This is a genomic window from Faecalibacterium sp. An122, from assembly GCF_002160895.1.
GTDB lineage: Bacteria > Bacillota > Clostridia > Oscillospirales > Ruminococcaceae > Faecalibacterium.
Window position 1 is genome coordinate 1 of record NZ_NFLL01000014.1, and the last position, 56,411, is coordinate 56,411.

At 62.9% G+C, this 56,411-nt stretch carries 50 protein-coding genes and 2 tRNA genes (1 of these 52 running past the window's edge); 33 read left to right on the top strand and 19 right to left on the bottom strand.

The genetic code is table 11. The annotated features are described in order from the left end of the window. Positions 1 to 529: 529 nt before the first annotated feature. On the bottom strand, positions 530 to 1,102 hold the full coding sequence (locus B5E67_RS09530) for a DUF4364 family protein (RefSeq protein ID WP_087384961.1): 573 nt from the start codon (positions 1,100 to 1,102) through the stop codon (positions 530 to 532). A gap of 88 nt (positions 1,103 to 1,190) precedes the next feature. Continuing rightward, positions 1,191 to 2,126, bottom strand: coding sequence for a S1 RNA-binding domain-containing protein (locus B5E67_RS09535; protein WP_087384963.1), 936 nt, complete (start codon positions 2,124 to 2,126; stop codon positions 1,191 to 1,193). Positions 2,127 to 2,304: 178 nt separating this feature from the next. Here B5E67_RS09535 and B5E67_RS09540 point away from each other — a divergent pair, with 178 nt between their 5' ends. From B5E67_RS09540 to B5E67_RS09570, 7 genes are all read left to right on the top strand, one after another. Continuing rightward, positions 2,305 to 2,502 carry a DUF951 domain-containing protein gene (locus tag B5E67_RS09540; RefSeq protein ID WP_087384964.1) on the top strand — a complete coding sequence of 66 codons (198 nt, stop codon included), beginning with the start codon at positions 2,305 to 2,307 and terminating at the stop codon, positions 2,500 to 2,502. Between the two features lie 69 nt (positions 2,503 to 2,571). After that, complete coding sequence (gene prfA, locus B5E67_RS09545; protein WP_204246545.1) at positions 2,572 to 3,630, top strand: peptide chain release factor 1; 1,059 nt, start codon at positions 2,572 to 2,574, stop codon at positions 3,628 to 3,630. Positions 3,631 to 3,674: 44 nt separating this feature from the next. Next, on the top strand, positions 3,675 to 4,700 hold the full coding sequence (locus B5E67_RS09550) for an L-threonylcarbamoyladenylate synthase (protein ID WP_087249220.1): 1,026 nt from the start codon (positions 3,675 to 3,677) through the stop codon (positions 4,698 to 4,700). Further along, positions 4,697 to 5,317 carry a dephospho-CoA kinase gene (gene coaE, locus B5E67_RS09555; RefSeq protein ID WP_087249218.1) on the top strand — a complete coding sequence of 207 codons (621 nt, stop codon included), beginning with the start codon at positions 4,697 to 4,699 and terminating at the stop codon, positions 5,315 to 5,317. Before B5E67_RS09550 ends, coaE begins: the two co-directional genes overlap by 4 nt. A gap of 2 nt (positions 5,318 to 5,319) precedes the next feature. Further along, complete coding sequence (locus B5E67_RS09560; RefSeq protein ID WP_242956910.1) at positions 5,320 to 5,880, top strand: lytic transglycosylase domain-containing protein; 561 nt, start codon at positions 5,320 to 5,322, stop codon at positions 5,878 to 5,880. 67 nt (positions 5,881 to 5,947) lie between these two features. Then, positions 5,948 to 7,351: an aminopeptidase gene (locus tag B5E67_RS09565; protein ID WP_204246544.1), complete on the top strand. Its 1,404-nt coding sequence runs from the start codon at positions 5,948 to 5,950 to the stop codon at positions 7,349 to 7,351. 75 nt (positions 7,352 to 7,426) lie between these two features. Further along, positions 7,427 to 8,560, top strand: a complete 1,134-nt coding sequence (locus B5E67_RS09570) for an SLC13 family permease (RefSeq protein WP_087384968.1) — start codon at positions 7,427 to 7,429, stop codon at positions 8,558 to 8,560. Between the two features lie 267 nt (positions 8,561 to 8,827). On the opposite strand, the gene B5E67_RS09575 is transcribed toward B5E67_RS09570, so the two are convergent. Then, entirely contained in the window at positions 8,828 to 9,670 is an 843-nt protein-coding gene (locus B5E67_RS09575; protein WP_087384970.1) for a polysaccharide deacetylase family protein, read from the bottom strand. A gap of 167 nt (positions 9,671 to 9,837) precedes the next feature. On the opposite strand from B5E67_RS09575, the gene B5E67_RS09580 reads away from it, so the two are divergent. Both B5E67_RS09580 and B5E67_RS09585 read left to right on the top strand, forming a co-directional pair. After that, a tRNA-Leu gene (locus B5E67_RS09580) sits at positions 9,838 to 9,920 on the top strand. Between the two features lie 123 nt (positions 9,921 to 10,043). Then, positions 10,044 to 10,117 (top strand) — tRNA-Arg (locus B5E67_RS09585). A 164-nt stretch (positions 10,118 to 10,281) separates the two neighbouring features. On the opposite strand, the gene yfcC is transcribed toward B5E67_RS09585, so the two are convergent. Then, on the bottom strand, positions 10,282 to 11,799 hold the full coding sequence (gene yfcC, locus B5E67_RS09590) for a putative basic amino acid antiporter YfcC (protein WP_087384971.1): 1,518 nt from the start codon (positions 11,797 to 11,799) through the stop codon (positions 10,282 to 10,284). Positions 11,800 to 12,001: 202 nt separating this feature from the next. Between yfcC and B5E67_RS09595 the strand changes: the two genes are divergently transcribed. The 9 genes from B5E67_RS09595 (at position 12,002) to B5E67_RS09635 (ending at position 21,422) form a co-directional block, all read left to right on the top strand. Beyond that, complete coding sequence (locus tag B5E67_RS09595; protein WP_158098871.1) at positions 12,002 to 13,324, top strand: Sapep family Mn(2+)-dependent dipeptidase; 1,323 nt, start codon at positions 12,002 to 12,004, stop codon at positions 13,322 to 13,324. A 116-nt stretch (positions 13,325 to 13,440) separates the two neighbouring features. After that, positions 13,441 to 14,586, top strand: coding sequence for a glycerate kinase (locus B5E67_RS09600; protein WP_087384972.1), 1,146 nt, complete (start codon positions 13,441 to 13,443; stop codon positions 14,584 to 14,586). Positions 14,587 to 14,933: 347 nt separating this feature from the next. Further along, on the top strand, positions 14,934 to 15,731 hold the full coding sequence (locus tag B5E67_RS09605; RefSeq protein ID WP_087384973.1) for a DUF4097 family beta strand repeat-containing protein: 798 nt from the start codon (positions 14,934 to 14,936) through the stop codon (positions 15,729 to 15,731). A gap of 489 nt (positions 15,732 to 16,220) precedes the next feature. Continuing rightward, positions 16,221 to 16,913 (top strand): hypothetical protein, encoded by a 693-nt coding sequence (locus tag B5E67_RS09610; protein ID WP_087246556.1) that lies wholly within the window; start codon positions 16,221 to 16,223, stop codon positions 16,911 to 16,913. 14 nt (positions 16,914 to 16,927) lie between these two features. Beyond that, the gene (locus B5E67_RS09615) at positions 16,928 to 17,932 is read left to right on the top strand and encodes a GGGtGRT protein (protein ID WP_087246597.1); all 1,005 of its coding nucleotides are present in this window, start codon (positions 16,928 to 16,930) and stop codon (positions 17,930 to 17,932) included. A gap of 253 nt (positions 17,933 to 18,185) precedes the next feature. Then, complete coding sequence (locus B5E67_RS09620; RefSeq protein WP_087384974.1) at positions 18,186 to 18,497, top strand: hypothetical protein; 312 nt, start codon at positions 18,186 to 18,188, stop codon at positions 18,495 to 18,497. Positions 18,498 to 18,515: 18 nt separating this feature from the next. After that, positions 18,516 to 19,994, top strand: a complete 1,479-nt coding sequence (locus B5E67_RS09625) for a DNA methylase (RefSeq protein WP_087384976.1) — start codon at positions 18,516 to 18,518, stop codon at positions 19,992 to 19,994. A 12-nt stretch (positions 19,995 to 20,006) separates the two neighbouring features. Beyond that, positions 20,007 to 20,489: a hypothetical protein gene (locus tag B5E67_RS09630; RefSeq protein ID WP_087384977.1), complete on the top strand. Its 483-nt coding sequence runs from the start codon at positions 20,007 to 20,009 to the stop codon at positions 20,487 to 20,489. Positions 20,490 to 20,510: 21 nt separating this feature from the next. Beyond that, a complete protein-coding gene (locus tag B5E67_RS09635; protein WP_087384979.1) occupies positions 20,511 to 21,422 on the top strand; it encodes a CorA family divalent cation transporter in 912 nt (303 codons plus the stop codon). Between the two features lie 83 nt (positions 21,423 to 21,505). Here the strand turns inward: B5E67_RS09635 and B5E67_RS09640 are convergent, their stop codons facing one another. The 3 genes from B5E67_RS09640 to B5E67_RS09650 form a co-directional block, all read right to left on the bottom strand. Next, positions 21,506 to 23,695: an alpha-galactosidase gene (locus B5E67_RS09640; protein ID WP_087384981.1), complete on the bottom strand. Its 2,190-nt coding sequence runs from the start codon at positions 23,693 to 23,695 to the stop codon at positions 21,506 to 21,508. A 123-nt stretch (positions 23,696 to 23,818) separates the two neighbouring features. Then, positions 23,819 to 25,222: a sucrose-specific PTS transporter subunit IIBC gene (locus B5E67_RS09645; RefSeq protein ID WP_087384983.1), complete on the bottom strand. Its 1,404-nt coding sequence runs from the start codon at positions 25,220 to 25,222 to the stop codon at positions 23,819 to 23,821. A 16-nt stretch (positions 25,223 to 25,238) separates the two neighbouring features. Next, positions 25,239 to 26,036 (bottom strand): GH32 C-terminal domain-containing protein, encoded by a 798-nt coding sequence (locus B5E67_RS09650; RefSeq protein WP_158098872.1) that lies wholly within the window; start codon positions 26,034 to 26,036, stop codon positions 25,239 to 25,241. On the opposite strand from B5E67_RS09650, the gene B5E67_RS15620 reads away from it, so the two are divergent. After that, a complete protein-coding gene (locus B5E67_RS15620; RefSeq protein WP_158098873.1) occupies positions 26,013 to 26,279 on the top strand; it encodes a helix-turn-helix transcriptional regulator in 267 nt (88 codons plus the stop codon). The genes B5E67_RS09650 and B5E67_RS15620 overlap by 24 nt on opposite strands. 113 nt (positions 26,280 to 26,392) lie before the next feature. Here B5E67_RS15620 and B5E67_RS09655 read toward each other — a convergent pair whose 3' ends face one another. The 6 genes from B5E67_RS09655 to fucO form a co-directional block, all read right to left on the bottom strand. Then, positions 26,393 to 28,078, bottom strand: a complete 1,686-nt coding sequence (locus B5E67_RS09655; RefSeq protein WP_087384987.1) for an FAD-dependent oxidoreductase — start codon at positions 28,076 to 28,078, stop codon at positions 26,393 to 26,395. Positions 28,079 to 28,318: 240 nt separating this feature from the next. Next, entirely contained in the window at positions 28,319 to 28,747 is a 429-nt protein-coding gene (locus tag B5E67_RS09660; protein ID WP_087384989.1) for a cupin domain-containing protein, read from the bottom strand. Positions 28,748 to 28,923: 176 nt separating this feature from the next. Beyond that, a complete protein-coding gene (rhaD, locus tag B5E67_RS09665) occupies positions 28,924 to 29,751 on the bottom strand; it encodes a rhamnulose-1-phosphate aldolase (RefSeq protein ID WP_087364844.1) in 828 nt (275 codons plus the stop codon). 37 nt (positions 29,752 to 29,788) lie between these two features. Then, positions 29,789 to 31,207 (bottom strand): arabinose isomerase, encoded by a 1,419-nt coding sequence (locus tag B5E67_RS09670; RefSeq protein WP_087384991.1) that lies wholly within the window; start codon positions 31,205 to 31,207, stop codon positions 29,789 to 29,791. A 13-nt stretch (positions 31,208 to 31,220) separates the two neighbouring features. Next, on the bottom strand, positions 31,221 to 32,528 hold the full coding sequence (locus B5E67_RS09675) for a rhamnulokinase family protein (RefSeq protein WP_087384993.1): 1,308 nt from the start codon (positions 32,526 to 32,528) through the stop codon (positions 31,221 to 31,223). 227 nt (positions 32,529 to 32,755) lie between these two features. After that, a complete protein-coding gene (gene fucO, locus B5E67_RS09680; RefSeq protein ID WP_087384995.1) occupies positions 32,756 to 33,904 on the bottom strand; it encodes a lactaldehyde reductase in 1,149 nt (382 codons plus the stop codon). Positions 33,905 to 34,099: 195 nt separating this feature from the next. On the opposite strand from fucO, the gene B5E67_RS09685 reads away from it, so the two are divergent. Further along, positions 34,100 to 34,978, top strand: coding sequence for an AraC family transcriptional regulator (locus B5E67_RS09685; protein ID WP_242956912.1), 879 nt, complete (start codon positions 34,100 to 34,102; stop codon positions 34,976 to 34,978). 37 nt (positions 34,979 to 35,015) lie between these two features. On the opposite strand, the gene B5E67_RS09690 is transcribed toward B5E67_RS09685, so the two are convergent. Genes B5E67_RS09690 through B5E67_RS09705 form a run of 4 tightly spaced genes read right to left on the bottom strand, consistent with a single transcriptional unit; the run spans position 35,016 to position 38,175 of the window. Continuing rightward, the gene (locus tag B5E67_RS09690) at positions 35,016 to 35,789 is read right to left on the bottom strand and encodes a hypothetical protein (protein ID WP_087384996.1); all 774 of its coding nucleotides are present in this window, start codon (positions 35,787 to 35,789) and stop codon (positions 35,016 to 35,018) included. A 13-nt stretch (positions 35,790 to 35,802) separates the two neighbouring features. Continuing rightward, entirely contained in the window at positions 35,803 to 36,429 is a 627-nt protein-coding gene (locus tag B5E67_RS09695) for a hypothetical protein (RefSeq protein WP_087384998.1), read from the bottom strand. Continuing rightward, a complete protein-coding gene (locus tag B5E67_RS09700; protein WP_087384999.1) occupies positions 36,426 to 37,151 on the bottom strand; it encodes a hypothetical protein in 726 nt (241 codons plus the stop codon). The genes B5E67_RS09695 and B5E67_RS09700 overlap by 4 nt, the downstream gene beginning before the upstream one ends. 25 nt (positions 37,152 to 37,176) lie before the next feature. Further along, a complete protein-coding gene (locus tag B5E67_RS09705) occupies positions 37,177 to 38,175 on the bottom strand; it encodes a LacI family DNA-binding transcriptional regulator (protein WP_242956914.1) in 999 nt (332 codons plus the stop codon). Positions 38,176 to 38,651: 476 nt separating this feature from the next. Between B5E67_RS09705 and B5E67_RS09710 the strand changes: the two genes are divergently transcribed. The 5 genes from B5E67_RS09710 to B5E67_RS09730 all read left to right on the top strand — a co-directional run bounded on the left by B5E67_RS09710 (position 38,652) and on the right by B5E67_RS09730 (position 44,806). Continuing rightward, positions 38,652 to 39,602 carry an ABC transporter permease subunit gene (locus tag B5E67_RS09710; RefSeq protein WP_087385001.1) on the top strand — a complete coding sequence of 317 codons (951 nt, stop codon included), beginning with the start codon at positions 38,652 to 38,654 and terminating at the stop codon, positions 39,600 to 39,602. A gap of 12 nt (positions 39,603 to 39,614) precedes the next feature. Continuing rightward, positions 39,615 to 40,511 carry a carbohydrate ABC transporter permease gene (locus B5E67_RS09715; RefSeq protein WP_087385002.1) on the top strand — a complete coding sequence of 299 codons (897 nt, stop codon included), beginning with the start codon at positions 39,615 to 39,617 and terminating at the stop codon, positions 40,509 to 40,511. 45 nt (positions 40,512 to 40,556) lie between these two features. Then, on the top strand, positions 40,557 to 42,221 hold the full coding sequence (locus tag B5E67_RS09720) for an extracellular solute-binding protein (RefSeq protein ID WP_087385003.1): 1,665 nt from the start codon (positions 40,557 to 40,559) through the stop codon (positions 42,219 to 42,221). A 108-nt stretch (positions 42,222 to 42,329) separates the two neighbouring features. Further along, positions 42,330 to 43,838, top strand: coding sequence for a glycoside hydrolase family 32 protein (locus tag B5E67_RS09725; protein ID WP_087385005.1), 1,509 nt, complete (start codon positions 42,330 to 42,332; stop codon positions 43,836 to 43,838). Then, positions 43,835 to 44,806 carry a carbohydrate kinase gene (locus tag B5E67_RS09730; protein ID WP_087385006.1) on the top strand — a complete coding sequence of 324 codons (972 nt, stop codon included), beginning with the start codon at positions 43,835 to 43,837 and terminating at the stop codon, positions 44,804 to 44,806. Before B5E67_RS09725 ends, B5E67_RS09730 begins: the two co-directional genes overlap by 4 nt. Before the next feature lie 126 nt (positions 44,807 to 44,932). Here B5E67_RS09730 and B5E67_RS09735 read toward each other — a convergent pair whose 3' ends face one another. After that, the gene (locus tag B5E67_RS09735; RefSeq protein ID WP_242956919.1) at positions 44,933 to 46,522 is read right to left on the bottom strand and encodes an ABC transporter ATP-binding protein; all 1,590 of its coding nucleotides are present in this window, start codon (positions 46,520 to 46,522) and stop codon (positions 44,933 to 44,935) included. Between B5E67_RS09735 and B5E67_RS09740 the strand changes: the two genes are divergently transcribed. Beyond that, positions 46,521 to 47,276, top strand: coding sequence for a LysR family transcriptional regulator substrate-binding protein (locus tag B5E67_RS09740; RefSeq protein WP_242956915.1), 756 nt, complete (start codon positions 46,521 to 46,523; stop codon positions 47,274 to 47,276). The genes B5E67_RS09735 and B5E67_RS09740 overlap by 2 nt on opposite strands. Before the next feature lie 60 nt (positions 47,277 to 47,336). On the opposite strand, the gene B5E67_RS09745 is transcribed toward B5E67_RS09740, so the two are convergent. Beyond that, complete coding sequence (locus B5E67_RS09745) at positions 47,337 to 48,107, bottom strand: SDR family NAD(P)-dependent oxidoreductase (RefSeq protein WP_087364820.1); 771 nt, start codon at positions 48,105 to 48,107, stop codon at positions 47,337 to 47,339. Positions 48,108 to 48,325: 218 nt separating this feature from the next. Here B5E67_RS09745 and catA point away from each other — a divergent pair, with 218 nt between their 5' ends. The 7 genes from catA to B5E67_RS09780 form a co-directional block, all read left to right on the top strand. Continuing rightward, positions 48,326 to 48,958, top strand: coding sequence for a type A chloramphenicol O-acetyltransferase (gene catA, locus B5E67_RS09750; protein WP_087385009.1), 633 nt, complete (start codon positions 48,326 to 48,328; stop codon positions 48,956 to 48,958). 178 nt (positions 48,959 to 49,136) lie between these two features. Next, positions 49,137 to 50,723 (top strand): helix-turn-helix domain-containing protein, encoded by a 1,587-nt coding sequence (locus B5E67_RS09755; RefSeq protein WP_087385011.1) that lies wholly within the window; start codon positions 49,137 to 49,139, stop codon positions 50,721 to 50,723. Continuing rightward, complete coding sequence (locus B5E67_RS09760) at positions 50,720 to 52,525, top strand: sensor histidine kinase (RefSeq protein WP_087385013.1); 1,806 nt, start codon at positions 50,720 to 50,722, stop codon at positions 52,523 to 52,525. Before B5E67_RS09755 ends, B5E67_RS09760 begins: the two co-directional genes overlap by 4 nt. A 256-nt stretch (positions 52,526 to 52,781) precedes the next feature. Beyond that, on the top strand, positions 52,782 to 54,215 hold the full coding sequence (locus tag B5E67_RS09765) for a substrate-binding domain-containing protein (RefSeq protein WP_087385015.1): 1,434 nt from the start codon (positions 52,782 to 52,784) through the stop codon (positions 54,213 to 54,215). Positions 54,216 to 54,290: 75 nt separating this feature from the next. Then, positions 54,291 to 55,205 (top strand): sugar ABC transporter permease, encoded by a 915-nt coding sequence (locus tag B5E67_RS09770; RefSeq protein ID WP_087385018.1) that lies wholly within the window; start codon positions 54,291 to 54,293, stop codon positions 55,203 to 55,205. 14 nt (positions 55,206 to 55,219) lie between these two features. Further along, on the top strand, positions 55,220 to 56,056 hold the full coding sequence (locus tag B5E67_RS09775) for a carbohydrate ABC transporter permease (RefSeq protein ID WP_087385020.1): 837 nt from the start codon (positions 55,220 to 55,222) through the stop codon (positions 56,054 to 56,056). A gap of 18 nt (positions 56,057 to 56,074) precedes the next feature. Further along, positions 56,075 to 56,411, top strand: the 5' portion of a protein-coding gene (locus tag B5E67_RS09780) for a phosphoesterase (protein WP_087385023.1). Its footprint extends 623 nt past the window's final position; 337 of the gene's 960 nt are visible here — the first part of the coding sequence; it begins with the start codon at positions 56,075 to 56,077; its stop codon lies off the right edge, out of view.

Below are 56,411 nucleotides of genomic sequence, written 5' to 3' on the forward strand. Positions count from 1 at the left end.
TTTCCGCTCCGCTGGGGCCAGAGGGCCAGGGAGGGGGTTTCGACTCCCCCTCCCTAGGCCCTCTGGACTCCCTACCCACCCTAACGACCAGGGGAGACCCCTGGACCCAGATAGGGAAGTCGCGGCGTTCAAAAGCCTAAAAAACACTGTCATGCCTGGCCCGTGGAAACTTACAGGGCCTCAAACGGCGGCACGGGTGTTTTTCTTAACGGCTTTTGCCCGCCGCTCCGATTGCTGAGTGCGACCGCTCTGGCGGTCGCGGGGCCCGTGGGTAAGCCTATAACAACAGAAAACCCCCGCCTCTTTTTGAGAAGCGGGGGACTTTGTTGTTGCTTTTTCAGACGTGCCGGACAAGAAAATCAGGTCATCCGAAACCTCGGACTCACCGGGCCGCAGGCCGGGAGCCTCATAAAGCGGCTGAAAGTTTGCCGCCGGCAGGGCTTGGTGAAGTCCACAGCAGTCAGCGGTACCAGGTGAAAAGCTTTTTGGTTCCTTTTTCTCGAAAAAGGAACTCGAAAAAGGAACTTGCCTACTTTTTCTCCGAAAAAGTAGGTTCCTCTTCGGTCAGCTTGTTGATGAGGAGCTGGTAGATCTCGTTGCCCTTGAGGATGAACTGTTTTTTCACCTGTTCGGCGGTGAGGCGGTCGGGCATCCCCAGGTCCAGGGAGAAAAGTTTTTCGTCCAGGCGGTTGATGGTGCAGTGGACGGTGCAGCGGCCCATTTCGCCCTCGGTGATGGTGGCGCTGTACTCCGCCCGCTTGCGGGACCACAGCTGTGCCTTGAGTACGGCGGCCACCGCCTTTTCCCGGACGCTGCGGGGCAGGTCGTAAGCCAGCTCCCCGGCCACCTTGCGCCCCTTGTCGGTGATGGTGAACAGCCCTTCGGCATCCACCTGCACCAGACCCTGACGCCGGATGTCGTCCAGCCCCGAACCGATCTCGAAATAATTCACCAGCTGGGTGTCCATCAGGGCAGTTTCCAGCTGATGCTGGGACACCGCGCCGGTGTTCTGCACCAGATAACACAGCAGCAGCCGGATCTCGGTGCCGGTGGTCAGTCCGCCGGGCCGGACCCCGGCGGTAAAGGCGTCGCGTTCAGCCATGTTTCTTCACATCCTTTTATGATGAGGCGGGCATGGCCCGCCATAGAGCTTGCGTATGCTACCAGTATAAAAGGTTTCGGCCCGGATTTCAAGCCGGATTCAGGGCCGGGCAGGCGAATTCGGTGACGATCTGCTTTTTGCTCTCGGGGGTGGAGTAGACCCAGTGGTCGATGTGGCCCTCAGTGACGAAATATTGCAGGTCAAAGCGGTGGTTCTGGCCCAGGGTGCGGTTGACGATCACCAGCTTGATCTTCATTTTTTCGGGCAGGATGCTCTTGATGTAGACGCTGACGGCCTGGCCCGGGCGCAGGTCGGGACAGCTCTCGGCCAGCCCGGCCAGATTGGGCGCGATCTCCACAAAGGTGCCGTACTCCTCGATGCTGCGGACAATCCCCACCACCGTCTCCCCGGGGGAGAAGGCGGCGGCGTTTTCGGCCCAGGTCCCCAGCAGCTCCCGGATGGTCAGAACAAACCGGCCCTGGGCGTCCCGGCTGCGCAGGGCGCAGAGGATCTGCTGCCCCACGCTGACCCGGTCGGCGGGGGAGGAGATGCGGCTCACCGACATGCAGTCGATGGGCAGCAGGGCGCTGATGCCGCAGCCCACGTCGCAGAAGGCCCCAAAGGATTCGATGTGGGTCACCGCACAGGGCAGAATGTCCCCCGGGGCCAGGGTATCCAGATATTCCTCCCGGCACATCTGCTGGGCCCTCGCCCGGGACAGCCGGTAATAGGGCCGGCCCTGGGCGTCCTCCTCAAGCCCTTCGATCACAAAGCAGGTGGCCCGCCCCACCCGGGTGAGCACCGCAATGTCCCGCACCGCGCCGGTGCCGGCCCCCTCGGCGCATTCGGCGAAGGGCATGATCCCACGCACCCCGCCCAGCTCAAAGCGGAGCTGGCGCTGGGTGTCGAACGCCAGGGCGGTGCTCTGGAGGATTTCTCCCCCCGCCATGGCGGCCCGCAGCTCGGCGCTGCTCAGGCGGGACGCGTCACGATAGTTGCCTTCGGTTCTGAAGCTTTGCATCATCTTTCATTCCTCTTTCTTCGGTTCAGTTGCATTGCGGCCAGACGGCCAGGCGGCCTGGTAACAGCATATGCGAATTTTTTGTAGGGTATTTGCTTTTTACATGCGTTTGGTTTATACTATGGAATGCGGCCCCGCCGGCGTCGGCGGCCGCACAGCCAGCCAGGAAAGGAGCCTGCCCATGGATATCGCCGTCGGAGACATCATTCAGACCCGCAAAAAGCATCCCTGCGGCGCCTCCAGCTTTGAGGTGCTGCGTGTGGGGATGGATTTTCGCATCCGCTGCACAGGCTGCGGACGCGAGGTCATGCTGCCCCGGGTCAAGATCGAAAAGAACATCAAAAAGGTCATCAAGCCCACCCCGGAAGGGGAGCGCTAGCCGCTTTTGCATGGGAGCAAACGTTTCGATGCAGAAAGGAGCGAACCTTTTTTGAACCTGGAACAACAGATGGAGGCGGTGAGCCGGCGTTTTGCCGAGCTGTCCCACCGGCTGAACCAGCCTGAGACGACGGCGGACCCGGCCAAGTTCCGGCAGCTGATGCAGGAATACCACGAGGCCGAGCCGGTGGTGAACACCTGGCGGGCCTGGCAGACCGAGCTGGATCACCTGGCACAGGCAAAAGCCCTGCTCGCGGGCGAGGATGCCCAGGAGCCGGACTTCAAGCAAATGATACAGCAGGAAATCTGCGAAAAAACACAATCCGCGGCGAAACTGGAAAATTCTCTCAAACTTCTTCTTTTGCCCCGGGATGAATACGACGGCCGCAGCGTCATCGTGGAGGTGCGCAGCGGCGTCGGCGGGGAAGAGGCGGCCCTGTTTGCCCACAGCCTGGTGCGGATGTACAGCATGTACGCCCAGTCCCGGCATTGGCAGATGGAGCTGCTCAACCTCAGCGAGACCGAGCTGGGAGGCGTCCGGGAGGCAGTGTTCGCCGTCAACGGCCAGGGCGCCTACAGCCGCCTGAAATTTGAGAGCGGGGTCCATCGGGTGCAGCGGGTGCCCGACACCGAGACCCAGGGCCGGATTCACACCTCGACGGCCACGGTGGCGGTGCTGCCCCAGGCCGAGGAGGTGGAGGTGGAGCTGGACATGAAGGATCTGCGGATCGACACCTTCCGTTCATCGGGGGCGGGCGGCCAGCATATCAATAAGACATCCAGCGCCATCCGCATCACCCACCTGCCCACCGGCATGGTGGTGGAGTGCCAGAACGAGCGCAGCCAGTTCCAGAACAAGGACAAAGCCCTGGAAATCCTGCGCAGCCGGCTGCTGGCCCAGAAAAAGAGCGAACAGCAGAGCGCCATCAACGCCGGCCGCCAGGCCCAGGTGGGCACCGGCGACCGCAGCGAAAAGATCCGCACCTACAATTTCCCCCAGGACCGCTGCACCGACCATCGGATCGGCCTCACCGTCCACAACCTGGACAAGGTGATGGACGGCAACCTGGACGAGGTGCTGGACGCCCTGATTATGAAGGAACAGGCCGAAAAGCTGTCCCGGCTTTGAGCGGCCCGGACGAGAATTGAAAACTGGAAAGCAGATGAATCACTATGGAGATTGAAACCCTTCTCTGCCCGGCGGACGACGCGGGAATTGCCCGGGCGGCCGCCCTGCTGCGGCAGGGGGAGATTTTGGCCCTGCCCACCGAGACGGTGTACGGCATCGCCGCCGACGCCCGCAATGGCAAGGCGGTGGCCAAGATATTTGAGGCCAAGGGCCGACCCCAGGATAACCCCCTCATCGTCCACATTGACGATGTGAAGATGCTGCCGGGCCTGGTCAGCGAGTTCCCCGAGCGGGCCCAGCTGCTGGCGGCGGCCTTCTGGCCGGGTCCGCTGACCATCATCATGCCCCGGGGCCCCGAGGTGGCAGACGAGTGCTGCGCCGGGCTGGATACGGTGGGCATCCGGATGCCCAGCCACCCGGTGGTCCGCCGTGTCATCGAGGCCAGCGGCTGCGCCTTTGCGGCGCCGTCGGCCAATTTGTCGGGCAAACCCAGCCCCACCACCGCCCAGGACGTCTGGACCGATATGCAGGGCCGCCTGCCCCTGATTCTGGACGGCGGGGCCTGTGCCGTGGGGGTGGAGTCCACCGTGGTGTCGGTGGTGGGGGAGAAACCCACCCTCCTGCGCCCCGGCTACATCACCCTGGAGGACCTGGAACGGGCCCTGGGGGAGGAAGTGGTCCTGTCGGGGGCCATTCTGGAAAAGCTGGCCGAGGGCGAGGTGGCCCGCAGCCCCGGCATGAAGTACAAACATTACGCCCCCAAGGCGGATATCACCATCCTGAACGGCAGCTTTGACCAGTTCAAGGCCTATGTCCAGGCCCATGCCGACCAGGACCCCGCCTGCCTGTGCTTCACCGGCGAGGCGGCCCGGCTGCCTTTCCCCTGCGTGGAATACGGCCGGGAAGGGGACGGGGCGGACCAGTCCAAACACATTTTCCGGTGCCTGCGGGCCCTGGATGAACAGGGGGACCGGGTGGTCTACGCCCGCTGCCCCCAGAAGGACGGCGTGTCCATGGCGGTGTACAACCGCCTGATCCGCGCCGCGGCGTTCCGGGTGATCGACCTATGATGACGGTAGCCATCACAGGCCGCAGCGGCTGCGGCAAATCCACCGTGACCGAATGTTTTGTGGCCCGGGGCATCCCCACTGTGGACGCCGACCAGCTGTCCCGCCAGATCCTGCAGCCCGGCTCGCCGGTGCTGGAGAAGCTGGCGGCACGGTTCGGGCCGGATATCCTGGAGGATGGGGTGCTCAACCGCCGCCTGCTGGCGGACCGGGCTTTCGCCACCCCCGAGGGCAAACAGGCCCTGGACGCCATCACCCATCCCGCCATTGTAGAGGGGATTCAGGCGGCGGGCCGGGCGGCCCGTCAGGCCGGCAGCCCCCTCTTTGTCATCGACGGGGCGGTGCTGGTGGGCAGCGCCCTGGATGGGGCGTGGGACCGCCTGGTGGTGGTGGCCGCCCCCTATGAGACCAGCGTCCAGCGGATTGTCCTGCGGGACGGCATCCGGCCCGAAATGGCCCGGCGCCGCCTGGACGCCCAGCTGCCCGAGGCCCGGCTGCGGGCCCGGGCGGACGTGGTGCTGGAAAACGACGGCACCCGGGACCAGCTGCGCCAAAAGGCCGAGGCCCTGGTGGACCAGCTGCTGGCCCAGGCAAAGGGAGGTGCGGTTGAGAGGATTTGAACGTGCGAAAGAGACTCATCGCCCTGATTCTGGCGGTGGTGGTGCTGGCCTGTATGCCGGCCCTGGTGCGCCAGGTGGAGCGGCAGCTCTACCCCTGCAAATTCCCCGATATCGTCCATACTTACGCGGCGGAATATGACCTGGACTCCCTGCTGATCTATACCTTTATCCGCACCGAGAGCGGCTTTGACCCCGAGGCGGTGTCCAATATGGGGGCCCGCGGCCTGATGCAGATGACCGAGGAAACCTTCGACTGGCTCAAGACCAAGCTGGCCCCCCAGGAGGACCTGACCTTTGACGACCTCTATGACCCCGACTGCGCGGTGCGGTTCGGGGCGTATTACCTGCGGCTGTGCCTGGACCGGTACGGCGGGGACGTGGCCACCGCGGCCGCGGCCTATCACAGCGGGTGGGGGACGGTGGACAGCCTGCTCAACCGCGAGGACTATGCGGGGGACGGCCGGACCCTGCCCAGCTTCCCCTACAGCAACATGAACCACTACGTGGAGAAGATTCTCCGCAGCTATGAACGCTATACGGAGCTGTACGGCTCCAGTATATAAAAATGAAAAAGGGCGTCTGCGGGCCGCTCCCCGCTCCGCCCTTCGGATGGAAAACGAGGTATACACTATGAAAGAACTGACCGAAATGCAGAAGAAGGCCAAAGAGCTTCTGTATGAGCCCGAGTACAAGTCGGACAAGGACGCCGCTGTGCGCCAGGCTGCCGCAGACTTTGCCGAGGGCTACAAGGATTTCATCACCCGCTGCAAGACCGAGCGGGAGGTAGCCGTCTACGCTGAGAAGGCCCTGCAGGACGCCGGCTATCAGCTGTTTGACGACCGCAAGAAGTACAACCCCGGCGACAAGGTCTATTGGATCCACCACAAGAAGGTGGTTCTGTGCGCCACCATCGGCACCCGCTCCCTGGAGGACGGCTTCCGCCTGATGATCGCCCACATCGACAGCCCCCGCCTGGACATCCGTCCCAACCCCCTGTATGAGGCTGCCCACTTCAGCTACTTCAAGACCCACTACTACGGCGGCATCCGCAAGTATCAGTGGGCCACCATGCCCCTGGCCATCCATGGCGTGCTGACCCGCGCCGACGGCAGCTCGGTCACCGTCCAGGTGGGCGAGGACGTGGGGGATCCCGCTTTCTGCATCACCGACCTGCTGCCCCACCTGAGCGCCGAGCAGAACAAGCGTGAGCTGTCCGACGGCATCCGCGGCGAGGAGCTGAACATCCTGATTGGTTCCGACGCCGTGGCCGACGAGGACATCAAGGAGAAGGTCAAGCTCAGCACCATGATGCTGCTGAACGAGAAGTACGGCATCACCGAGAAGGACTTCACCCGCGCCGAGCTGGAGATCGTCCCCGCCACCCCCGCCCGCGACATCGGCTTTGACCGGTCCATGATCGGCGGCTACGGCCAGGATGACCGCGTGGACGCATACCCCGCCCTGATGGCCGAGATCGAGGTCAAGAACCCCGCCTACACCACCGTCTGCGTCCTGGCAGACAAGGAGGAGATCGGCAGCTACGGCATCACCGGCATGGGCAGCGCCTTCACCTATGACTGGCTGCGCCAGCTGTGCGCCTGCCAGGGCGCCGACTCCATCCGCGCCTTCCGCAGCAGCCTGTGCCTGTCGGCGGACGTCACCGCCGCCTATGACCCCACCTGGGCCAGCGCATTCGAGCCCCAGAACGGCACCTATGCAGGCCGCGGCGTGGCCTTCTTCAAGTACACCGGCAGCCGCGGCAAGAGCGCTGCCAACGACGCCACCGCCGAGCAGATGGGCTACCTGACCCGTATGCTGGATGAGGCCGGCGTGGCATGGCAGGTGGGCGAGCTGGGCCGCATCGACCTGGGCGGCGGCGGCACCGTGGCCACCGAGGTGGCCCGCTACGGCATCCCCGTGGTGGACATCGGCGTGCCGGTGCTGTCCATGCACTCTCCCTTCGAGGTGGTCAGCAAGACCGACCTGTACATGGCTTACCGTGCGTTCAGCACCTTTGCAGCCGCGAAGGAGTAAACCCAAAAGCGTAACCCCGTGGAGCGGCGCGGCGTCAGCCTGCGCCGCTCCTTTTGCGGGTTGGGGGAGGATCGTATGACAAAACTCAAGCAGTTTCTCAAACAGGAGACGGTGCTGGCGGTGGCGGCGGCCCTGGCGGTGGTTTCGGCCTTTTTTGTCCGGCCGGACGCGGCCTATCTGGGGTATATTGACTGGCGCACCCTGGCGATTTTGTTTTCCCTGATGACGGTGATGGCGGGCCTGCGGCGGCAGGGCGTCTTTGACCGGATGGGCCGGGCCCTGCTGGCCTTGAGCGGCGGCACCATGCAGCTGGTGCTGGTGCTGGTGGGTCTGTGCTTTTTCGGCAGCATGTTCATCACCAACGACGTGGCCCTGCTGACCTTTGTGCCCTTCACCTTTGCGGTGCTGGACAGCATGGGCGGCGAAATGCGCCGGAAGCTGGCCCTGCCGGTGGTGTGCATGCAGACGGTGGCGGCCAACCTGGGCAGTATGCTCACCCCCATCGGCAACCCCCAGAACCTCTACCTCTACGGCAAGAGCGGCATGGGGATGGGGGCCTTTGTGGCCCTGATGCTGCCCTACAGCCTGGCATCCCTGGTGATGCTGGTGGCCTGGGCGGTGCTGGTGTGCCGGGGCCAGCGGTCGGGGTCGGGGCCCTTCCTGGAGTCCCGCCAGAACGCCCCCTCCAGCCGCAGAATCATCGGCATGTATGGCGTGCTGTTTGTGGTCTGCCTGCTGGCGGTGATGCGGGTGCTGCCCTATGGGGCAGCCCTGGCGGCGGTGTTTTTGGCGGCCCTGGCGGCCGACCGGGATACCCTGGGCGGGGTGGACTATTCGCTGCTGCTGACCTTTGTGGCCTTCTTCATCTTCATCGGCAACCTGGGCCGGATTCCCGCCTTTTCCAGCTGGCTGCAGGGGATCATCGCCGGGCGGGAGGTGCTGGTGTCGGTGCTGGCCTCCCAGGTCACCAGCAACGTCCCGGCGGCGCTGCTGCTGTCCGGCTTCACCCAGAACACCCAGGCCCTCATCATCGGCACCAACCTGGGCGGCCTGGGCACCCTGATTGCCTCCATGGCCAGCCTGATTTCCTACCGCCAGATTGCCCGGGAGGAGCCGGAGGGGAAGGGAAAGTACTTCGCCCTGTTCACCCTGTCCAATGTGGTGTTTTTGGCGGCCCTGCTGGGCCTGTGGGCAGTGCTGTCCCTGTGACGGCCGGCCCGGCCGGGGGACAGCGGTCTGACCGGGTTTTCCTGGGATGGCTACCCCGCCCGGACCCAAAATCCGCCCGGGCAGGGGAGTGAAAACCGCCCCCCGCCGGAAGTACGGGGCAGGTTTTCCCGGAAGGGAACCCTCCTAAACACCGCAAACGATAAAAAGTCCGCCGTTTCGGCCCTGCGGGGCGCGGAAGCGGCGGATTTTTGTTTGGACGCCCGGACACAGGGACGCCCCCGGCGAGCCTGCCAACTGGGGGCCGGGTCAGGCCAGCTCGTCATACAGCTGGGAGATGGTGCAGAAGGTGTAGCCGTTGTCCTTGTACCAGCGGATGATGTCGGGCAGGGCCTCGGCGGTGGTGCCGGTGGTGGCGGAATCGTGCATCAGGACGATGCAGCGGTCCAGGCCCTCGCTGCCGTGGGTGACGTTGTAATACACCTCAGAGGCAGAGAGCTTTTCGCCGGCGGCGTCCTCGGCGCAGACGTTCCAGTCCACCCAGCGCCAGCCCCGCTGTTCGGCCTGGGTCTTGAGCTCGGCCATAATGCCGCTGCCGCCGTATTTCCGGCTGACGGTGTTGGTGCTGCCCCCGGGGAACCGCAGACACCGGATGGCCGACGCGTCGGCATAGGGGGCCAGCCGCTCCCGCAGCAGGTCGATGTCGTTCCAGAAGGCGTCGGTGCTGCGGTAGATGTCGCTGTACTTGTGGGAGGCGGAGTGGAGGGCGATCTCATGGCCGGCCTGCTGGGCCTGCTGGATCAGGGGCAGGTGCTTTTCGTTGGATTCGTTGGCCACCACAAAGAAGGTGGCGGAGACGTTTTCAGCCGCCAGCGCCTGCAGGACGGCGGGGGTGGTCTTGCTGGGGCCGTCGTCGAAGGTGAGACAGACCCGGCGGGCGGCGGTGTCCTCGCCCGAGACGTTGGTGTCCTGCTGGGCGGCCACCGCCTCCAGAAAGCGGGTGTCCGGAGCGGCGGTCAGGTCCTCGGCCCGGCACAGGGCCAGGGGACCCGCCGACAGGCCCCACCCCAGCCCGAACCCTGCCACGGCGCTGACGGCCGCCAGCAGGAGGGTGCGCACCGCGCCGTGCGCCCGGAAAAATGAAAACTGCATAGAATGCCTCCTTGCGTGGGAAAGAATTCAGTAACAGCATATGAGGCGGAAAAATTTCTATGAAACCCCTGAAAAACAAATTGACGGCTTGACTTTGGAGTCCAACTGTGCTATTATAATCAAGCAGTTCGCACACGGCCCCGGCAAAGGGCGCCGCGGATAGATATGCGAGGGTGGCGGAACTGGCAGACGCGCACGTTTGAGGTGCGTGTGGGTAACCTTGAGGGTTCAAATCCCTTCCCTCGCACCATGACGGGTGCTCTTATAGCAAAACGCTGTAAGGACACTCGTTTTATTGTAACAGGGCCTTTTCCCAAAAAAGGCTTTTCCATATTTCCGGCGGCGCCCCATCCGCGCCGCCCCAACCGGATAGGTCTCTATAGCTCAGCTGGATAGAGCGTTCGCCTCCTAAGCGAAAGGCCGCGCGTTCGAATCGCGCTAGGGACATAGCAGGAACGCGGAAACCTTGACCGACCACGTTGCGTCAGGGTTCCCGCGCTTTTTTGTTTTCCGGGGCAGGGAGAGAGCCCGCGCCCGCCCGGTCACAAAGCTATACAAAAAAGCGCGGCTTTTCCTCAGCGGAAAAGCCGCGCCCGGGGTTCAGGGTTCGATCAGGCGAAACCGATCATGACGGCCACAATCACAAAGATGGTGGACAGCACGAAGAGCATGCCCTGCATTTTAATCTGGAACTTGGCCCACTTGCCCCATTCCAGACGGGCCACACCCAGGACGCCCAGCAGGCAGCCGGAGGTGGGGACGATGAGGTTGGTCAGGCCGTCGCCCAGCTGGTAGGCCAGAACGGCCACCTGGCGGGTGATGCCGGCCAGGTCGGCCAGAGGCGCCATGATGGGCATGGTGAGGGCGGCCTGGCCGGAGCCGGAGACCACCACGAAGTTGAACAGGCTCTGGAACACATACATGAGCCAGGCAGCCAGCACACCGGGCACGCCGCTGAGCAGGTTGCCCAGGGTGTACAGGATGGTGTTCATGACGCTGGGGGTGGTGGGATCGGTGCCGCCCAGCACAATCACAATGCCCTGGGCCATGCCCACCACCAGCGCTGCGCCCACCAGGTCGGCGGCGCCGCTCTGGAAGGAGGAGGCGATGTCCGAGGCCCGCATGTCGTTCAGCTTGAAGATGCATCCGATGATGCCGGACACCAGGCCCATCACAAAGAACTGGGAGGCGATTTCAGGGATATAGTAGCCTTTCACCACCACGCCCCAGACGGTCCAGACGATGGTCACCAGGATGGTCAGCAGCACCAGGCCCTGGCCCAGGGTGAAGGGGGCCGAAGCGGCGTCGCTCTGGGTCATCTGGTTGCGGTAGTAGGCGTCGCTCTCATAGGCAATGGAGGACTGGGGATTTTTCTTGATCTTGTGGGCGTATACCATGGTGAAGAGGACGCCGGCCAGGGTGAACACCACCCACATCACAATCCGGAACCCGGCGCCGGACAGCACCGGCACCCCGGCGATGCCCTGGGCAATGGCCAGGCCGAAGGGGTTCATCCAGCTGGTGGCAAAACCAATCTGGGTGGCCACATAGGTGACGCAGACGGCCACCACCGCGTCGTAGCCCATGGCGATGGTCAGGGGCACAATGACCATGGCAAAGGGAATGGCCTCTTCGCCCATGCCGAAGACCGCTCCGCCCAGAGAGAACAGGGTGAACAGCACCGGAATCAGGACGACTTCCCGGCCTTTGGTTTTGCGGATCATGGCGTGGATGCCGGCATCCACCGCGCCGGTCCGCATGACAATGCCGAAGGCGCCGCCGATGACCAGGATAAAGGCCACAATGCCCACGGCGCTGCCAGTCTTGTCGCCGGAGGTCAGGCCCTCAAACACATAGTTGAGCATGCCCTGGCCGCCGAAATCCTCGGTGCCGAACAGGGCCACGCCGTTGCGCACCCGGTTGCCGGCCTCGTCCAGCTGGTAGGCGAAGCTGTCCGCCGCAATGACGGTGCGGGTCTTTTCGGTGTCCCCCACCATGTAGCTGACCTCCTGCGTCTGGAAGCTGCCCACCGGGATCAGGTAGGTCAGCACGGCGCAGAGCACCACCACCGCAAAGATGATCACATAGGTATGCGGCATCTGGATGGCTTTTTTCTTTTGATTTTCCAAAAAACATTCACTCCCTGAATGAAAATTCAGCGCCGCATGCCCTGTTTTTTTCGGTACACCGCGACACACACTTCCCTATAGTAACGTAAAATGCAAAAGAATGCAATGTGAAATCGGAAAATAATTGAAAATGCGGCCCGAACCCGCTATAATGACTCTGTATGTGCCGTATAAAACAAGTTTTTGCCACAGGAGTCACAGTATGATGATGCGTAAATACCAGGACGAAATCGTCGCCGCCGTCAGCCGGCTGGTGGAGATTCCGTCGGTCTTTTCCGAGAGCAGCGAATATCCCTTCGGCCCCGCCGTGGATCACTGTCTGGACGCGGCCTTGTCCATGATGGCGGAGCTGGGGTTCCGCACCTTCAAGGCCCCCGACGGGATGTATGGCTACGCCGAAATCGGGGAAGGGGAACTCTTTGGGGTGCTGTGCCACCTGGATGTGGTGCAGGCCCGGCAGGAGGACGGCTGGGATCACGACCCCTTCTGCCCCGTGGTCCAGGGGGACTGGCTGTGCGGCCGGGGCACCCAGGACGACAAGGGGCCCAGCGTGGCCGCCGTCTATGCCCTGAAATCCCTGCTGGATGAGGGCCGTACCCTGAACAAGCGGGTGCGGTTCATCTTCGGCATCGACGAGGAAACCATGTGGGATTCCATCCACGCCTACTGCGGCCGGGAGGAAAAGCCGGTCAGCGGCTTTGTGCCTGACTCCACCTTCCCCCTGACCTATGCGGAAAAGGGCCTGCTGCAGCTGCAGCTGAAGTCGGATGCGCCGTTCGCCCTGCCCTGCCAGGGCGGCGACAGCATGAACGCCGTCTCCTCCCACGCCGAGTGCCCCCGGAATGCTGCTGTGGAGCAGGCGCTCGGGGAACTGGGCCTTCCGTTCCACTGCACCGAAACCCAGGTTTCGGCCGAGGGCATCACCGCCCACGCCAAAAACCCCTGGAAAGGGGTCAGCGCCAACCTGAATTTGCTGCGGGCCCTCCGCAGGGCCGGCTTCACCCATGACGCCATCGCCTTTGCCTGCGATGTGCTGGATGGAAAGTTCCGGTTTGAGGGCTTCACCGATGGGGATTTGTCCGACTTCTCCGGGCCGGTCACCGTCAATCTGGGCAAGTTTGCGCTGAATGAAAAGGGCGCGGTCCTGTCCCTGGACCTGCGGCTGCCGGTAACCCGGGAGAAAGAGGAAATTCTGGCGATTGTCCGGGAAAAGGCCGCATCCTATCACCTGACGGTGGAGGAATTTGACTGGCTGCGCCCCATTCATGTCCCCCTGGACAGCCCGCTGGTGTCCAAATTGCTCCAGGCTTACCGGGAAGTCACCGGGGACGCCGAGACCGAGCCCTATATCTCGGCCGGAGCCACCTTTGCCCGGGCCTTTGACAACTGCGTGGCCTTCGGCGCCAATATGCCCCACAGCCCCACCACCGAGCACCAGCCCAACGAGCGGGTGTCCATCGAAAAGCTGCTGGAGGCAGCCGAAGTGTACCGCCGCGCCTTCTCCTCTCTGGTGCTGGAGGGCTGACCGGCTCGGAATCACCGCAAAAAGAAACCGATACGCCCGGTTGGAGGGCCTGCTCTGCGGAGCAGACCGCCTGACCGGCGCGGCCAGACTGATTGGACAGAGGAGGCAAAACCGCAATGAAAATCTTGCTTGCATCGGATTCATTCAAAGGGTCCCTGACCTCACAGCGCATTGTCCAGCTGCTGGAGAAGGCGGTGGGGCAGGTCTTTCCCCAGGCGGTCACCGAGGGGATGCTGGTGGCCGACGGCGGAGAGGGGACCATGGAGGCCATGGTGGCCGAGCTGCAGGGAAGCGTCCGGACGGTGGAAGTCCGGGGCCCCATGGGAACGCCGGTGCAGGCATCCTATGGCCTGCTGCCCGGCGGGCGGGCCATCATCGAGATGGCCCAGGCCTCGGGCCTGCCTCTGGTGCCCACGGAACAGCGCAACCCCATGCGGGCCACCAGCTATGGCACCGGCCAGCTGATCCGGGACGCCCTGGAACGGGGCATCCGGGATATCACCATCGCGGTGGGGGGCAGCGCCACCAACGATGGCGGCATGGGCGCCCTGGCGGCCCTGGGTGTGCGGTTTCTGGATGAAAAGGGGGAGCCGCTGGAAGGCTGCGGGGCCGACCTGGCCCGGGTGCAGACCATCGACCTGAGCGGCCTGCATCCCGCCGCCGCCCAGACCGCCTTTACGGTGATGTGCGATGTGACCAATCCGCTGCTGGGCCCCAGCGGCGCCAGCCATACCTTTGGCCCTCAGAAGGGGGCCGACCCCGCCATGGTGGAGCAGCTGGAACGGGGAATGAGCCGCTACGCCGCCCTGGCGGAACAGGTGACCGGCGTCAGCGCCGCCTTTCAGCCCGGCGCCGGCGCCGCCGGCGGGCTGGGCTTTGCCCTGATGGCCTTTCTGGGCGCCCAGCGCAGGCCGGGCATTGAGACGGTGCTGGACCTGATCCACTTCGACCAAAAGCTGGAAGGCGCAGACCTGGTCATCACCGGCGAGGGCCGGATGGATTGGCAGTCCTCCTTCGGCAAGGTGCCCGCCGGCGTGGGCGAGCGCTGCAAGCGCGCCGGGGTGCCGGCGGTGGCGATTGTGGGCGGCCTGCTGGCCGGCTACGAGGAAATCTACCGCCACGGCATCTGCAGCGTGGAAACCACCGTCAGCGGGGTGATGAGTCTGGAGGACGCCATGGCCCACAGCGAGGACCTCTACCTGGACGCCGCCTGCCGGTTGCTTCGCTCGATCCGCTGCGGCATGAAGATGCGGGGACGGTAAAAAGATTCAGACCATGAAAAAAGACCTCCTGCGGCAGAATGAAACCTGCTGCGGGAGGTCTTGCTGTATTCAGAAGGTCCGGCAGATGCCGCCCGGGCCTTTGGAACGCTATGGAATATCCTGCGTATTCCGCCCCGGCGGCCTTCTGGCCCGATGACCGCCGGGATCGGGACGGCGTCTACAGTGGTTCGGCCCTGTGCACCGGGAGCCGCCGTTGGCCGCCGGTTTCCTGCCTTTTGCTGCAAAAAGGTTGCAAGGGTACTGCCGGGGTGCTTAAATAATAACAAAGGCCCCCGGGGAGGCGTGGCCGGAAAAGGTTTCAAAATCAGAAAGGAAGTATCGTGTCGATGAAAACAAAATGGGTATCGAAAGTGCTTTGCGGCCTGCTTTGCGCCGGCCTGCTGTGCGGTTTTGCTGCGCCCTCGGCAGAAGAAAACGCCGACCTTGTGCCCCGTCAGTTCCAGACGGCCCAGCAGATCGACCGGATCAGCGTGGAGGACGCGATCTCCAACGTCACCATCCGCACCGCCGACACCGACCACATCACGGTGGACTACGCCGACACCACCGAAAAGCCCCTCTACACCATTTCGGTGGAGGACGGCCTGCTGAGCATCCAGACAACGACGGAGGAATTCGCAGGGAAGAACATGTCCCTGTTTAAGATTAGGATGGACGGCAAAACCGTTTCCGGACGGCCCGACCATGATCTGGTCATCACCCTGCCTCAAAAGCAGTACCAGGAACTTTCGGTGGCGTTGGCGGTGGGGACCCTTTCGGTGGAGGGGGTGAAGGCTTCCCAGCTGACGGCGGAATCCGCGGTCAACACGGTGGAGCTCAGCGGCATCCAGGCGGATCAGCTGAACACCGCCAGCGCTGTCGGTCAGGTAACTGTGCGCGACTCCCAGATTGGGAACGCTGAGATCGACGGCGCCGTCGGCGGCGTGGTGGTCAAGAACGTCACCGCCTCCGGACAGGTGACGGTGAGCAATGCTGTGGGCAGCGTCTCCCTGGAAGATGTGACGGCCCATGAACTCATCGTCCAGTCTGCCCTGGGTTCTACTTCTTACAAGAATGTGAAGGCCTCCTATTTCAGCGAGGCGGGCATCTTCAACTGGAGCAGCGGAACCGTTTCCCGGCCGTGACCCGGGTTCTGTTTGACAAAAACAAAAGCGCTGGTTTTCCTTTCCGGAAGCCGGCGCTTTTCTTTTAAGGTAAGGATCGCGCAAAAGCCCCGCCCGCCGCGGCGTTTTGCACCCGGAAAACCGCCCCGAAGGCCGGTTCCCACCCGCTGTCCGGGCCCTCCCGGACCGGCCGGGACAGGGGAATTCAAAAAAATTGTCAAAAATTTATCGTGTGAAACCCCTGTGAATCCGCGAACGCTCGATGAAAGATGACGGCCCGGGGCCGGATCCAAAAAGAAATCGAAAAAAGGAGGGTTGCATCACCCGGGAACATGTGCTATAATCAGGTCGGGAATGAAGTTCTCACGTGGCGAATGCCTAAAGTGCTTTGCTTATTGTAAGCTGACGACTTCTGCAAGCTTAGGATGCCTGCGGAACCGTCAGCTTTTTTGCTCTGGGCCAAGGCGTTTTGCCGTCGGGAGGGCATCATTGAAAAAAGGAGGTAATATTATGATCTATTCCACCGAAGTAGAGCATATGTGCCCGGTTACGAAGGGTGCATATCACGGCCCCGCTCCCATCCCCGAAGAGGGTAAGTGGGTGCAGGCCAAGGAAATCAAGGACATTTCCGGTCTGACTCATGGTGTGGGCTGGTGTGCCCCCCAGCAGGGCGCCTGCAAGCTGACCCTGAACGTCAAGGACGGCGTCATCGAGGAGGCTCTGGTGGAGACCCTGGGCTGCTCCGGCATGACCCACTCTGCAGCAATGGCTTCCGAGATTCTGCCCGGCAAGACCATTCTGGAGGCCCTGAACACCGACCTGGTCTGCGACGCCATCAACGTGGCTATGCGCGAGCTGTTCCTGCAGATCGTCTACGGCCGCACCCAGACCGCTTTCTCTGAGGGCGGCCTGCCCGTCGGCGCCAGCCTGGAGGACCTGGGCAAGGGCCTGCGCAGCCAGGTGGGCACCATGTTCGGCACCAAGCTGAAGGGTTCCCGTTACCTGGAGATGGCCGAGGGCTATGTGACCCGGCTGGCCCTGAACGAGAACAATGAGATCATCGGATACGAGTTCTTGAACCTGGGCAAGCTGACCGACGCACTGAAGAAGGGCGTGGACGCTGCTGAGGCAGTTGAGAAGGCCAAGGGCGTGTATGGACAGTTTGCAGACGCAGTCAAGTACATTGATCCCAGAGTGGAATAAAGGGGCGGATGAAAATGGCACTGTTTGAAAGTTATGAACGCCGCATCGACCACATCAACGCCGTTCTGCACGAGTACGGCATTGAGTCGGTGGAGCAGGCGAAGGAAATTTGCACCTCCAAGGGCTTCGATCCCTACAAGATCGTGAAGGAGATCCAGCCCATCGCATTCGAGAACGCCGGCTGGGCTTACACCGTCGGCGCCGCTATCGCCATCAAGAAGGGCTGCAAGACTGCTCCCGAGGCTGCCGAGGCCATCGGCATCGGCCTGCAGGCTTTCTGCATCCCCGGCTCTGTGGCCGATGACCGCAAGGTCGGCCTGGGCCACGGCAACCTGGCAGCCATGCTGCTGCGCGACGAGACCGAGTGCTTCGCCTTCCTGGCCGGCCACGAGTCTTTCGCTGCTGCTGAGGGCGCCATCGGCATCGTGAAGAATGCCAACAAGTCCCGTACCAAGCCCCTGCGGGTTATCCTGAACGGTCTGGGCAAGGATGCTGCACAGATCATCTCCCGCATCAACGGCTTCACCTACGTGCAGACCCAGTTTGACTACGCCACCGGCAAGGTCAACATCGTCCGCGAGATTCCCTACTCCAAGGGCGAGCGCGCAGCTGTGCGCTGCTACGGCGCCGACGATGTCCGTGAGGGCGTCGCCATCATGCACCTGGAGAAGGTGGACGTGTCCATCACCGGCAACTCCACCAACCCCACCCGCTTCCAGCATCCTGTCGCCGGCACTTACAAGAAGGAGTGCATCGAGCAGGGCAAGAAGTACTTCTCGGTGGCTTCGGGCGGCGGCACGGGCCGTACCCTGCACCCCGACAACATGGCAGCTGGCCCCGCTTCCTACGGCATGACCGATACCATGGGCCGTATGCACTCGGACGCTCAGTTCGCCGGCTCCAGCTCGGTTCCCGCCCACGTCGAGATGATGGGCTTCCTGGGCATGGGCAACAACCCGATGGTTGGCGCTACCGTCGCTGTGGCTGTCGCTGTTTCTGAGGCAACCAAGAACGACTGATCCCAGGCCTGAACCCTGCGGGGTACAAGTCCCCCCGGGCTAAGCTTAAAATAGAACGTGCCGATGATTTCCCTTTGGGGGTCATCGGCACGTTTTTTGTTTGCGGGGCCAGCCTCATCCGGGAACAGATGTTGAAAATGTACCAAAACAAATGGTTGTTCTCGATATAACATTGACAACCAATCATAGACGTGATACCATAGAGACAGAATCCATTTTTGTGGGCTGATACAGAGTTTGGAAGGTGATCTCGATGGAATCCAGGCGCCCCTGCACCCCGGATGCGTCCGTCCGGCCCCGCACCCGGCGGGTCTATGTGAAGGTGACTTCGGAGTTCGACTCCACCGGCTATATGCAGCCGGTTTCCATCACCTGGGCGGACGGCCGCACCTTTCCCATTGAACAGGTGCGGGATTTCCGCCCGGCAGGGATGGCGGGCAGCAGCCTGCCGGGGGACTGCTTCACCGTCCTGATCCAGGGCAAAGAGAAACTGCTGTTTTTCGAGCACATTGACCCGCGGTTCACCGGCCGGCTGGGCCGGTGGTTTGTGGAGAAAACGGTCTAATCAAAGAGGGGAGTTTGGATGCCGAAACAGCGCACATACCTTGCCATCGACCTGAAAAGCTATTACGCCTCGGCGGAGTGCGCCGCCCGGGGGCTGGACCCTCTCACCACCAACCTGGTGGTGGCGGACGCCAGCCGCACCGAAAAGACCATCTGCCTGGCGGTGTCGCCCTCCCTGAAAGCCCTGGGCATCCCCGGCCGGGCGCGGCTGTTCGAGGTGGTGCAGAAGGTCCGGGAGGCCAATGCCGCCCGGCTGCGGGCCGCCATCCGCAGCGGCGCCGCCCCGCGGAAAGAGGGGAGATACTGCCTGTCCGAGCCCTCCTACGACGCCGGCGCCCTGGCCAAAGACCCGACCCTGGAAATTTCCTATCTGGTGGCCCCGCCCCGGATGGCCTATTATGAGAAGGTGTCCCGGCAGGTCTATGGCATCTACCTGAAATATGTGGCCCCCGAGGACATGGTGGTCTACTCCATTGATGAGGTGTTCATCGACGCCACCCCCTATCTGGACCACTACAAGATGACCGCCCACGAGCTGGCCAAAACCATGATCCGGGAGGTGCTGTACACCACCGGCATCACCGCCACGGCGGGAATTGGAACCAACCTCTATTTGGCCAAGCTCGCCATGGATATCACCGCCAAACACGCCGCCCCCGACAAGGACGGGGTGCGGATTGCCCGGCTGGATGAAGAATCCTTCCGGTATCTGCTGTGGGACCATAAGCCCCTGACCGATTTCTGGCAGGTGGGCCCCGGCACGGTGCGCCGCCTGGAAAAACACGGCATCCACACCATGGGAGAGCTGGCCCGGGCCAGCATCCAGTGCGAGGAGGTGCTGTTTCAGGAGTTCGGGGTCAATGCGGAAATCCTCATCGACCACGCCTGGGGCCTGGAACCCTGCGGCATGAAGGAGATCAACGCCTACCGCCCTGAGTCCAACAGCCTGTGCGAAGGGCAGGTGCTGTCCTGCCCGTACCCCTGCGAAAAGGCCCGCATTGTGGTGCAGGAGATGGTGGACAGCATGGTCTACCAGTTGACCGACAAGGGTCTGGTCACCGACGGGCTCACCCTGGATATCGGCTACGACCGGGAAAATTGCGATACCGGCCGCTATCGGGGGCCGGTGCAGGTGGACCGGTATGGACGCAGCCTGCCCAAGCCGGCCCACGGCAGCACCCGGCTGGACGCCCCCAGCAACCTGGGCAGCCAGCTCAGCGAGGCGGTCCTGAACCTGTTTGACCAGATCGTCAACCCCCGTTTGACGGTCCGGCGGCTGACCCTGACGGCCAATCGGGTGGTGAAGGATCAGGGGATTTTCCAGACCGACTTTTTCACCGATACCTCCAAGCTGGAAAAGGAAAAGAGCCTTCAGGAGACCATGCTGGGCCTGAAAAAGAAGTTCGGCAAAAACGCCATTTTGAAGGGCACCAACTACCTGGAAGGGGCCACCATGCGGGATCGGAACGGCCGGATTGGGGGCCACAAGGCAGAATGAGAGGGGAAGAAGATGACCGACTGGAAGGACACCCCGGAGGGCCGGGCCGCGGCGCAGAAGTATGGGGATATTCTGCCCCTGTCCCGCCCCGAACCCTCCCGCAAACATCCCCGGATGCCGCTGGGCAGCCGGGCCAAGATCTTCAGCCCCTTTGCCGCCCTGCGGGGCTTTGACGAGGAGCTGTCGGAGGAGAGTGCCCGGACCCGCCGCGTGCCCAGGGCGGGCCTGTCGGAAGAGGAACAGGCTGCCCTGTCCGAAAAGCTGGCCCGGCTGACCCGGGGCGATGGGGTGACGGTGCGGTATTTCTGCCCCGACCGCATTCACCCGGAAAACCCGCCGGTGGGCAGCTATGAGACGGTCACCGGGTACGTCCAGGAGGTGGACCCGGCGGCGCAGCTGCTGCGCCTGGAACGGGACGCGCCCCATCAGGGGCCGGGCATCGGGAAAGGGCAGCGGCTGGACATTCCCCTGGAAGATGTGGAAGCAATCTGGTAAACGGAAAGGATGGGGGACTGGATGTATCGATACAATTTGTCCGATGGCCTGGCGCCCGCAGAGGAGCCGGCGGAAGGAACCGGCGGCACGGTGCTGCTTCTCACCTCAGAGGAGCTGTCCCGCAGGATGGACCAGGAGGACCGGGATCACCTGGTCTGCCATACGCCCCTGGCCCGGGATGCCCGCATCTGCAAGGCAGAGGTGCGGCGGGGGTACCGGAACGGCACCATTGTGACGCCCCGCCAGGCCAAAAACGGGGACCCCATTGCCTTTGGGTATCTGCTGTCCCGGGACCTGGTGGTGCTGTGCGACGACAGCGGCACGGCCCACTCCATGGTGCAGCGCCTGCGGAAGGAGAACCCCCAGAAGGAAACCAGCGCCAACGGCTTTTTCTGCGGCTTTCTGGCCCTGCTGGTGGAGAAGGACCTGCGCCACCTGCAGTCTTTGGAAGACCGCCTCTCCCAGATGGAGGACGAAGTGTCGGCGGGCCGGCTGGAAAACTTCAACGCCGGCATGATGGTCCTGCGGAAGGAAATTTCCCGCTGGATCAAATATTACACCCAGATGGACGAGCTGGTCTGTGAATTGCAGGAAAACGGCGACTTGTCCGACACCGAGGCGCAGATGTTCCACCGGGTGGAAAAGCGTCTGGGCCGCCTGCTGGAGGAGACCAAAGCCCTGCGGGAATATGGCCTGCAGCTGCGGGAGATGTTCCAGGCGGAGATGGACCTGCAGCAGAACCGGATCATGAAGATTCTCACCATCGTCACCACCATCTTCCTGCCCCTGTCCCTGGTGGCCGGGTGGTACGGCATGAACTTTACCGGCATGGTGGAGCTGACCTGGAAGTATGGCTATCCCGCCGTCATCGTGGCCAGCGCCCTGATTGTTCTGCTGTGCCTCTATCTCATGAAAAAGAAAAAGTTCTGGTGAGGGCATCCCCTCCCACTGCATAAAAAATCCGTACCCCGGCGCCTTCTGCCATAGGTACGGATTTTTGCGTTATGAGGGCGGTTTTAACCCGGTTCCCGGATGAGTTCCCAGACCGTGGCCGCGTCGTCCTGCTTGATCAGAGGGGCCGTCAGGCCCAGAGTGGCCAGCTCGTCCCCGCCGTACAGCTGGCCCGAGGCGGCGTCCCGGTAGAGGCCGTCTCTGTCCAGGAAGGACAGCCGCACCGGCGTGTGGGCAAAGAGGGGGTCGTACCGGGTCTGGAACACCTGCACCAGACACCGGCTGCCGTCCCGGGCCACAGCGGCCCAGCCGGTGTAGGGCCCCGGCAGGTCCAGGGTGAAAAACCGGCTGGACTGGACCCAGCGGCGCTCGGCTTTCCGCTGGGCGATCTGCCCGGCCAGATCTGCAAGCTCCTCCGGGGTGAGAAGGGTCAGATCCAGCTCATAGCCCAGATTGAACAGCCGGGCCGCCTGCCACCGGGTGTCCAGCGGAGTGACGCGGCCGGTCTGGTGGTTGGGGGTGATGCTGACATGGGCCCCCATGGCCACCGGCGGATACAGCAGGCTGTACCCCGCCTGAATGGCCAGACGGTCGTGGCCGTCGGTGTTGTCGCTGGTCCAGTTCTGGGCCACATAATAGAGCATCCCCGGGTCAAAGCGTGCGCCGCCGCTGGAACATCCCTCGATCAGCAGCCGGGGATAGGCGGTGGTGATCCGCTCCAGAAGCCGGTAAAGCCCCAGCACATAGCGATGGGCGGTTTCCCCCTGGCGGGCGCCGGGGGCCAGGGAACAAAAGTCGGTGAGGGGGCGGTTCATGTCCCACTTGATGTAGTCGATGCCGCTCTTTTGCAGATAGCCGTCCAGCACGTCAAAGAGATAGTCCACCACTTCAGGCCGGGACAGGTCCAGCAGGTATTCGTGGCGGCCCTGGGTCATGGAATAGCCGGGGGTCTGCAAAACCCAGTCGGGATGCTGGCGGAACAGATCGCTGTCGGCGGTGACCGCCTCCGGCTCAAACCACAGGCCGAACTTCATCCCTTTGCCGTGGACGATCCGGGCCGCCGCCGGAATGCCTCCGGGCAGCTTGCGCAGGTTGCACCGCCAGTCCCCCATGGAGTCCCGGCTGGAATTGCCCTTCCGGAACCACCCGTCGTCCAGCACAAAGAGTTCCACCCCCAGCTGCCGGGCCAGCTCAGCCTGGCGCTCGATTTTGGACAGGGTCACGTCGTAATACATGGACTCCCAGGAGTTGAGGAGGATGGGTCGCTCCGCCTCTGCGAACCGGGGCGGCATCAGGTGATGGAGGTACAGCTGGTGGAAGTTCTGCCGCAGGCCGTTGAGGCCGCCGGTGGTGCAGTTGAGGATGGCCTCGGGAGAGGTGAACCGCTCCCCGGGCATCAGCTGCCATGCGAACCCCTCGGGGTGCAGGCCGATCTGGGCCCGCACCATCCCGAACTGGTCCAGCTCCGCCTGGGCCAGAAAGTTCCCGCTGTACACCAGATGAAACCCCACCGCCAGCCCCCGGTCGGCGGTGACGTCGGGGGAGAGCAGGGCGAAAAAGGGCTGATGCTGGGGGCTGCTGGACCCCCGGACGCTCTCGATGCGCTGGATCCCGTGGTGCAGCGGGAACCGCTGCCCGTTGGCCTCTTTGGCGTGGGTGCCGTAGAGGATCAGCATCTCCCAGGGCAGGGCCGGCAGTTCCAGCGACGCGCTCTGCAGGTTGTGCAGGGTCAGGGGCCGGGAGCCGGTGTTTTCCGCCACCTGATGGCGGGCCACAATCCCCAGCCCGGCGAACAGGGTGTAATACAGCCGCACCGTCAGCCCGGCGGCGGGGTCGGAGAGGGTGATTTCCAGGGTGGCGCTTTCGCCGGGGGCCGCAAAGGCGGCGGGCAGCCCTTCCAGGGCCGGCTTTTCTTCCAGGGCCCGCCAGGATACAAAGTCCAGCTGGGTGTGACGGACTCCGTCCGCCTCGGCCTCCACGGCGGGAATCCGGAAGTCTCCCCGGCTGCGGGCGGGGTATTCAAAGGGAAAATCGTCAAAGGAGACGTTGGGCACCGAACACTCCTCGTGGCAGGTGTTGTACCCCCGCTTGAAGTAGACCGGCTGGCCCCCGCCGTGCCAGCGGCGGAGGGCGGGGCCGAAGTACCGGTGGACCAGATACCGGCCGTCCACCACCTGGATGATGTAGCTGATGACGCCGTTGGTGAGATGGACGGCGTGCAGGCTGTCGTCGAACAAAATCTCGGGTCTGCGCATACAAAAAGCCTCCCAAAACGCGCAGAGGCGGCCGGCGCCGCGCCGTGAAGAAAGATTCGCCGGCCGGGCGCTGCCGCCTCTGCTCAGAAGAAGTAGATCTATGTGAAGGAAGAATGGCGTGGATCAGGACTGCTGTTCCATCTTGGTGCTGAAGCCGAACATCCAGGTCAGGCCAAAGGCCACCGCGAAGGAAATCAGGTTGATGACGATGTACCAGGGCAGCTGTTCATTGAGGTAGAGCAGGGTGCCGGGGATGCCGGTGATGGACATACCGGTGGCCCGCAGGCCGATGAGGGAGGCCAGGAAGCCGCCCACGCCGCCGCCGATCATAGCCATCACATAGGGCTTGACAAATTTCAGGTTGACGCCGAAGACGGCGGGCTCGGTGATGCCCAGCAGGGCGCTGAGGCAGGAGGGATAGGCCACCTGTTTGGTCTTGACCGAAGCGGCCTTGATGGCCACGGCCAGGACGGCGCCGGCCTGGGCCACGTTGCCGCAGGTGCCGATGGGGTTGAGGTAGTTCCAGCCGTCCTGGGCCAGCATGCTGATTTCCAGGAAGTTGAGGATGTGATGGATGCCGAAGATGCCCAGCAGCTGGCCGAAGCAGCCGTACAGGAATCCGCCGATGCCGAAGGGCAGGAAGATGATGTTTTCCACCACCACCAGAATCACCTGCTCCACCGCGTGGAGGACGGGGCCGATGGCGAACAGGGCGATGAGGATGCCGAACAGCAGGGTCAGGAAGGGAGTGACGATCAGGTCGATGGCGTCGGGGACGTGTTTGCGGAGCCACTGCTCAAACTTGGAGGTCAGGATGCCGGCGGCGAAGGCGGGCAGCACCGAGCCCTGATAGCCCGACACCGACAAAAAGCCGAAGAAGGTGAGGGGTTCCGCAGCGCCCGAGCCCACGTCGTAGGCGCTGGGCAGGCTGGGGCTCACCAGCATCAGGCCCAGGACGATGCCGATGACCGGGCTGCCGCCGAAGTTGCGGAAGGTGGACCAGCAGACCAGCGCCGGCAGGAAGGAGAAAGCGGTGTCGGTGAGAATCTGGGTGAAGGTGAGCAGCTGGGCGGGGACGTCGGCAGCGGTCAGGCCAAAGACGTTCAGGACCGCCTCCTGGGTCAGCAGGCCCCGCAGGCCCATGAACAGACCGGTGGCCACCAGCACCGGGATGATGGGGACGAACACGTCCGAGAACATCCGCACCGCCCGCTGGAAGGCGTTGCCGTAGACCGGTTTCTGCTGGGGCTGGTCGGAGCCGGAGGCCACCGCGTCGGCGTGGCCCACCAGCTTGACCACTTCGTCGTAGATGCGGTTCACCAGGCCGGTGCCCAGGATGATCTGGTACTGGCCGGCGTTGAAAAACGAGCCCTTGACGTTGTCCAGGTCTTCCACGGCCTGGGTGTCGATCTTGTCTTTGTCGGTGACGATCAGCCGCAGCCGGGTGGCGCAGTGACGGACCGAGACGATGTTTTCCTTGCCGCCCACCTTTTCGATGATGGCAGCGGCCAGCTCTTTGTCGGACATGATGGTCCCTCCTTGTTCAGATGGTGCGAATCGGGCGCAGAGTGATGCCGCAGCCGTCCACGCCCCGGACGTCCAGGCCCAGCGTCTCGCTGGTGGGGTAGATGCGGGAGGAGAGCACCGTGCTTCCTCCGTTGATGAAAAGTTCCAGACTGGAGCTGTCGCTCCAGATTTCCAGGCGGTCGAGATGGTCCAGGGGGCAGGTCTTGCTCTCGGGCCGGCCGGTGAGCCAGCCGGTGCGGGTGAAGGTGAGGGTTCGGGCCGCGGGGTCAAATTCCAGGGCGGCCTCGCCCCCGTGGAAAGTCAGGCGGAACGGCTCATCCCCCGCCGTGGGGCGGATGTCCAGCCAGAAAGCCCGGTGGGATAGCTCACTGGGCCGGATGGGCTCCCTCAATAGGCTGTAGAGCTCTTCTGGGGGCGTCTGCCAGAGCCGCCCCTCCCGCCAGTGGAGGACCCGGGGCATGGTCAGGCAGTGGACCGAGGGTTCCCCCGCCGCAAAGGCCTGTTCTTCGGCCTCCTCCATCCGGGACATCCAGGCGAACAGCAGCCGCCGCCCCTTGCCGTCCACAAAGGTCTGGGGGGAGTAAAAGTCAAAGCCGCCGTCGGTGAGGATGAGGCCCTGGTCCAGGTCGGCGTCGGCAGGGGAGAGGGTCCCGGTCTCCTCGTCAAAGGTCACCGGCTTGTAGGCCGAATAGCTGGACAGGCAGGTGTCGGTGTCGTTGTTGCGGGCCTGGGGACAGTAGAGCAGAACCGCCTGACCGTCAATTACTATGAGCCCATTCAAATCCGCCAGGTGGCCCGGCAGTTCGGGGTCCACCCCAACTACCTGACCCGGGTGTTCCGGGAGGCCTACGGCGTGGGGCCCAAGGAATATTTGACCGAGCGGAAACTGAAAAAGGCCGAGGCCATGCTGGCCTCCACCGATTACGCGGTGGCGGTGGTGGCAAGCTCTCTGGGGTTTGAGGATGCCTTTGCCTTTTCGCGGCTGTTCAAAAAGCGGGTGGGCTGCTCTCCCAGCGAGTTCCGCAGCCAGAAAAGCCCGCCCCGCCCGATCCCATAAAAACAACCATGCGCCAAAGACCCAACGGAAACGGTCTCTGGCGCATGGTTTTGTTGTATAGGAGAAATCATCCCGGGCGGCGTATGGGCTCCGCCGCCGGAAGGGATCAGCGGTTAAAAGAGATAGTTGGTGACGATGGGCTCCCGCTTTTGGGTCACATCGTTGAAGTACTCATAGGCACAGATGCCCAAAAAGCCGCCCGACACGTTGTACACGTTGGTGAAGCCGTGGCCCTGCAGGGTCAGGACGGCGTTGTAGCTGCTCTGGCCAATCTGGCAGTGGACGTAGACCGGCCGGTCGGTGGGGATTTCGTCCAGACGGCTGCGCAGCTGGGCCAGAGGGATGTTGACCGAGGTCTTCAGATGGCCCTGATGGTACACCGCCGCGGGGCGGACATCCAGAATATAGGCGCCCGACTCCACCAGATCCCGCACCTGGTCCACATGGACCTGACGGAACCGGTGGGCCAGCAGGTTGCCCGCCACCAGGCCCGCATAGTTGGCGGCGTCCTTGGGGGCAGAGAAGGGGGGCGCATAGCACAGTTCCAGATCCCGCAGGTCGTCCACCGTGCCGCCCAACTTGATGAGGGTGGCGGCCACGTCAATCCGCTTGACGGCGTCGCCCTTGGAGATGGCCTGGGCGCCCAGCACCCGGCCGGTGGGTACCTCAAAGATCAGCTTGTAGTGGAGCTGGGTGCTGCCCGGCATGATGCCCACCCGGTCCTTGGGCAGGACGTAGGCCACCTCATAGGGGATGCCCTCCTGCTCACACTGGGCGGCGGTGAGGCCGGTGCTGGCGGCATTCCACTCAAAGACCTGGATGCAGCTGGACCCGATGAAACCGGTGTTCCGCACCGGCAGGCCGCAGATGTGGTCGGCGGCCTGGCGGGCCTGCTTCTGGGCGGGGCCGGCCAGCTGAACCATGGCGGGCTTGCGGGTCAGGGGATTGAATACCTCCACCGCGTCGCCCACGGCGTAGATGCTGGGGTCGCTGGTGCGGTAATTGGGGTCCACCTTGATGGCGCCCCGGGGGTTCATTTCCAGTCCGGCGTCGGCGGCCAGTGCGGTGTCGGGACGTACGCCCACCGCCATCACCACCGCGTCGCTCTCAATGACGCGGCCCGAGTTCAGCTGGACGTTGGACTGCTGGAAGGCCACCACCGAGTCCCCCACCACCAGATCCACGCCGTGGTCGATCATGGCTTTCTGGAGAATCTGGACCATGTCGTAGTCGTAGGGCTTCAAAATCTGGGGCATGGCCTCCACCAGGGCCACCTGGTAGCCGGCTTCCCGCAGGTTAACCGCCACCTCCACCCCGATGAAGCCGCCGCCGATCACCGACACCTTCCGGACGCCTTTGTCCTTCAGGAAGCCGTAGAACCGGCTCACGTCCTCCACCGTCTTGACGGTGAAGAGGTTGGCGTTTTCGATGCCCTGAATCCGGGGCACCACTGCGTTGGCGCCGGGGGAGAGGATGAGGGTGTCATAGGCCTCGTCGTACTCCCGGCCGGTGACCAGGTCTTTCACCCGGACTTTCTTTCCGGCGCGGTCGATGGACAGGACCTGACTGTTGGCCCGGGTCTCGATGTTGTAGGCCCCGTGGAGTGATTCGGGGGTGTTGAGGACCAGTTTTTCGGTCTGGTCCACCGTCTCGCTCAGCCGGTAGGGGAGACTGCAGTTGGAATAGGAGACGTGGGCGCCTTTTTCCAGCAGGAGGATTTCGGCCTGCTCGTCCAGCCGCCGCAGCCGGGCTGCTGCGCCGGCGCCGCCTGTGTTGCCGCCAACAAGAACATACTTCATGGTTTTGCACTCCTTTTTGTCACATCTGAGAAAGGGCAAAGGCTCTTTTTGAAACCAGTATAGAGCAAACCGCGGCAAAAATCTGTGTTTGTGTCACATTGCCCGCCCCAAACCGCAAAAGGACGCCCCCGGGCGCAGCGAAAGGCTGTACCCGGGGCGCTTTGTGCCTGCCGGCGGGAAGCACCGCCCCGGCTGGGGCGATGGGGGATTACGCGGGCCGGCAGGGCTCAGATGGGAGGCTTAGTGCTCGGCATCCTCTTTGGTGGGCTGGACGGTGCCCCAGGGATGCTGCGGGGGTGCGTAGATGGACGACAGCTTCAGGCAGCCGCAGCCGGCGTTGAGGATGTTGTGCCAGGTGCCGCAGGGGACAAAGACGGCGTCGCCGGCGTTCAGGGTGCAGGTGACGGTCAGTTTGCACTGGCAGCTCCCCATCTGAACGGTGGCCTTGCCGCACTCCACCCGGATGCACTGGTCCACGTCGGGATGCATCTCGAGGCCGATGTCATCGCCCTCCGGAATGCTCATCAGGGTCATCTGGAGATGGTGGCCTGTCCAGAACGCGGTCCGGTAGTCCTCATTGGCCCGTGCAGCGCAGACGATGTTGGCGGCATAGGGATTGGGGCCGTGGTCGGTCTGGTTGCAGGTGCAGTCGCAGGAATGGTTGTTCATGGGATGTTTCTCCTTTCGTTGTGAGTTATCCCATGGTATGCAGCCCGCCGCGGCGGTGCGCGGCCGGGCCGGGGAACCCCGGCCCCGGGTCCTGAACCCAAAAAGGCGCGCGGCCCGCCCCAAAAGGAGCAAAACCGCGCGCCCAGGCCGCAAAGCAATGAAGTTTGGAGGGGAAATCAGTCCAGGAACTTTTCGTTCAGGGTGACGCCGAAGTCCCGGGCGATGGCCCGCAGGTTGTCGTCGGTGATGGTCTGACGGATCAGGCCGCCGCCCATGGACAGGACCTTGACGTAGATTTCGGCGCTCTTTTCGATGGTGTGGGCCAGGCCGAAAGTGATGTCAAAGTCGGGGCCCGAGGTGAACAGGCCGTGCTGGGCCCAGATGGCCGCCTGATAGCTCTTCATCAGCTCGGAGGTGGCCATGGCGATGTCGGCCCCGCCGGGGACCATCCAGGGGCAGACGCCCACGCCCTCGGGGAAGACCACCGGGCACTCGGTGGCGCTCTGCCACAGAGCGCGGGAGAAATCCCGGTCGGTCAGGGGCAGGATGTAGGTCAGGGCGATGACGTTGGTGGCGTGGCAGTGGTAGATGACCCGGTTGGTGCCGCCGGTCACCGCCTTGCGGACGCTGTGGTTCATGAAGTGGCTGGGGAACTCAGAGGTGGGGCGGGCGCCGCCCTCCAGGCCCCAGACAATCCGCCAGCTGTCGCCCTTGTCGTTGATCTCCACGATGCCGATGCTGTGGACGGGGTCCAGCTCCACATTGCGGAAGAACTTGCCCGAGCCGGTGGTGATGAAGTACTCGCCGGCCAGGTTGTCGGCCTGAACGCCCATGTTGACCCATTCGCCGGGCTGTGCGTTGAAGAAGGGACGGCACTGGGCCACTTCCTCCTCCTTCATGCGGTAGGTCAGGTTGCCGCCGTTGCGCTCGTGCCAGCCCTGGAGCCAGCCGTCGTTGCACATGCGGATATAGCCTTTTACGATCTCAACATCCAGAATACCCATGGTCAGATAACCTCTCTTTTTCTTCTTGGTTTGTGTGTCAGCGGGTGATGATGTCCACCGGGACGTCAAAAATCTTGGCGACCTTCAGAATGGTGTCGATGTGGCGGCCCGAGGCGGCGGCCATGTGATGGGTGGGGCCGGCCTCGCTCCAGCGGTTGCAGAACTCCCGTGCGCCGCAGGTGAAACGGGTGCGCATGTTGGTGTCGCCGAAGGTGAAGATGGGCCCCTCCTCGTTGACGCCCTCGGCCACCACGAACTTGAAGTGGCCGTCCTTGTCCTGGGTGATGCCCAGATAGGTCACGGGGCCCAGATGGGGATAGAACTGGGTCAGATAGCCGCCGCCGGTCTTGCCGTGGAAGACGGGAACGATCTTCATGGTGGGCTTTTTGGCCGAGATGTCGGCGTCGCCCGAGCCGGAATGGCCGATGATGCAGATATCCTGGTCAAAGTCGATGGAGTACATCTCGGACAGCTGGCCGCAGCCGGCGATGGTCTTGAGGATGGACATGGCCATGGACACCTTGATGTCGCCCTCCACGGCGCAGGCCACGCCCTGCTTGATCAGCATCGAGAAGGCCGGGATCAGCATGCTGTCCAGCACCCCCGCCTTGCCCTGGGCGAAACCGTCGTAGTGGGAGGCGATGAAGGCGATTTTCTCCTCTTTGACCCACTCCTCAAAGGCCACCACATACCGGGCCATCTCCCAGACCTTTTCGATGGTGCCGCCGCCCTCGATGTCGAAGGTGTCCAGGATTTCCTGAGCCTTGGCCCGGATGGCGTTTTCGTCGGTGATGTGGTCGGCGATGGCCCACATCTTCTCCCAGTCGAACTGCTTGGTGTACAGGAACATCCGGTTGTATAGGTTGGTCTCGTCGATGTACAGGTCCATCATGCCGGGATAGGGCCGGCCGATCTGGGCCAGGTTGGTGTCCCGGAAACGGCGGCGCACCTGGGCGGCACGGCACCAGTCCTCGATCTCGGCCTGAACCTGGGGGTCGCCACCCTCCACCACGCCGGTGATGACGGCATGACGCTTGCCGGCCCGCTCCAGGTCGGCCACCATCTCGCCCACGGCGCCGCAGGCGTACAGCTGGCCCAGCCAGGTGGGGGTGTCGGTGTTGGCGTAGTCGGGGGCCTTCTTTTTCTGGACGTTCACCAGCACCACCGGCACGTTCAGATCCCGCACCGCGGGCAGCATATTATAAGAGGTGGCGTAGGTCAGCATCTGGAGGATCACCAGGTCCACGTCGGCGGCACGGAACTTGTCGCCGGCGGCCATGGACTGTTCCTTGGTGGTGACGATGCCGCCGTCGATGATCTCCACCGTCTGGGGCAGGGTCTTTTTGAAATCGGCGTACTGCTGCTCAAACTCGGGCACCAGAGAGGGGAACTGGGGCAGGTAAGCGCCCAGGGCGATGGCGAACACGCCGACGCGGGCTTTGGTTTCAACTAACATGGGGTCAACCTCCTTAGCGAATGTTCATCTGAATCTTCAGGTTGCCGATGGCGGTGGCCTCGATGGGCAGCGCCTCCACCTGCTTGCCGGTGTAATGGGCGGTGAGTTGGTTCAGGGTGGCGTTTTTGGCGCCGCCGCCGGCGATGTAGAGCTTGTCCCAGTGCCGGCCGGTGACCGCCTCCATCTCCCGGTAGGCCTCGCCGTAGCAATAAGCCAGGGAATGATAGGTGCTGTTGATGAGGTCGGCGTCGGTGGCGGGAGCCTCGCCGGTCTCGGCCAGGGCGGAGCAGATTTCGGCCCGCATGTCCTGCGGGGCCGAGAAACGGGGATCGTTCACATCGAAAATCCGGGTGTAGGAGCTGGTTTTGGCCAGCTCCACCATCTCGGCGAAGGAGATCCCCAGCTGCTTCTGGATGCACTGGATGATCCACAGGCCCATGATGTTTTTCAGATAGCGGATGTAGCCCACGCCGCCCTCGTTGGTGAAGTTGGCCTTGCAGCTGGCGGGGGTGGTGACGGGCTTGTCCAGCTTGACCCCCAGCAGGCTCCAGGTGCCGGAGGACAGGAAAGGCGCGTCCCCCTGGTCCATGGGGATGCCCTCCACCGCGCTGGCGGTGTCGTGGGTGGCGCAGAGGACCACGGTGGTCTGTCCGCCCACCTCGGCGGCCACTTCATCGGTCAGCGGACCCAGGACGGTGCCGGGAGCGGTCAGCCGGGGGAACAGGGCTTTGGGCAGGCCCAGCCGGTCCAGGATTTCGGGGTCATACTCCCGGGTCTGGGCGTTCACCAGACCGGTGGAGGTGGCGTTGGTGTACTCCCGGGCCTTGACGCCGCACAGCTTCCAGAGCAGGTACTCGGGGATCATCAGGAAATCCTCGGCCTGGGCCAGACGGCCGGCCTTTTGGTCCGCGTACAGCTGATAGATGGTGTTGAAGGGCTGGAACTGGATGCCGGTTTTGGCGTACAGCTCCGCAAAGGGGATGCGGGCGTGCACTTCCTCCAGCACATCCTGGGTGCGGCTGTCCCGGTAGGCGTAGACCGGGTAAATGGGCCGGCCGTCCTTCAGCAGCACATAGTCCACCGCCCAGGTGTCGATGGATACGCTCTTGATCCGGGGATACTTGGTCAGGGCGGCCTTGAGGCCCTCCTTGACGTGGCGGAACAGCCCGTCGATGTCCCAGATCAGATGTCCGTCCACCCGCTGGACGCCGTTGGGGAACCGGTAGAGTTCCTCGGTGTGCAGGGTGCCGTCCTGCATCCATCCCGCAATGTGGCGGCCCGACGATGCGCCGATGTCCACAGCCAGAAATACTTCCTGCATAACGCTCCTCCTTGCGTGTTGGTCTGGTAACAGTATAGCGGCCCGGCGGGCCGGATGCCATCGGCAAAGGTGACCGATTCTTTGTGAAAAGTACACTCTTTGCCCCGGAGCGGGGACCAAACAAAAAATCGGAATGCACCGCACAGGACGGCGCATTCCGATTCAGGTGATCCGGCCGGTTCAGGCAGGGGGCCGGAAAGCATATGGGGGATCAGAAACAGGGAAAATTACAGCTGGCTGCGGTACAGCTCCACGATTTCCTTCACGCTGGTGTCGCGGGGGTTGCCGGGACGGCAGGCGTCGGCGAAGGCGGACTCGGCCAGGAACTGGATGTCCTCCTCCTTTAGGATGCCCTTGAGGTTGGCGGGGATGCCCACTTCGGCGGACAGCTGCTTGACGGCGGCGATGGTGGCGTCGGCGGCCTCCTCGGCGGTCATGGCGTCGATGCCGGCCACACCCATGGCCTTGCCGACGGCGCGGTAGCGCTCACCGGCCACGCCCTTGTTGTACTCCAGGCCCACCGGCAGCAGGATGGCGCAGGCCACGCCGTGGGGGGTGTCGTACAGAGCGGACAGGCCGTGCGCCATGCTGTGGACAATGCCCAGACCCACGTTGGAGAAGCCCATGCCGGCGATGTACTGGCCCAGAGCCATGCCCTCGCGGCCTTCGGGGGTGTTCTGGACGGCGCCCCGCAGGTTCTCGGAGATCAGGCGGATGGCCTCCAGATGGAACATATCCGAGATGGTGCAGTGGCCCTTGGTGATGTAGCCCTCGATGGCGTGGGTCAGAGCGTCCATGCCGGTGGCGGCGGTCAGGCCCTTGGGCATGGAAGCCATCATGTCGGGGTCAACCACAGCCACTTCGGGGATGTCGTTGGTGTCCACACAGACAAACTTGCGCTTCTTCTCCACGTCGGTGATGACGTAGTTGATGGTGACCTCAGCGGCGGTGCCGGCGGTGGTGGGAACGGCGATGGTAAAGACAGCGTGCTTCTTGGTGGGAGCCACGCCCTCCAGAGAGCGGACGTCGGCAAACTCGGGGTTGTTGATGATGATGCCGATGGCCTTGGCGGTGTCCATGGAGGAGCCGCCGCCGATGGTGACGATGCAGTCCGCCTCAGCGGCCTTGAAGGCAGCCACGCCGTCCTGGACGTTCTGGATGGTGGGATTGGGCTTGATGTCGCTGTAGACCGAGTAGGCGAAGCCGGCGGCGTCCAGCAGGTCGGTGACCTTCTTGGTGACGCCGAACTTGATCAGGTCGGGGTCGGAGCAGACGAAAGCCTTCTTGTAGCCGCGGGCGGTCAGCTCGGGAACGATGTTCTCGATGGCGCCGTGGCCGTGGTAGGAAATCGTGTTCAGAACAATGCGGTCAGCCATAATAAAATCCTCCTGAATTGCGGTGCGCCAGAAATGGCGCCCTGTTTGGATTGACTGAAAGGTAACAAACCTGGTAGCTTCAGTATAAAAGGTTTGGCCCAAAATTTCAATGGCCAAAAGTGACAGAAACTTTGTGAAAAGTCCACTCTTGTGCACAATGGGGGAAATACAGTATACTGAAAGGGAAAGGGAGGGATGGCACAGATGCTGACCTACAATATGGACGTCACCCCCGAGAGCGTGTGGAAGCGCACCACCCCCAGCGAGGCGGAGCTGGCCCAGCCCTACTACTGCACCGAGGCGGGACTGTTTTATGCGCAGCAGCGGTTTTCCACCGCCCGCACCGACAAGGAGAGCTATATTTTGTTTTATACCCTGCGTGGGGCGGGCCTGGTGGAGCAGAATGGCAGCGATGTGCTGCTGGGTCCGGGGCAGGCGCTGCTTTTGAACTGCCGCACCCCCCAGAGCTATTGTACCGCCCCCAAACAGAGCTGCTGGCACCACTATTGGGTTCACCTGGACGGGGCGGGGGTGGCGGCCATGGAGGCGCTGCTCCACCCGGAAAAGAAACTGGTGCCGGTCCAGCTGGCCGGCACCCGGATGCAGGAACTGTTCGAGACGGTTCTGGCGGAGATCGAGCGGGGGACGGTGGACAGCATGGTCCAGCGGGGACTGGTGCTGCATGAGATGCTGGCCCTGTGCGCCCAGAATCTTTTGTCCCAGGGCGAGGCCACCAGCGCCCGCCAGGTGATCCTCCAGGCGGCCGAGACTTTGCGGCAGAATTACCAGCAGGAGCTGAGCCTGGCCGGTCTGATGGCCGACGCCCATATGAGCAAGAGCTATTTTCTGCGGCTGTTCCGGCGGTATATGGGCACCACGCCCTACAATTACCTGGTGAATTTCCGGATCACCCAGGCCAAGGAACTGCTGGTCCTGACCGACCACACCGTCAGCGAAATCGCCCGAGAGGTGGGGTTTGGGGACGCCAGCAATTTCTCCACCCGGTTTTCCCGGGCCACCGGCCAGAGCCCCCTGCAATACCGCAAAAACGCCCTGAAAAGCGCCGAAAAATAAGCGGGAAAGCGCGCTTTGACGCTTTCCCGCCCTGGAATCAGGTGGTTTCCCGCCAGGGATCGCCCTCAATCTGGACAAACTGCTTTTCGATCTGGAAAGCCTCGTCCAGCGGGCGGTAGAGCATCAGCTCGCAGACCAGCAGAATGAACCACAGCCCCACAAAGGGCACCAGGGCCAGGGTCCAGGGGGCAAACAGGACGTACAGCAGAAGGTACCCCACCTGCAAAAGGGCGGCCCCCAGTACCCGCCAGAAGTATTTGAGGGTGAACAGGACGGCGTTGTACAGCCGGTCCTTGTTGCTCTGCTGGAACAGCACCAGCTGGGGCCAGTACAGCAGATTCAGGGCGGCGAAGAACACCGCGCTGAACAGACAGGCCAGCAGGGTGCCCCAGCTGGGGAAGGCGGGGGCCGACCACAGCATGTACATCATAAAGACGTACATTCCCGTCAAAAGACCCACCAGCGCGCCGGGCAGGAGACTTGCCCGGCCGTTTTGTTTCCAGCTGCGGCGGTAGTGGTCCCACCAGGAGCCGGGCGCGTCCCGCAGGCCCCGGAAAAGGCTGTCGTACAGCGCCGCCAGAAAGGGCCCGAAGATGGCCCCGCCCGCCAGGCTGGCAGGGATCAGCACCAGGACGCTGGAACTGAGGACCGAAAAGGTCACCCCCAGCACCAGAGGCAGAGCGCCCAGGGTGGTCAGCAGGTTGACCTTGACCCAACGCCCGGCGTAAAAGGACAAAAGCTGCTTGTACCGCTGCAAGCCTTCCATCCGGCGGCTCTCATCGTAGCTGTCATCGGCGAAAAACATACCCATGGTCTGTACCTCCTCAGGTCAGGTCTGCGCTGTAGTGGACCCCGTCCAGGACGTCGGACAGGATTTGTTCCACGTCCCCGCCGAAGTCCTTTTGACAGGTCAGCTCGGCCACAAACACAAAGTTCTCGTACACCGCAAAGGCGGAACACCCGCGGTCGTAGGGGTTGGCGTCCGAAATGCAGGTGTAGTTCAGGACGGTGTAGTCCTGGCCGTTGTGGAGGGCGGTTCCCTCCGACTGTATCGCGTAGGTCTGCCGCTCCCGGTCCAGAAAATCCTCACAGGCGGCCCGGGCGGCGGCTTCATCCTGGCAGCCGTACAGCAAAACGTACAGCTGGGCGGGGTACAGGTCCACCAGGTCGCCGTCCTCGTTGGTGTAGGGGACCGGCTCGCCCACCGTCCAGGTGGCGTAATAGGTGTCCTCCCCGGCCAGAACCGAGTTGTTGGCCTGAAGGGTCAGGTTGTGCCCCGGCGGGGCGATGCCCATCGTCTTGCCCAGCATCTCCCAGCTCTGGTCCCAGGCGGCGCCGTCGGCCGCGGCGCTGGGATACCGGGAAAAGTCCACCACATTCCCCAGCACAATCAGGGCCAGAATCAACAGAAATGGCAAAGCCAGATACAGCAGCTGTTTGCGGTCTTTCATGACAGGTCGGCTCCTTTCGTCAGCGCGTCCCAGAGGGCGCCGCAGGCGTCCATGTGTTCACAGGTGCGGTCTTCCCAGAAGCCCCGGCGGGCCAGATACAGAGACCCCGCCAGGTCCTGGCTGCTGCCGCGGATTTCCTGGCCCAGAATGGTCTGGGTGTAGGTTCCCAGATCCTGCCCGGCCAGGGCGGGGCAGGCGTCCCAGCGGACACAGCAGGGGGCCTCTCCGCCCTCCGCCAGGGTTCCGTCGGCGCCGGCCAGCAGGGCATAGTCTGCTTGAAACGTTTCATAATCTTCCAAAAGAAAAAAGTAGCTGTCGCAGTCCTCCAGATCCCCCATGAGGGTGATCTGATTGGCGTAGGAATACTCGGCGTTCTCGTCCATGGCGTCCGAGATCAGGTATTGATGGAGCTGCACCGCCACCCGGCCGTCCCCGTTGGCGTCGCTGCCCAGGGCGGCAAAGGCCTCCTCGATGGCCGCCGCCGTGGCGTCGGGCAGGGCGTTTTCTCCCACATAGGCGATCTGGTAGTCGGGCCGGACCTGCCCCAGCCCCAGGGCGCTGTGGGCAATGTCCAGCACCGCCAGACCGACCACCGCCCCGGCGATCACCATTCCCTTGTGATAGTGCCACCAGTTCCGCCATTTCTGGCGGGGCGTGGGGTCCGGGGGCAGGGGATCGGGCTTCACATCCCGCAATTTCCAGTTCAGGTATTGGCTTGCCATACAGGGCGTGTCCTCCTTTCCTGTGTCAGAGACAGTCGCGGGTGGTGCCGCCCGGCTGATACTGCACCGGCAGACAGATCAGCGCCGGCAGGCTGGAACGGTCGGTGCTCAGCAGCAGATCCACCGCAGTCTGGGCCATCTGGGGGATGGGCTGGACGATGGTGGAACAGTAATAGTCGTCGCTGTCAAACCGCTGGATGCCGTCGAAGCCGATCATCTGGACATCCTGGGGCACCCGCAGGCCCAGAAGTTCCAGCCGCTTCTGGATCTCGTAACAGAGGCGGTCGGTGTTGCAGAAGATGCCGTCGTAATCAAAGGCCCCGTCGTGGGTGTGGGAGGCCAGAAAGGCCTCGAAGGGGGCGAACCCGGCCTCGTTGGGCAGGTACAGGGATTCAAACTCCACCTGCCGTTCCCGGCAGACCGCCTCAAAGCCCATCCGGCGCTTGTCGGCCTCGCCGGCCACATTGGACCCCTGCCGGAGGAACAGGAGCTTTTGGCAGCCCAGCTCCAGCAGCTTCTGGGCGGCCAGCTGGCCCCCGCCGAAGTTGTCCGAGGCCACGCAGGGGATCTCGGCCCGGAAATGCCGGTCGATGCTGACAAAAGGCAGCTGGGGGTCTACTTCCAGGTTGGGATTGTAGGTCAGGGCGATGATGCCGTCCACCTTGTTCTGGCGCACCAGGTCGATGCACTGCTGCTCGGCGGTGCTGTCGTAATTGGTAATAGTCACAATGGTGCGGTAGCCCCGCTTCATCAGGGTGCCGATGATGGCGTCGGACAGGCTGGCGAAAAAGGGATGCCGCAGGTTGGGCCAGATCAGGGCCACCGTGTTGGTCTTGTTGGTCTTGAGGCCCCGGGCGTAGCTGTTGACCTGGTAGCCCAGCTTGCGGGCGGCTTCCTCCACCCGGAGGCGGTATTCCTCGCCCACCGGAATGTGGTTGAACACCTTGGACACGGTGCCCAGCGCCACACCGGCTTCGGCGGCGACGTCTTTCATGGTGGGGGCGGTGGTTGTCTTTTTAGCCATAGAATCCTTCCTCACAGGCCGCGGACAGGGTATTTAAGTGGAACGTTTCATGAACTTTCTGAAAAGAAAGGGGCTTTCCAGCCCGGCCCGCGGCGATTTTCCAATGTTTGTTGGCTTCATTATAGCAACTTTCCCCCGGAAAGTAAAGTGAATTTCATGAAACAGGCCGTGAAACGCCTCTTTTTGTGATGGCTGACAATCCGGATGTCCTCCTTTTGTGCAATTTGGAAAAAAGCGCTTTCCACAAAAAATATCCTTGACAACAGAAAAAATCTGGATTATCATAAAGGCGAACCAAACGTGTAACGTTTCACGGCGAAGCGCAGCCCGGCCTGTCGGGCTTTGTTTTACAGAAAACCATGAAACGTTACACAGAACTGGGAGGGCCGGAAGTATCCCGCTGGCAGGAAAGGAGGAGTGCCTGCTGAACGTTGTCCGTATCTCTGTGATTCTTTGAAAGGAAGTGAGGGAACATCATGCGTTCCAAAGTACAAGCGAGCACAGCGGCGGTCCAGCTCCCGCAGGGGCACCGCAGAAAGACGCTGGGCCGGCGCATTGCGGAGAACTGGCAGCTGTACGCGCTGCTGCTGATCCCGGTGGTGCTGACTTTTGTGTACAAGTACATCCCCATGTACGGCATCCAGATCGCGTTCCGGGACTACCGGGCTTCCCGCGGCATTTGGGGGAGCGAATGGGTGGGCCTGGAGTGGTTCGAGCGGTTCTTCACCGCCCCCACCTGCGCCCGAATGATCAAGAACACCTTCCTGCTGGCCCTGTACAGCCTGCTGTGGAGCTTCCCGATCCCCATTGTGCTGTCTCTGTGCATCAATCAGCTGCGGTTCAAGCGGTATAAGCGGATTGTCCAGACCGTCCTGTATGCGCCGCACTTCATCTCCATCATGGTGGTCTGCGGCATGATCCGGATTTTCCTCAGCCCGTCGGGCGGCCTCATCAACCTGCTGCTGGGCACCAGCATCGACTTTCTGACCGAGTCCTCGGCCTTCCGCACCATTTATATTGCGTCGGGCATCTGGCAGGATGCCGGCTGGGGCTGCATCATCTATCTGGCCACCCTGTCCAACGTGGACACCACCCTGTATGAGGCGGCCAAGGTGGACGGCGCGTCGGTGTTCCAGCGGATTGTCCACATTGACGTGCCGGCCCTGATGCCTATGGTGATCCTGAACCTCATCATGAGCGCCGGCAACCTGATGAACATCGGCTTTGAAAAGGTCTGGCTGCTCCAGACCGACCTGAACAAGGCCACCTCGGACGTCATCGCCGTTTACGTCTACCAGCAGGGCATCGAAAACGCCAACTACAGCTACTCCACGGCGGTTGGCCTGTTCAATACGGCCATCAACCTGATTTTGCTGATCATCGTCAACAAGATCGCGTCCAAGGCCTCGGATGTGGACTTTGTGTAAGGAGGCGGCACCATGGAATCCAGAAAACCTCACAGTATGTCCGACAAAGCCAGCGACGTGGTGCTGGTGGTCATCACCGCAGCGGTCATGTTCATTGTGGCCTATCCGCTGTATTACGTCCTGGTGGCCTCCTTCTCCAACCCCTACGACGTCTACGCCGGCAAGACCTTCCTGTTCCCCAGTGAATTCAGCTTCAAGGGCTATGCGGCGGTGTTTGCCGACGACAACATCTTCACCGGCTACATCAACTCCATCAAATACACCGTCATCGGCACCATCTTCTCGGTGGTGATGCTGTACATCACCGCCTATCCGCTGTCCCAGCGGAACCTGCCCGGCCGCAAGTGGCTCAGCCTGTTTTTCATCTTCACCATGTACTTTGGCGGCGGCCTGGTGCCCACCTACCTGGTGGTCAAGGAGACCGGCCTCATCAACAGCATGTGGGCCCTGTTCCTGCCCGGCGGCGTGGGTGTGGGCAACATGATTATCGTCCGCAACTACTTCCAGAACAGCATCCCTCACGACCTGATCGAGGCCTCCGAGATCGACGGCTGCTCCAAGATGCGCACCTTCCTGAGCATCATCATCCCCCTGTCCAAGCCCATCATGGCGGTCATGGTGGTGTTCAGCATGGTGGCCTACTGGAACGACTGGTTCACCGCCCTGATCTACCTGACCGGCACCGATAAGGCGCCTCTGCCCCTGGTGCTGCGCAACGTCCTGATCAAGAGCTCGGCCAGCGCCAGCCAGGCCAGCACCATTTCGGGCGGCTACGCCGAGCTGAACCAGCTGACCGAAATGATCAAGTTCTCGTCCATCGTGGTGGCGGCGGCCCCCATGCTGATCGTCTATCCCTTCGTCCAGAAATACTTTGAAAAGGGCTTCATGGCCGGCGCCGTCAAGGGCTGAGCCGCCCTGTGCCACACAACCAGAAGAAGAAAAGGAGAAACTGCTATGAGAAGAAGAACCTTCATCCAGGGCGCTGCCTTTGCAGCCGCCGTCGCCGCTGCTTCCGCCCTGACCGGCTGCGGGTCCAAGAGCAATGCCCCGGTGGCCAATGAAAACGGCGTGGTGGAGAGCACCGAACAGACCCAGTTCACCATCATCGGCGGCCAGTCGGCCCTGTCGCCCGGCTACGCCGACAACCAGGTCCTGAATGCCATGCAGGAGAACGCCGGCATTTCCATCGAGTGGAACACCATGAGCGACTCCCTGGCCGAACAGGTCAACATCCGCATCGCCGGCGGCGACCTGCCGGACGCCTTCATGGGTGTGGGCTTCTCCAACTACGACCTGACCAACTACGGCGCCGACGGCACCTTCATCAACCTGGACCCCTACATCACCCCCGACATCATGCCCAACCTGTCCGCCATCCTGGAGCAGAACCCCAACATCCGCTCGGCCATCACCATGAGCGACGGCTGCATCTACGGCCTGCCCGCCGCCGAGCAGATGGGCACCGCCGGCATCGGCAAGGAGGAAGACTACTCCATCTACACCATCCCCCAGTTCTCCATGATCAACAAGGCATGGCTGGACGACCTGGGCCTGGCGGTTCCCACCACCCTGGAGGAGCTGCACACCGCCCTGAAGGCCTTCAAGGACAACGACATGAGCCATAAGTTCTATGGCAACGACGCCGGTACCACCATTCCCATGTCCACCGGCTTTGACCAGTGGTGCTGGGGCCAGAATATCTTCTACGCCGGCTTCGGCTTCACCAACTGGCCCAACGACGTCTGCAACGACCTGGTTCTCCAGGGGGACGGCACCATTCAGTTCATGTGCGTCAACGACAAGTACCGCGAGGCGGTGACCTACTTCCACGACTGGTACGCCGAGGGCCTGATGGATGTGGAGATGTTCTCCCAGTCGGATACCCAGCTGATGTCCAAGTGCCAGCAGGGCTGGGTGGGCGTGTCCACCTGGTGGTACATTGACGAGCTGATGGGCGACTACGCCAAGGACTATGTGTTCCTGCCGGTTCTGGCCGGCCCCGACGGCACCAAGAACGTCACCGTCCGCACCGGCGGCGGCACCAATTCGGGCCAGCTGTCCATCACCTCGGTGTGCCAGAGCCCCATCAACCTGCTGAAATTCTTCGACCAGTGGTACACCGGCGAGAACGTCATGCAGCTGCAGTACGGCCCCATTGGCGTCTACTTCACCCAGCAGGACGAGAACGGCGTCTGGAACTCCATCACCGACGCCGAGGCCCAGGCCCAGTTTGGCAAGAGCGCCGGCGAGCTGAAGGGCGAGTATGAGGTGGCCGGTCCCAAACTGATCCTCTCCCAGTACTATGAGGAGAACTTCCACATGGAGGACCGGGCCGTGGAGCGCCTGACCGACCTGTACGACTACTGGCTGCCCCAGGTCACCGATACCAGCGTCTACCCGGTGGACTGCGTGTTCACCATCGACGAGCTGGACACCATCGACCGCTACAAGTCCGACTTTGAGAGCATGGTCTCGGAGCAGGAGGGCCTGTGGATTCGGGATGGCGGCCCCACCGATGAGGAGTGGGAGGCCTATAAGCAGATGCTGAGCGACACCTGCGGCATGGACAAGCTGCTGGAAGTCTACAAGAACGCCTACGCCCGCTACACCGAGGCGTAAACCAAGCCAATTTCCTGCATTTCTCCTTCCAGGGCAGTCCCGTCCCGCAGCGCAGCGGGGCGGGACTGGGAAGGGGGCAGAATATTTCATCATCCGGGAGGAAGCTCCATGATCAGTGAGAAGTTACAGCGCGCACGCGATTTTGAAGCCCGGTACGGGGCCTATATCCCCGACGGGGAACGCCCGGCCTTTCATGTGACGGGGACGGTGGGCTGGATCAATGACCCCAACGGTTTTTCCTGCTATCAAGGGGAGTACCACCTGTTTTATCAGTACCACCCCTACAGCAACAACTGGGGCCCGATGCACTGGGGCCATGTAAAGACCAGGGATTTCATCCGCTGGGAGCGGCTGCCCGCCGCCATGGCCCCCGACACCGACGCCGACCGGGACGGCTGTTTTTCGGGCAGCGCCATCGAGCTGGCCGACGGGCGGCAGATGCTGGTGTATACCGGCGTGTATGAGACCCGGCGGGCCGACGGACAGGTGGAGTCGTTCCAGCAGCAGTGCGTGGCCTTCGGGGACGGGGTCAACTACGAGAAATACCCCGGCAACCCGGTTCTGGACGGCAGCGACCTGCCGGCCGGAGGCAGCGTGCTGGACTTCCGGGACCCCAAGGTCTGGCAGGACCCGGATGGTACATTCTATATGGTGGCGGGCAACCGCACCCCCGACGGCAGCGGCGCCATCCGGCTGTTTGAGAGCCCCGACGGCACCCATTGGAGCTACGCCTGCACCCTGGATTCCAGCCGCAACGAGTATGGCCGGATGTGGGAGTGCCCCGACTTCTTCCCCCTGGACGGCCAGCAGGTGATGCTGGTAAGCCCCCAGGAGATGACCGCCGCCGGCCTGGAATTCCATGCGGGATTCGGGTCCATCGCCCTGATGGGCCGCTATGACCCCGCCGCCCGCCGCTTTGCGCGGCAGCGGATCCAGTCCATCGACTACGGCACCGACTTCTATGCGCCCCAGACCCTCCAGAGCTACGACGGACGCCGGATTATGATTGCCTGGATGCAGAACTGGGCCACCACCAACTGTCAGCCCCAGGGGACCCGCTGGTTCGGCCAGATGACCCTGCCCCGGGAGCTGTCCCTGCGGGAGGGCCGCCTGATCCAGAACCCGGTGCGGGAGCTGGAAAACTACCGCGGCCACAAGGTCAGCTATCAGGACCTGCTGGTGACGGGGGAGACCAACCTGAGCGGGGTGTCGGGCCGCCTGATGGACCTGACGGTGACGGTCCGCCCGGTGGACGACCGGCCCTCCTATCAGGCCTTCAAGATCCACCTGGCCAAGGACGGCCAGCGGGAGACCCTGATCCGGTATAAGGTGGCCAACAGCACCCTGCGTCTGGACCGCACCCACAGCGGCTTCCCCTATGACATTGTGAACGTGCGGGATTTCCCGGTGCGCCCCCGGGACGGGGCGGTCAAGATCCGGGTGGTCATGGACCGGTACAGCCTGGAAGTCTTTGTCAACGACGGCGAACAGGCGGCCAGCATGGTGATTTATACCCCGCTGTCGGCCCAGTCGGTCAGCTTTGAGGTGGTGGAAGGGGCCGCCTACATCGATGTGGAACACTACAGCCTGAACTTCGGGCAGGAGGACGCAGAATGAACCGGAAAGGATTTGACGTGGTGGCCCTGGGGGAACTGCTGATGGATTTCACCCAGAACGGCCTCAGTGAACAGGGCAACAGCCTCTTTGAGGCCAACCCCGGCGGCGCGCCCTGCAACGTGCTGGCCATGCTGCGGAAGCTGGACAAGCGCTGCGCCTTCATGGGCAAGGTGGGCCGGGACGGCTTTGGCCGCCAGCTGGCCCAGGTGGTGCAGGAGGCGGGCATCGACACCCGGGCCCTCCGGTTTGACCCCGAAATTCCCACCACCCTGGCCATTGTCCAGACCCTGCCGGGAGGCGACCGGGATTTCAGCTTTTACCGCAAGCCGGGCGCCGACGCCAACCTGGCGGCGTCGGATCTGGACGAGGAACTGCTGCGGGACTGCCGGATCTTCCACTTCGGCACCCTGTCCCTCACCGGGGAACCCTGCCGCACCGCCACCCAAAAGGCGGTGGCCCTGGCCAAAGAGGCCGGCGCGCTGATCTCCTTTGACCCCAACCTGCGGGAACCCCTCTGGCCCAGCCTGGAGGAGGCCCGGGCCCAGATCGCCTGGGGCCTGAGCCAGTGCGATATCCTCAAAATCGCGGACAATGAGCTGCTGTTCATGACCGGCCGGGAGGACTTCGCCGAGGGCGCGGCCATGCTGCAGCGCCAGTACCCCAACATCCGCCTGCTGAACGTGACGGCGGGGGCCGCCGGCAGCTATGCCTTCTATGGCAGCCGGCATACCTTCCAGCCCGGGTGTACTTTGGGCGGGGTCATCGAGACCACCGGCGCAGGGGATACCTTCTGCGCCAGCGTCCTGAACTTTGTGCTGGAACACGGCCTGGAGGGCCTCACCGCCGACGACCTGGACCAGATGCTCCGGTTTGCCAATGCGGCGGCCTACCTGGTCACCACCAAAAAGGGCGCCATCCGCTCCATGCCCGACCGGGCCGCGGTGGAACAGACCATGGCCCGGGCCTGACCGCCCATCAAAATGGACATTCATCCTTCCATTCAACACGAGACGCCCGCCGGCATCCCTTTGGGGACCCGGCGGGCGTCTCTGTGTGTTTTCAAGAAGGAGTGAGCTTGGGAGAGGGGAGGGGGATCAGGCGCCGATGGCGTTGCCGGTGTAGAGCTGGTAGTAGCGGCCCTTCTTGGCGATCAGTTCGTCGTGGCTGCCCCGCTCGATGATCCGGCCCTGTTCCAGCACCATGATGCAGTCGGAGTTTTTCACGGTGGAGAGCCGGTGGGCGATGACGAAGGTGGTGCGGCCGGTCATCAGGGCGTCCATGCCCTGCTGGACCAGTGCCTCGGTGCGGGTGTCGATGGAACTGGTGGCCTCGTCCAGGATCAGCACCGGCGGGTCGGCCACCGCCGTCTGGGCAATGGCCAGCAGCTGCCGCTGGCCCTGGGACAGGTTGGCGCCGTCGCCGGTCAGCATGGTGTTGTAGCCATCCGGCAGGCGGCGGATGAAATCGTCGGCGTTGGCCAGACGGGCCGCGGCCAGACATTCCTCGTCGGTGGCGTCCAGACGGCCATAGCGGATGTTGTCCATGACGGTGCCGGTGAACAGGTGGGTGTCCTGCAGCACAATGCCCAGAGAGCGCCGCAGATCGCCCTTTTTGATCTTGTTGATGTTGATGCCGTCGTAGCGGATTTTGCCGTCGGCGATGTCATAAAACCGGTTGATCAGGTTGGTGATGGTGGTTTTGCCTGCGCCGGTGGAGCCCACAAAGGCGATCTTCTGGCCCGGGGTGGCGAACAGGTTGATGTTGTGCAGGACGATCTTTTCGGGGTCGTAGCCGAAGTCCACGTTGTCAAAGGTGATATCGCCCTCCAGTTTGGTGTAGGTGAGGGTGCCGTCGTGGTGGGGGTGCTTCCAGGCCCAGATGTTGGTCCGCTCGGCGCACTCCTCCAGGGTTCCGTCCGGTTTCTCCCGGGCGTTCACCAGGGTGACGTAGCCCTCGTCGGTCTCAGGCTCCTCGTCCAGCAGGGCGAACACGCGCTCGGCGCCGGCCACAGCCATCACCACGCTGTTGGTCTGCATGGACACCTGGCTCACCGGCTGGGTGCCGTTTTTGTTCAGGGTCAGGAAGGACACCAGCCCGCCCAGGGTCAGGCCGCCGTAGCCGTTCAGGGCCAGCAGGGCGCCCACCACCGCACAGAGCACATAGCTGATGTTGCCCAGGTTGGCGTTGAGGGGCATGGCGATGCCGGCGTAGGTGTTGGCCTTGTCGGCGCTGTCCCGCAGCTGGTCGTTGAGGGCGCGGAAATCGTCGATGCTCTGGCCCTCGTGGCAGAACACCTTGACCACCTTCTGGCCGTCCATCATCTCCTCGATGTAGCCGTTGACGGCACCCAGGTCGCTCTGCTGCTTGGTGAAATAGCGGGAGGACTTGCCCGCCAGACGGCTGCTGACCATCACCATGACGCAGATCATGGCCACCGTGATGGCGGTCAGGGGCAGGTCCAGCAGAATCATGCTGACCAGGCTGGTGACGATGGTGACCAGCGAGTTGAGCAGCTGGGGAATGCTCTGGCTGATGAGCTGGCGCAGGGTGTCCACGTCGTTGGTGTACACCGACATGATGTCGCCGTGGGCGTGGGTGTCAAAGTAGCGGATGGGGAGGGATTCCATGTGCTGGAACAGTTCGATGCGCAGGTTGTGCATGGTGCCCTGGCTGACGTTGACCATGATGCGGTTGTTCCACCGCAGCACCCATTCGGTCCGCCTGACCGATGAGGGGATGCTGTTTTTGCCCGACGCGCGGCAGATCGCGGCGGTGTCCGACCGGGCCCGCAAGCGGTTTGTCCACCGTTCCTCCGAGACCTTTGAGACGCTGACGGTGGGGTGCATGCACATGCAGTCCATGTCCCTGCTGACCGGGCCCCTGGCCGCCATGCAGAAGGACCACCCCGCCTTTCACCCCCAGTTTCATGTGGTGCCCTTCCGGCATATTTACCGCCTGCTGGAGGAGGGCAGCCTGGACCTGGTGGCGGAGTTCCAAAACGGTGCGGCCTCGTCCTTTTTGTATAAGGAGCTGACCCGCTCGCCCATGGTGTGCATCTGCGCCGAGGGCCACCCCCTGGCAAAACAGGCGGTGGTGTCGCCGGAGGACCTGCGCAAGGTGCGGCTGGTGGTGTCCGACCCCTCCCAGGTGCCGCCCGATGTCCACCATCAGCAGGAAGCGCTGCTGGGGGACCGGATGCCCGCCGAACTGTATTTTTGCGATACAGTGGAGGCCGTGGCGGTGCTGACCGCCGCAGGCTATGGGGTGTCGGTTTTGCCGTCGGTGCTGGTGCCCGCCCTGCCCGGCCTGCGCCAGATCCCCCTGGAAGGGGGCCAGCCGGTTTCCTTTGGCTTTTATTACAAGAGCTGGAAGGACCGCCCCCTCCTGAAAGCCTTCATCACCTGCGCCCAGCAGACCCTGAACCCCAAAAAGCCCTGAACGCACAAAAAAGCCGCCGCGCTCCCGGAGAGGGAACGGGCGGCTTGCTGTTTTAGGGGATCAAAGGCGGCGCAGACCCTCCCAGAGGGTCATGAGGGCGCCGGAAGGCAGACATTTGGCGGCGGCCCGGTGGACGGTGCAGACCGGCCCCGGGGTGGAGACCGCCCGGCCGTGCCGGCTGTCCAGAAGGGCCCGCACAGCCACCCGCCGGGCGGTGGAGGCCAGCGGGAAATGCCGCACCGCCTGGCTTTCGCCCTGACGGGCCACCGGGATGAATTCGGTGTCCCGAATCCAGTAGGGACATACCGCCGTCACCGTGATGCGGCGGGAACGCAGCTCCCGCCCCAGCGCCAGACTGTAATGGTAAAGGAAGGCCTTGGTGGCGGCGTATACGTTCAGGTAGGGGAAGGGCTGGAAGGCCGAGGTGGAGCAGATTTCCAGAATCCGCCCGCCCGGCCCCATGTAGGGCAGGCAGATCTGGGTGACCTCCACGGCGGCCTGACAGTTCAGCTGGATCATGGCGGCGCTGTCCCGGCGGGTGACGGCCTGCCAGTCGCCCATCCGGCCAAAGCCGGCGGCGTTCACCAGGACCGCCACCTCGGGGGCGGCGGCTGCCAGCCCGGCTTCCAGGGCATCCGCTGCGCCGGGGGCGGTCAGGTCCAGAGGCAGCACCCGCAGGGGGACAGGGCAGAGGGGGCGCAGGGCTTCCAGACGGTCCCGCCGGCGGGCGATGACCCAGATTTCGTCCAGATGCTTTTCGGTGCGGGCCAGCTGGAGGGTGAGCTCCCGCCCCAGCCCGCTGGATGCGCCGGTGACCACGGCAATCTTCATAGACAAACGCTCCTCTCTCAAGCACAAACGGGGGAAATGCGGCCGGTCTTTTGGCCCCATGATACCGCCCCGGCGGGGCCGTGTCAAGGCGGCCGCTCAAAATGGACGTTTGCTTCCTTTCACTCCCCATTTCTTTATGCTATACTGAATGAAATGCGGCCGGCCCGGCTGGACAGGCGGGCCCGGAAACGGAATCTGTTCTGTGAGGAGCTGTCAAAATGGAATTTGTAAAGATCGACCCCGAAACCTGGCCCCGGAGAGAGTACTTTGAACACTATTTTTCGGCTGTTCCCTGTACCTACAGCATCACGGTCAAGCTGGATATCACCCCCATTCGCGTCCGAAAACAGAAGCTGTACCCCGCCATGCTGTATTACCTGACCACCGTGGTCAACCGTCACCCCGAGTTCCGCACCGCCCTGGATGAGGCGGGGCAGCCGGGGGTGTTCAGCCGGATGAACCCCTCCTATACCGTGTTCCACCCCGACACCGAGACCTTCTCGGAGCTGTGGACCGAGTACGCGGAGGACTACAACGCCTTTCTCGCCGCCTATGAAAAAGACCATCTGGAATACGGCAGCCGCCAGGGGATGGAGGGGAAGCCCTGCCCGCCCAAAAATATCTTCACGGTGTCCATGCTGCCCTGGACCAGCTTTGAGGGCTTCAACCTGAATTTGCAGCGGGGGTATACCTACCTGCTGCCCATCTTCACCATGGGCCGGTATACCGAGGAAGGGGGCCGCGTGACCATGCCCCTGGCGGTGCAGGTTCATCATGCGGTGTGCGATGGGTTCCACGTCAGCCGGTTTGTCCGGGAGCTGCAGGAGCTGATCGACAACGGAGGATTTTGACCCCGGACAGCAAAATCTGCCACCCAAAAGCGAAAAACAGCCGATGAAACAGAGCTTGCAGGCCGCGGTTTCCGGCAGTATAATAAAGTTGTACTTATAAGGAAGTGAAAAAGCGCGGCAGCCCTCTGCCGCGCTTTTTTGGGATGCGGCGTTGTAAAGACGGGAAGGTGGAGTTTCCATGTATCGTTTGATCATTGCGGACGACGAAGAAAATATCCGTAACGGCATAGCCAACAGCCTCCCCTGGCGGGACTGGGGCTATGAAGTCTGCGCCCTGTGCGCCAGCGGCCAGGAGGTGCTGGCCAAGATGGAGACCTGCAGGCCGGATGTGGTGCTGTCCGATATCCGGATGCCGGGAATGGACGGGGTGGAGCTGATGCAGCGGCTCAGCCGGGACTACCCCGAGGTGAAAATCGTCATTCTGAGCGGATACAGCGACTTCAAGTATCTGAATATGTCCATCAAAAACCATGTGGCCGAGTACCTGCTCAAGCCCACCGACATCGACGACTTTGAGGAATCCTTCCGCCGGCTGAAGGCCGCCATGGACCATGAGCGGCTGCGCAACGCCCAGATCACCGAGAGCGTTCTGCGCCACTTTCACCTGTGGCTCACCGCCATGCTCAACGGGGTGGCCTCTCCCGAGGAGACCGACCGCTTCCTCTCGATGCTGACCGAGGCGGGCATCGACCTGGACAACCTGCAGGTGGCGGCCTTTGTGCTGGACGGCCACGGCGGAGACGAGCGCTCGGACCAGATGGCCCTCTGGCGGAAGGTGTGGGAGGTGGTGTCGGCCCAGCCCGCCGGCCCCCTCCACCGGCTGGCCTTCCAGCTGGCGGGGGAGGACGTGGTGGTCCTCTACAGCAGCGGCGACGAGATGGACCCGGCCGACGTGCTGGCGGATATCCAGGCCCTGCAGCGGGCGGTCAGCAGCAGGCTGCGGGCCACCCTGTCGGCGGGCATCAGCGATTTGTGCACCGAGCCGGGGATGCTGCCCCGGGCCTATGAGCAGGCCAACTGCAGCGCCAAACAGAGCGCCTTTGCCGGGCGGGAAGCCATCTACTTTTTCTCCCGGATGCGGCTGGACCAGCCGGCGGATATGCCCTATTTTGACACCGACCAGGTGGAGAAAGCCCTCCTGGCCCAGAACTATGAGGACCTGCGGGACGAAATCGACCGGGTCCTGCTGCCCCTGGCCTCCCGCCGGTTGGAATACCGCTATGTGGACCAGCTGTGCCTGTCTTTGCTGTTCCATGTGTCCTTGTGGGGCCTGCGGTACGGCGTCCAGATGGAGGAGGTGCTGCGGACCCTGGGGGCCCACTACACCGATATCTACCTCAGCGAGACCCTGAACGCCAAGCGGGACTTTGTGCTGGCCTGCCTGTTCGGCTGCCAGCAGGCCCTGTCCCAGCGGCGCGGCCACGGCCATATCGTCAACAGCGTGGCCATGCGGGTGCGGGAGTATGTGGACGCCGAATACTGTTCCAACGCCCTGTCCCTGGAGAGCGTGGCCGCCTATGTCCACAAGACCCCGGCCTATATTTCCCGGGTGTTCAAAAATGAGCTGGGCTGCAACTTCAGTGACTACCTGACCGAAAAGCGGATGCGGCTGGCCGCCGAACTGCTGGCCGAGCCGGACGTCAAGGTCTATCAGATTGCCGCCCAGTGCGGCTATGCCGACACCTCCAACTTCATCCGGGTGTTCAAACGGTTTTACGGCGTGCGGCCGGCGGAGTACCGTGCGGTACAGGGAGGGGCGAAATGAAGGCCGGGGGCTCCACCCTGCGGCGCCGGATGCTGATGGCGCTGGTGACCTGCTTTGTGCCCATGCTGGTCATCATCTCGTTGCTGTTCGCCCGGACCATCCGGGTCCAGCAGGACGCCGACGCCGAGGCTCTGCGCTTTGCCGCCCAGGATATCAGCACCACCCTGGACCACTTTGCCGATGGCATCTACAGCGTGTCGGATGCCTTTTCCACCGACGAGCGGCTGCTGGAAATCCTGGACCGGGACTACAGCGCCGACCCCATCGCCAAACAATACGCCATCATTCACACCAACAACGCCCTGTTTGAGAGCTACTCCCGCCTGGTTCAGCAGGAGCGGATCGGCGCCATCTACCTGGTGGGCCGCCGGGACGTGCTGGATTTCCAGGACCCCAACCAGGTCACCACCCTGCTCATCAAGAAACTGGAGGAGCTGGACGTCAACAACCCCGAAAAGCTGGGCAAGTTCTATTTTTACCCCCTGCAGGAAAACTTTCTGCGGACCGAGACGTACGGCGACCCCCGGCAGGATCTGGCGGTGATCGGCAGCCGCCGGGTCTACTCGGCCCTCAAGAGCGGCTACCCCTATGTCCATATCTTCGCCGTCAAGGAACAGTCCCTGTACGAGCTGTATGAACTCCAGGCCAAGCGGCTGGGGGCGGAGGTGTATGTCCTCACCGGGGACGGCGAGCTGATTTCCTCCAGCAACGAGGAAGCGGTGGCGGCCTGCCAGGCCCCGGCGGAAGTGGTGGAGGCGGCCGCCGGCCTGCAGGAGGACTCCGCCACCGTCCGGGTGGGGGGCGTGCTGTACAATGTGGCCACCGCCGTAGGGGAGTCCACCGGCTGGCGGGTTCTGCTGCTGGTGCCGGTGGAACAGATCACCGCCGTCACCTATTCGCTGTACGTCCAGATCATTGGGGTGCTGCTGGGCTGCCTGCTGGTGTTTGCCGTTTTAATTGTCTACCTCTACCGCCGGTTCATGATGCCGCTGGCCCAGCTGGAACAGGCCATGCGCCGGGTGGACGCCGGGGACCTGTACGCCCACGTCAAGCCCCACGGCCCGGCGGAAGTGGTCCAGATGATGGAGGGCTACAACGCCATGCTGGACAGCCTGCGTCTGGGCATCGAGCAGAAGATGCGGATGCAGCGCCGCCGCCAGGACCTGGAAATGCAGGTGCTGATGAGCCAGATCAACCCCCACTTCCTCTATAATACCCTGGAGTCCATCGTCTGGAAGGCAGGGGAGGCGGGCCGGCCCGATATCGGCAAACTGGCCTCCAGCCTGGGCAAACTGTACCGGCTGAGTATTTCGGGCGGCCTGTTTGTCCCCCTGCGGCAGGAGCTGGAACACGTCCAGATGTATATGAACATCCAGCGCAGCCGCTACGGCAACAAGGTGGACTATGAAGTGCGGATGCACGGCTGTGACCCCGAGCACGTGGAGGTGCTGAAGCTGATTCTCCAGCCCATTGTGGAGAACAGCCTCCTGTACGGCATGGAGGGGCTGGATCATACCCTGCGCATCCGGGTGGCCGCCTGGCACCGGGGGGACAACCTGGTCCTGACGGTGACCGACAACGGCGTGGGCATGGATGCCGCCGCCCTGGAGGCCCTGCGCCAGCAGATTCTCCATGGCCGCAAGCCCCAGGCCGGGGCCAACCACCGCAGCACCGGCATCGGCCTGCACAATATCAGCGCCCGTCTGCGTCTGTACGCAGGTTCTTCCAGCTGCCTGCGGGTCCAGAGCAAGCCGGGCCTGGGCACCCGTGTGGAGCTGATTCTGCCCTGGCGCGGGTTCTGACCCGACACAAGCCGTCCCATCTGCCTCCCGGTGGCTGGGACGGCTTTTTGCGCCTTTTCAGGCAGGGCAGGGGACGCATCTGCAGAAATTGACATGGATCGGCTGTTCTTGTACTAAGTCAAAAAATGCAGACGGACTTCAATTTCTGCTTATTTTAAGAAATGGGTTTCGACTTATAATAGAGCCATAAGCAAGCGGGGCGAACAGCCCGCTTTAAGAGAAAGCACACGAATCCAACATCTCAAGGAGGAACATCATGTCAAGAAAGTTTATTTCCCGCCGCTCGTTCCTGAAGTGCGCCGGCCTGGGCGCCGCCGCCATGACCGCCGGCCTGCTGGCCGGCTGCGGCTCCTCGGACAGCACCGCTTCCAGCGCCTCGGTTTCCGGCTCCTCGACGGCTCCCGCTGATCCCACCAAGCCCTATGCCGGCGTCACCCTGTACTACGCCGCATCGGACACCGAGGCCACCGGCCCTGAGATGAAGATGATCGTGGAGATGGTCAAGGAGAAGACCGGCATCGACATCCAGTTCAGCATCATCCCCAAGGCCGACACCGGCGAGGTGGACAAGCGCCTGGTCAGCCTGCAGGCCGGCGACGAGCTGGACATCATCTACGGCACCACCGCACAGCTGAAGGTGTTCTATGACGCCGGCGTCCTGTCCTCTCTGGACGAGGTGGCCAGCGCCGAGGGCTACGACATCAAGGGCGTGTTCGGCGACAGCGCTCCCGTCTACGACGACGGCCTGGTCTACGGCCTGCCCGCCTTCACCGACGTGTGGTGCACCTACATCAACACCAAGGTCTTTGAGAACGCCGGCGTGGAGATCCCCTCCGCCGAGGGCTGGACCTGGGAGAAGTACATCGAGACCGCCCAGAAGCTGACCAACCTGGACGAGGAGATCTACGGCTCTCTGATGCTGGACTACGACTGCTACAACTACATGTACGCCCTGCAGAACGGCGCCGAGCACTACAAGGCCGACGGCACCGCCAACTACGACGACGTCCGCTTCCGCGACAGCGTCGAGTTCTTCTACAGCCTGGGCAACGAGCTGAAGATCCAGCCCGACATCACCACCTATAAGGCCGGCGTCTACCCCTGGAACGCCTTTGCTTCCACCGGCGTGGCCAACGCCTCCGGCAGCTACGACAAGGCTCAGTTTGGTATGTTCGTCTGCGGCAGCTGGGCCGCCTCCCTGCTGACCGACAGCGAGAAGTACCCCCGCGACTGGAAGTGCGCCATCCTGCCCATGCCCTACCCCGAGGGACAGGAACCCTCCACCCTCACCGTGCCCGGCTGCTACGCTGTGCCCAGCACCAGCAAGAACAAGGAGGCCGCTTTTGAGGCCATCCGCTGCATCGCCGAGAACCAGTACACCCTGGGCCAGGGCCGCGTTCCCGCCCGTGTCGACCTGACCGACGAGGAGATCACCAGCTACATCGAGAACGACCTGGCTCCCAACTACGCCAACGACGGCATCACCGCCGACCAGTTCAAGGCAGCCTGGTTCGCCAGCGACCGCAAGGTGCTGTCCGAGAAGATCGTGGGCACCGCCGACACCACCATCAGCCAGATCTGGGTGTCGGAGGCTCCGCTGTACGGCATGGGCCAGCAGGACCTGGATACCACCATGAAGAACATCCAGGACCGCTCCAACGAGGCCATCAAAGAGGCTGAGCTGTACTGAGTCTTTCCCTGAACGTCATTTTCACGCCGCCGCCCCTGCAAGCGGCGGCATTTTTTGAGAAAAGGAGGAACCATCATGCCCCTTTCCACTAAAGTCAAGGCGAAGAAAAGCGCAGCCTCCAAGAGCGAAGCGCTCCAGGGCTACCTGTTTGTGACGCCGTATCTGATCGCATTCACCATCTTCACCGGCATCCCCTTTGTTTCGGCCTTTGTGCTGTCCATGCTGGACGTCAAGTTCATCACCAAGCTGGACAACGTCCACTTTGTGGGCCTGAAGAACTTTGTCCGCTTCTTCTCCAGCAAGGAAGCCATGGCGGCCCTGGGCCGGTCGGGTCTGTACACCCTGATCTATGTGCCGGTTATCATGATCCTGAGCTTTATCCTGGCCTACCTGCTGAACAAGGGCGTGTTCTGGGCCAAGGGCATCCGCTCCATGTTCTTCCTGCCCTACGTCTCCAACATGGTGGCCGTCGCCGTCGTGTTCCAACTGATTCTGGGACCCCGCGGCCCCTTCTACCTGCTGCAGAAGTTCTTTGGGGTGGAGGACCCCATCATCCCGCTGCTGAACCAGAAATGGGCCCTGCCGGCGGTGGTGCTCATCGCCGTGTGGAAGGGCATCGGCCTGAACTTCCTGACCTATCTGGGCGCGCTGCAGAACGTGGATAAATCCCAGATCGAGGCCGCCGAGATCGACGGCGCCAACAAGTGGCAGCAGATCCGCAACGTGGTGATCCCGTCGGTGGCGCCCACCACCTTCTTCCTGACCATCAGCTCCATCATCACCAGCCTGCAGAACTTTACCGTCATCCAGTCCCTGACCGACGGCGGCCCCGGCCAGGCAACCACCGTCATGAGCCTGAACATCGTCAACACCGCTTTCGTGAAGTATGAGACCAGCTACGCCGCCGCCCAGGCCCTGGTGATGTTCGCCATCGTCATGGTCATCACCCTGATCCAGTGGCGCGGCCAGAAGAAGTGGGCTGACCAGTAAGGAGGTATCCCGCCATGCGTGCAAAGAAAGAGCATATCCTCAAGATCGTCATCACCGTCATCATGGTGCTGCTGGGTATCTGCTGCATCTATCCCTTCGTCTTCATGCTGTCGTCGTCCTTCAAACCCAGCGGCGACGTCCTGTCCACCCCGCTGCAGATCATCCCCAAGAACTTCACCCTGATGAACTTCAAGACCCTGTTCAAGAACGAGTTCTACGATTTCTTCCGCTGGTTCGGCAACACCGTTGTCATGACCGGCCTGACCCTGATCCTCAAGTTTTTCATCATCACCATCACGGCCTACGGCTTCGCCAAAATCAAGTTCCCCGGCCGTGACGCCATCTTCCTGGTGCTGCTGGCCGGTCTGATGATCCCCAGCGACATCATGATCATGCCCCGGTACATCATCTTCAAGGAACTGCACATCCTGAACACCATGTGGTCCCTGATCCTGCCCGCGGCGGTGGACGTCTACTTTGTGTTCCTGCTGCGCCAGGCCTTTGTGGCGGTGCCCGAGGCCCTGAGCGAGGCCGCCCGCATCGACGGATGCAACCACTTCACCATCTATCGCCGGATCATCCTGCCCCTGTGCATGCCTCAGGTGGCCACCATGCTGCTGTTCAGCTTTGTCTGGAGCTGGAACGACTACATGAGCCCCTACCTGTACATTTCCGACATCAACAAGCAGATGATCTCGGTCGGTATCAAACTGCTGGCCTCCGGCCTGGCCCAGGACTACGGCGCCCAGATGGCCGGCGCCACCCTGGTTCTGGTGCCCGTCATCATTGCCTTCTTCCTGTGCCAGAAGTACTTCGTCGAGGGCATCACCGCCGGCGCCGTCAAGGGTTAAGTCGAGGAGTCGAGAAAAATGAAAGACCGCGCGCTTTTGCCTGAGGCCGGGCAGTTTTACAAGGCCAATCTTCACTGTCATACCGTCCTGTCGGACGGACGCTGGACCAAAGAGCAGGTGAAGGCAGAGTATCAGAAGCGGGGCTATTCGGTGGTTGCGTTCACCGACCACCGCCATTATGGCTGGCATCCCGAGCTGATGGATGAGACCTTCATCCCGCTGGCGGCCTATGAGGCCGACCTGAATGAGCCGTTCCCGCCGTCGGGAGACTTTCAGCGGGTGCGGACCTATCACCTGAACTTCTACGATACCCACCCCGAAACCCGCACCGGCTTTGAGGCCCAGCAGCCGCCCC

Excerpts from the sequence above, each read along its gene's own strand:
- B5E67_RS09730 (WP_087385006.1), top strand. The coding sequence starts at position 43,835 with ATGAACCGGAAAGGATTTGACGTGGTGGCCCTGGGGGAACTGCTGATG.
- B5E67_RS09765 (WP_087385015.1), top strand. The coding sequence starts at position 52,782 with ATGTCAAGAAAGTTTATTTCCCGCCGCTCGTTCCTGAAGTGCGCCGGC.
- B5E67_RS09645 (WP_087384983.1), bottom strand. The coding sequence starts at position 25,222 with ATGTCCGACAAAGAGCTGGCCGCTGCCATCATCGAAAAGGTGGGCGGC.
- B5E67_RS09570 (WP_087384968.1), top strand. The coding sequence starts at position 7,427 with ATGACAAAACTCAAGCAGTTTCTCAAACAGGAGACGGTGCTGGCGGTG.
- B5E67_RS09565 (WP_204246544.1), top strand. The coding sequence starts at position 5,948 with ATGAAAGAACTGACCGAAATGCAGAAGAAGGCCAAAGAGCTTCTGTAT.
- B5E67_RS09550 (WP_087249220.1), top strand. The coding sequence starts at position 3,675 with ATGGAGATTGAAACCCTTCTCTGCCCGGCGGACGACGCGGGAATTGCC.
- B5E67_RS09595 (WP_158098871.1), top strand. The coding sequence starts at position 12,002 with ATGATGATGCGTAAATACCAGGACGAAATCGTCGCCGCCGTCAGCCGG.
- B5E67_RS09735 (WP_242956919.1), bottom strand. The coding sequence starts at position 46,522 with ATGGTCAACGTCAGCCAGGGCACCATGCACAACCTGCGCATCGAACTG.
- B5E67_RS09540 (WP_087384964.1), top strand. The coding sequence starts at position 2,305 with ATGGATATCGCCGTCGGAGACATCATTCAGACCCGCAAAAAGCATCCC.
- B5E67_RS09770 (WP_087385018.1), top strand. The coding sequence starts at position 54,291 with ATGCCCCTTTCCACTAAAGTCAAGGCGAAGAAAAGCGCAGCCTCCAAG.
- B5E67_RS09725 (WP_087385005.1), top strand. The coding sequence starts at position 42,330 with ATGATCAGTGAGAAGTTACAGCGCGCACGCGATTTTGAAGCCCGGTAC.
- catA (WP_087385009.1), top strand. The coding sequence starts at position 48,326 with ATGGAATTTGTAAAGATCGACCCCGAAACCTGGCCCCGGAGAGAGTAC.
- B5E67_RS09630 (WP_087384977.1), top strand. The coding sequence starts at position 20,007 with ATGACCGACTGGAAGGACACCCCGGAGGGCCGGGCCGCGGCGCAGAAG.
- B5E67_RS09715 (WP_087385002.1), top strand. The coding sequence starts at position 39,615 with ATGGAATCCAGAAAACCTCACAGTATGTCCGACAAAGCCAGCGACGTG.
- B5E67_RS09670 (WP_087384991.1), bottom strand. The coding sequence starts at position 31,207 with ATGTTAGTTGAAACCAAAGCCCGCGTCGGCGTGTTCGCCATCGCCCTG.
- B5E67_RS09745 (WP_087364820.1), bottom strand. The coding sequence starts at position 48,107 with ATGAAGATTGCCGTGGTCACCGGCGCATCCAGCGGGCTGGGGCGGGAG.
- B5E67_RS09655 (WP_087384987.1), bottom strand. The coding sequence starts at position 28,078 with ATGAAGTATGTTCTTGTTGGCGGCAACACAGGCGGCGCCGGCGCAGCA.
- B5E67_RS09700 (WP_087384999.1), bottom strand. The coding sequence starts at position 37,151 with ATGGCAAGCCAATACCTGAACTGGAAATTGCGGGATGTGAAGCCCGAT.
- B5E67_RS09755 (WP_087385011.1), top strand. The coding sequence starts at position 49,137 with ATGTATCGTTTGATCATTGCGGACGACGAAGAAAATATCCGTAACGGC.
- B5E67_RS09640 (WP_087384981.1), bottom strand. The coding sequence starts at position 23,695 with ATGCGCAGACCCGAGATTTTGTTCGACGACAGCCTGCACGCCGTCCAT.
- B5E67_RS09675 (WP_087384993.1), bottom strand. The coding sequence starts at position 32,528 with ATGCAGGAAGTATTTCTGGCTGTGGACATCGGCGCATCGTCGGGCCGC.
- B5E67_RS09740 (WP_242956915.1), top strand. The coding sequence starts at position 46,521 with ATGATGCGGTTGTTCCACCGCAGCACCCATTCGGTCCGCCTGACCGAT.
- B5E67_RS09625 (WP_087384976.1), top strand. The coding sequence starts at position 18,516 with ATGCCGAAACAGCGCACATACCTTGCCATCGACCTGAAAAGCTATTAC.
- fucO (WP_087384995.1), bottom strand. The coding sequence starts at position 33,904 with ATGGCTGACCGCATTGTTCTGAACACGATTTCCTACCACGGCCACGGC.
- B5E67_RS09610 (WP_087246556.1), top strand. The coding sequence starts at position 16,221 with ATGATCTATTCCACCGAAGTAGAGCATATGTGCCCGGTTACGAAGGGT.
- rhaD (WP_087364844.1), bottom strand. The coding sequence starts at position 29,751 with ATGGGTATTCTGGATGTTGAGATCGTAAAAGGCTATATCCGCATGTGC.
- B5E67_RS09615 (WP_087246597.1), top strand. The coding sequence starts at position 16,928 with ATGGCACTGTTTGAAAGTTATGAACGCCGCATCGACCACATCAACGCC.
- B5E67_RS09775 (WP_087385020.1), top strand. The coding sequence starts at position 55,220 with ATGCGTGCAAAGAAAGAGCATATCCTCAAGATCGTCATCACCGTCATC.
- B5E67_RS09600 (WP_087384972.1), top strand. The coding sequence starts at position 13,441 with ATGAAAATCTTGCTTGCATCGGATTCATTCAAAGGGTCCCTGACCTCA.
- B5E67_RS09695 (WP_087384998.1), bottom strand. The coding sequence starts at position 36,429 with ATGAAAGACCGCAAACAGCTGCTGTATCTGGCTTTGCCATTTCTGTTG.
- prfA (WP_204246545.1), top strand. The coding sequence starts at position 2,572 with ATGGAGGCGGTGAGCCGGCGTTTTGCCGAGCTGTCCCACCGGCTGAAC.
- B5E67_RS09620 (WP_087384974.1), top strand. The coding sequence starts at position 18,186 with ATGGAATCCAGGCGCCCCTGCACCCCGGATGCGTCCGTCCGGCCCCGC.
- B5E67_RS09535 (WP_087384963.1), bottom strand. The coding sequence starts at position 2,126 with ATGATGCAAAGCTTCAGAACCGAAGGCAACTATCGTGACGCGTCCCGC.
- B5E67_RS09635 (WP_087384979.1), top strand. The coding sequence starts at position 20,511 with ATGTATCGATACAATTTGTCCGATGGCCTGGCGCCCGCAGAGGAGCCG.
- B5E67_RS09660 (WP_087384989.1), bottom strand. The coding sequence starts at position 28,747 with ATGAACAACCATTCCTGCGACTGCACCTGCAACCAGACCGACCACGGC.
- coaE (WP_087249218.1), top strand. The coding sequence starts at position 4,697 with ATGATGACGGTAGCCATCACAGGCCGCAGCGGCTGCGGCAAATCCACC.
- B5E67_RS09530 (WP_087384961.1), bottom strand. The coding sequence starts at position 1,102 with ATGGCTGAACGCGACGCCTTTACCGCCGGGGTCCGGCCCGGCGGACTG.
- B5E67_RS09605 (WP_087384973.1), top strand. The coding sequence starts at position 14,934 with ATGAAAACAAAATGGGTATCGAAAGTGCTTTGCGGCCTGCTTTGCGCC.
- B5E67_RS09720 (WP_087385003.1), top strand. The coding sequence starts at position 40,557 with ATGAGAAGAAGAACCTTCATCCAGGGCGCTGCCTTTGCAGCCGCCGTC.
- B5E67_RS09760 (WP_087385013.1), top strand. The coding sequence starts at position 50,720 with ATGAAGGCCGGGGGCTCCACCCTGCGGCGCCGGATGCTGATGGCGCTG.
- B5E67_RS09685 (WP_242956912.1), top strand. The coding sequence starts at position 34,100 with ATGGCACAGATGCTGACCTACAATATGGACGTCACCCCCGAGAGCGTG.
- B5E67_RS09690 (WP_087384996.1), bottom strand. The coding sequence starts at position 35,789 with ATGGGTATGTTTTTCGCCGATGACAGCTACGATGAGAGCCGCCGGATG.
- B5E67_RS09710 (WP_087385001.1), top strand. The coding sequence starts at position 38,652 with ATGCGTTCCAAAGTACAAGCGAGCACAGCGGCGGTCCAGCTCCCGCAG.
- B5E67_RS09705 (WP_242956914.1), bottom strand. The coding sequence starts at position 38,175 with ATGGCTAAAAAGACAACCACCGCCCCCACCATGAAAGACGTCGCCGCC.
- B5E67_RS09575 (WP_087384970.1), bottom strand. The coding sequence starts at position 9,670 with ATGCAGTTTTCATTTTTCCGGGCGCACGGCGCGGTGCGCACCCTCCTG.